Source organism: Streptomyces sp. IBSBF 3136, from assembly GCF_036815105.1.
In the GTDB taxonomy this organism is placed as follows: Bacteria; Actinomycetota; Actinomycetes; order Streptomycetales; family Streptomycetaceae; genus Streptomyces.
Window position 1 is genome coordinate 1 of the sequence record NZ_JAJSZC010000045.1, and the last position, 41,453, is coordinate 41,453.

The following is a 41,453-nucleotide window of genomic DNA, read 5'->3' on the forward strand; positions in this document are numbered from 1 at the left end:
GGGGGCCCCGGCGGGGGCGGCCCCCCCGGGGGAGGCGCCCCGGGGGGGCGGCGGGGCCGGCCCGCGGCGAGAAGCCACGCTTTCCAGAGAGGGCCGAACCATGCCCGGCGAACATCAAATCGTGGAGTCCGCCGAGATTTCCGAGAATGTGGTCTCCGAGATCATTTCCCGTACGTTCCGATCCATTCCGCGCAGTGACCAGAGGCGTTGGGGCGAACTTTATGTGAGAGGTCTGCTCTCGGTTCCCGGCAGGAAGACGATGCGGGCGATCGCCGACGGAGCGGGCGGCGGGGTGGAGCAGAGCCTCTACCAGTTCATCACCAAGTCGCCGTGGGCCGCCGAGCCGGTGCGCCGCGAGCTCGCGGACCTGCTGCTGCGGCTCGAACCGCGCGCCTGGGTGGTCCACCCGCTGGTCATCTCCAAGGTGGGTCAGCACTCGGTGGGCGTGGAGCGGCGGTGGGTGTCGAGTTACGGACGGGTCGTCAACTGCCAGCAGGCCGTCGGCGTGTGGCTGGCCGGGGACCGGGCGTCCTGCCCCGTCGACTGGCGCCTGGCGCTGCCCGAGAGCTGGGCGGGCGAGGCGTCGCTGCGGCGCCGCGCCTGCATCCCGGAGGACATCGGCTCCTGCCCGCCCGAGCAGTGCGCGGTGCAGTCCGTCTCCGCGATGGCCGGCGACTGGGGACTGCCGCACCGGCCGGTGGTGATGGACCTGCGCGAGAACGACGCGTACGCCATCTGCGCGGTCCTGCTGGAACGCCGTATGCCCTTCGTCGTCCGGATCGACCCGGCGGCCCGCGGCCTGGCCATGCGGCCGGTGCGCCCCTCGGTGCGCCCGGGCGGGCCCGAGCAGCTGTCCGAGGACACGGGCGCGCCCTGCCCGCCCGGCTCCCCGCTCGCCCTGGTGCCCGAGCTGAGCCGGCAGTGCCTGCCGGTGGAGTGGTACGACCACGAGGCGGACGCCCTGCGGGCGACCTCGGTGGGCGCCGCCCGGGTGCTGCTGCGCCGGACGGGCCCCGACGCCCCCCGGCCGCTCCCCGCCGACCAGCAGGAACTCATCCTGGTCGGCGCCTGGCGGGACCCGGGCCGGCGCACCCCGAGCGCGTACTGGCTGTCGAACCTGCCCCAGTCGCAGCTCGGCACCGTCTACCGCACCGCCATGCTCGCCCGCCGCGTCACCCGCGACCTGGCCGAGGTCGGCGAGGGGCTCGGCATCAGGGACTTCGAGGGCCGGTCCTTCCGGGGCTGGCACCACCACATGACGATGGTCTCGCTGGCCCACGCGGCCACCGTGCTGTCCGCGGCACAGCGCCCCGGGACCTGGCCGCCGGCGGTGCGGATGCCCGCGCCCCGCGAGCGGATGGGGGTGCGTGCCGCGTGACGACTCTCGTCGACACGGAACTGGAGCGGGTGCGCACGGCACTCGACGGACTGCTCGCGTCCTGGCTGCCCGGCCGGCGCTGGTACGCCGGCAAGGACACCGGGACGCCCGAGGTCACCACCCGGCTCCTGGAGCGGGTGCTGCCGGGCGACCCGGCGCTCCTGGTCGCGGTCTTCGACGCCGGAGCGGACGGCCCCTACCAGGCGCTGCTGGGTCTGCGCCGGGGACCGGCCCCCGTGCCGCCGGACGCGGTGGCCGGGCGGCTGACCGCACCCGGCGGCCCGGCCCTCACCCTGTACGAGGCCACCGAGGACCCGGAGCTGATGACGCGGCTGCTGGAGTGCTTCGGCGCCGGCCCACGTGGCCCGGTGCGCTTCGAGCGGCTGCCCGGCAGCGAACTGCCCCTCGGTGTACCCGGGGTGGCGAGCACGGCGGAGCAGTCCAACACCTCGGTGGCCTTCGCGGACCGGGCGATGTTCAAGGTGCTGCGCCGCCCGGTGCCCGGCACCAGCCCGGAACTGGAGCTGCTCGGCGCGCTGCAGCGGGCCGGGGACGTGCCGAGCGCCGCGCCGCTGGCCCATGTGCGCACCACGGACGAGTCCTCGGTGGGCGCCCTGACGCTCGGCATCCTCCAGGAGTTCGTGCGCTCGCGCGGCGACGGCTGGGCCGCCGCCACCGACCGGGCCCGCGCCTGCCTGGCGGGTGAGGACGGCGCCGGGACACCGGCCGGGGCCGGCGCCTTCGCCGAGGAGTCGTACGGACTCGGCCTGGCGACCGCCCGGGTGCACACCGCGCTGGCCGAGCAGCTCGGCAGCCGTCCGCTGACCGGGCCGGAGAGCGAGGCCCTGCTCGACCTGCTGGGCGAGCGGCTGGCCGACGGGCTGCGGGCGGTGCCCCGGCTGGCGCCGTACGCGGACGGGCTGTGGGACCTGCACGAGGAGCTGCGCCGCGGCGTGCTCGGCGGCCGCCCGCCGCTCGTCCAGCGGGTCCACGGCGATCTGCACCTGGGGCAGGTGCTGCGCGCCGGACAGGGCTGGGTGCTCATCGACTTCGAGGGCGAGCCCGGGCACTCGCCCGAGGAGCGGCGTCGGCCGCAGCCCGCCCTGCGCGACGTGGCGGCGATGCTGCGCTCCTTCGACTACGCGGCCCACCACGCGCTGGCCGAGGCGCTGGGCCGGCCGCCGGGCGAGGCGGCCGCCGCCGACCCGCGGGCGGCCCGCCGGGCCACCGCCTGGGCGGTGCACAACCGGCAGGCGTACTGCGCCGGTTACGCGGCGGGCGGTGGCCAGGACCCGCGCCGCGATCCGGTGCTGGTGCGCGCCTTCGAGGCGGACAAGGCCGTGTACGAGGCGGTGTACGAGGCCCACAACCGGCCCGCCTGGCTGCCGATCCCGCTCGCCGCCGTCCGCCGCCTCGTCGAGGAATTCCGGCACGAGAATTGAAAGTTCAGGAAGTCCGCGAACGCTTTTTGTGCGCGCGGTACGGACCCGCTGAAGATATGACACGTTCGCGGAATGTCAGGAACGGGAGATTCGATGGTTCATCAGTCCCGGACGAATTCAGAATCATAATGCGAAGGGTGTGACCATGTCCGACACCGTCAACTTCACGTTCTCCGACACCATCGCGGGCCGGGTGGCCGGATTCGACCGCGAGGCGCGCGTCTTCACCCTCGTCACCGCCGACGGCCGCCCCTTCGAGGTCTCGCTGGACGGCGGGCCCGGCGCGGAGCTGCTGCACAACCTCGGGGAGCCCTACCAGGACGCCTCCGGGCACATCGACGAGCTGCTGGAGGAGGGCCGGTACGTCCTCGCGTACGGCATCTTCTACCCCATGGCGGACGGGCTGCGGTTCGAGGCCAAGCGGCTGGTCTTCACGGGGCGGCAGACGGACGACCACCGGTTCGAGGAGGCCGGCTGGTGGATCCGGCAGATCCGGGAGATCGCCGCCTTCTACCGCAAGGCCCAGTTCGGCGACGGGCCGGTGGACTTCACGCGCTACCGCACCGAGATCCGGCTCAGCGGCGACAAGACCGCGAGCCACGTCCAGGAGACGGACACCATCTCCCGGCTGGTCTACGGCATGGCCTCCGCGTTCCTGCTCACCGGTGACGACGAGTACCTGGAGGTCGCCGAGCGGGGCACCGAGTACCTGCGCGAGCACATGCGGTTCGTGGACGCCGACGAGAACGTCGTGTACTGGTACCACGGCCTCAAGGTGGACGGGGACGTCGAGACCAAGCTGTTCACCTCGGAGTTCTCCGACGACTACGACGCGCTGCCCGCCTACGAGCAGATCTACGCGCTGGCCGGCCCGGTCCAGACCTACCGGATCACCGGCGACCCGCGCATCAAGGCCGACGCGGACGCCACCATCCGCCTCTTCGACCGGTTCTACCTCGACCCGGAGCACGGCGGGTACTTCTCGCACATCGACCCGATCCTGCTCAGCCCGGAGCACGAGTCGCTCGGCCCCAACCGGGCCCGCAAGAACTGGAACTCCGTCGGCGACCACGCCCCGGCCTACCTGATCAACCTGTACCTGGCCACCGGCGAGAAGACGTACGCCGACATGCTGGAGTACACCTTCGACACCATCGTCAGGCGGTTCCCGGACCCGGAGCACAGCCCCTTCGTGCAGGAACGGTTCCACAAGGACTGGTCGCACGACACCACACACGGCTGGCAGCAGAACCGGGCCGTCGTCGGCCACAACCTCAAGATCGCCTGGAACCTGCTGCGGATGCACTCGCTGCGCCCCAAGGACGGCTACCTGGAGCTGGCCACCTCGCTCGGCGAGACCATGCCCGAGTGGGGCGCGGACCGGCAGCGCGGCGGCTGGTACGACGTGGTGGAACGGACCCGGGTGGCGGGCGAGGACCGGCACCGGTTCACCTGGCACGACCGCAAGGCGTGGTGGCAGCAGGAGCAGGCGATCCTCGCCTACCTCATCCTGCACGGCACGACCGGCCGGGCCGACTTCCAGGGCGAGGCCCGGGACGCGCAGGCCTTCTACAACGCCTTCTTCCTCGACCACGACGAGGGCGCCGTCTACTTCAACGTGCTGGCGAACGGGCTGCCGTACCTCCTCGGGGTCGAGCGGCTCAAGGGCAGCCACTCGATGTCGATGTACCACTCGGCCGAGCTGTGCTACCTCGCCGCCGTCTACAACAACCTGCTGCTGGGGGGCAGCGCCATGGACTTCTGGTTCAAGCCGGACCCCGCGCTGATCGAGGGCCGGGTGCTGCGGGTGGCCCCCGACCTGCTGCCGCGCGGCTCCGTGCGCATCGAGTCGGTGGAGATCGACGGCGAGCCGCACGGCGCGTTCGACGCCGAGGCTTTGCTCGTCCAGCTGCCCGAGACGTCGGGGCGGGTCAAGGTGAAGGTGCGACTGGCCCCCGTGGCCCGGACGGAGGTGGCGGGATGACCGTCAAGCTCAGCTCCCGCAGTGAGGGCGACACCGCGGTCGTCGTCCTCGAAGGAGAGATCAACTCGACCACGTCCGGCGGGCTCCAGGCCCAGCTGCTGCCGTTCGTCGGACAGGGCAGCCGGCTGGTCATCGACCTCAGCGGGGTCAGCTACGTCTCCAGCGCGGGCCTGCGCACCCTGCTGATCGTGCACCGCAGGGCCCAGCAGCTGGAGACCGGGGTGACCCTGGTCGGCCTGTCGGAGGAGGTCCGGTTCGTGATGTCCGCCACCGGGTTCCTGGACTTCTTCCGGATCGAGGAAGACCTGGACGCCGCACGGGAACGCACGGGCCGATGACCACCCCGGAGGTACGCGAGCGCGTCGACGCGTTCCCCACCCGCCGGATCGGCGGCTACCGGGTCAGGGCCGGCCGGCCCTTCCCGTACGGCGCCCATCCGGTGCCGGGCGGGATCAACTTCTCCGTCTACTCCGACCGGGCCACCGCGATGCGGCTGGTGCTCTTCGAGCGGGGCGCCCGGCGCCCCACGGCCGAACTGGAGTTCCCGCCGGAGTTCCGCACCGGCAGCGTGTACGCGATGACGGTCTTCGGCCTCGACCCGGAGAACCTGGAGTACGGCTTCCGCGCCGACGGCCCCTTCGACCCGGAGGCCGGCGACCGGTTCGACGCCGGCAAGGTGCTCAGCGACCCCTACGCCCGGCTGGTCTCCGGCCGGGACGTGTGGGGGCGGGAGCCGGACTGGGACGACGTCTACCCCTACCGGGCCAAGGTGCTCGACGAGGACTTCGACTGGGGCGACGACACCCCGCTCGGCATCCCCACCGAGGACCTGGTCGTCTACGAGACCCACCTGCGCGGCTTCACCCGCCACCCGTCGTCCCGGGTGAGCGCACCGGGCACCTACGCGGGCCTGCGGGAGAAGATCCCCTACCTGCGGGACCTCGGCGTCAACTGCGTCGAGCTGCTGCCGGTCTTCGAGTTCGACGAGCTGGACAACCCGCGCACCGACCCGGCGACCGGCGGGCGCCTGCACAACTACTGGGGCTACAACACCGTCTCGTTCTTCGCGCCCAAGGCCGGGTACGCGGCCACCGGCCGGTTCGGGATGCAGGCCGACGAGTTCAAGACCCTCGTCCGGGAGCTGCACCGGGCCGGCATCGAGGTCGTCCTCGACGTGGTCTTCAACCACACCGCCGAGGGCAACGAGCACGGCCCGACCATCTCGTTCCGCGGCCTGGACAACGCCACGTACTACATGCTCACGCCGCGCGGCGAGTACTACAACTTCAGCGGCACCGGCAACACCGTCAACTGCAACCACCCCGTGGTCCGCGACTTCGTGCTGTCCTGCCTGCGCTACTGGGTGGCCGAGTACCACATCGACGGCTTCCGGTTCGATCTCGCCGCCATCCTCGACCGGGCCCCCGACGGCACCCCGCTGCCCAACCCGCCGCTGCTGGAACAGCTGGCCCACGACCCTATCCTGCGCCACACCAAGCTGATCGCCGAGGCGTGGGACGCGGCCGGCCTCTACCAGGTCGGCGCGTTCCCCAACTACGGCCGCTGGTCGGAGTGGAACGGCAAGTACCGCGACACCGTGCGCCGCTTCGTCAAGGGCGAGCCCGGCCTGGTCGGCGAGCTGGCCACCCGTATGGCCGGCTCCCCCGACCTGTACCGCGACCGCACCGCCTCGGCCTCGGTCAACTTCGTCACCGCGCACGACGGGTTCACCCTGAACGACCTGGTGACGTACAACGGCAAGCACAACGAGGCCAACGGCGAGGACAACCGCGACGGGGCCGACGACAACCACAGCTGGAACTGCGGCGAGGAGGGGCCCAGCGCCTCGGCGCGCGTCCGCGACCTCCGGACGCGCCAGATGAAGAACATGCTGGGCGTCCTGCTCACCAGCCAGGGCGTCCCGATGATCCTGGCCGGCGACGAGGTCGGGCGCACCCAGCTCGGCAACAACAACGGCTACTGCCAGGACAACGAGCTGTCCTGGTTCGACTGGGGGCTCGTCGAGGCCAACGCCGAGCTGCTGAGGTTCACCCGCTCCCTGATCGCCTTCCGGCACGCCCATCCCGTCCTGCGCACCGCCGACCACCCGGTCGGCTCGGACCGGGTCGGCAGCGGCTACCCCGACATCAGCTGGCACGGCGTACGGGCCTGGCACCCGGACTGGTCCGCGCACAGCAGGGTGCTCGGCCTGATGCGCTGCGGCCGGCACGCCAAGGGCGGAACCGTCGCCGACGACCACGTCTACATCGCCGTCAACGCGCACTGGGAAGCGCACGACCTGGAGCTGCCCGGCCTGCCCGAGGGGCAGGCCTGGCACCTGTTCGCCGACACCGGACTGGCCGCACCGTACGGGCTCGCCCCGGTGGGCGGCGAGAGCGAGCTGCACCACCCGGGCCGCTACCACCTGGGTCCGCACGCCCTGGTGATCCTCGTCGGCAGGGACCGCCGCACCGGCTGACCGCCGTACCGGGCCTCGACACGAGGCATCACCGCCTCACCCAAGGAGAGTTGTTCATGTCGTTCGACGGAATCCTCAACGTCACCGGGGGCCTCGCGACCATCGAGGTCAAGGGCGAACTCGACGCGTCCACCGCGCCCCGCTTCCACGACCTGGTCGACCAGGCGGCCGAGGAGGGCGCGGTGCGGCTGGAGATAGACGCCCGCCACCTCGACTACCTGTCCAGCGCCGGCCTGCGCTCGCTGGTCTTCGCCCGCCAGAAGATGGGCGACGAGGTGCGCATCGCCGTGATCGGCGCCACGGAGCCGGTGAGCCGCACCATCCGGCTGGCGGGCTTCGACCACAGCATCGAGCTGATCGACGCCTGAGAGGGGCGGGAGATGGCGATCGACTCAGGGGCCGCGTCGGCCAAACACACCGCCGGGCAGGAGTGGTGCGAGGCGCACTGCGCCGCCGTGCCGCTCGTCGACCGGGCCGCGCCGGGGCTGCGGATCCCGGCCGACCTGGAGTCCCTGGACCTGGTCGCCGGGTTCGTCCTCGAGCTCGGGCGGTCGGGCCGGCTGAGCGGCAGCGAGACCTACCGGCTGCGGCTGGCGGCCGACGAGCTGGCCACCAACATCGTCATGCACGGCTACCGCGGAGCGCCCGGCGCCATCTGCGTGGACGGCGGCTTCACCGCGGACCGGGTGTGGGTGCGCTTCGCCGACGACGCCCCGCCCTTCGACCCGCGCGGTGGCATGAAGGCGCCCGACCTGGAGGTGCCGCTGGCCCGGCGGGCCGTCGGCGGCCTCGGGGTCTTCCTGGCCCTGACGGCCGTGGACCGCTTCGACTACGAGCTGGTGGCGGGGCGCAACGTCAGCACGCTGACGATCCGCCGCGGCCACCACGGATAGATGAGACGAGATGTCACAGACGAAGGTGCTGCTGCTCGACGAACACCGGCGCGCCCCGGCCGAGTTGCTGGCCACGCTCGAGGCGCTGCGGTTCACGGTCCGCCGCCGCACCCCGGGCGAGGCCCTGGCGCAGGCGCCCGGCGGGCTGGGGGAGACCGACGTGCTGCTCGTCTCCGCCCGGCTCGCGCCGGCCACCGTGAAGGCCGTCGTACGGCGGCTCGACGACGAGGGGCGGCAGCCGACCGTCGTGGCGTTCGCGGACCACGACCTGCACCTGCTGGGCGGTCACGTCCAGGCGGGCTTCGACTATCTCGTGCCCCCCTTCCACCACGAACTGGTCCGCGCCCGGCTGCGCAACTGCCATGAGCGGGCCGAGTTCACCCGCACCCTGGAGGACGTCACCGCCCACGCCGAACTGCTCAGCTACGAACGGGAGCTGGAGATCGGCCGGGAGATACAGCTCGGCTTCCTGCCGGACACGCTGCCCAACCCCGACGACTGGGAGATCGACGTCCGCTTCCGGCCGGCCCGCACCGTGGCCGGGGACTTCTACGACGTCTTCGAACTGGTCAACCGGCGCCGGCTGGCCCTGGTCGTGGCCGACGTCTGCGACAAGGGGGTGGGCGCTGCCCTGTTCATGGCGCTGATCCGCAGTCTGCTGCGGCACACCGCCGAGCAGAGCGGCCTGCAGAACCTGATCGCCGCCGACGTGCTGAACGAGTCCACCGTCTGGGAGGAGCAGACCCGCGCCATCCCCGTCGTGGGGGCCACCCCGCTGCTGAACGCGGTGGCGGGCACCAACAACTACCTGACCCGCAACCACATCAGGCAGGGCTACTTCGCCACCCTCTTCTTCGGCGTCCTCGACCCGCTCACCGGCAACCTCGTCTACATCAACGGCGGCCACAACCCGCCCGTGCTGGTCAGCGCCGACGGTTCCGAACCGGTGCTGCTGGAGCCCACGGGACCGGCGGTCGGCGTCATCCCCGACGTCACCTTCTCGCTCGGCTACGCGCAGATCAGCCCCGGCGACACCCTCTTCATCTACACCGACGGGGTGACCGAGGCGCGCTCCGGGACGGGACGGTTCTTCGGGAACGACCTGATGATCGAACAGCTGGCCGAGGCGGCGGTGCGCGGCGAGGAGCTCCTCGACCACATGGACGGTGTGCTGGGCGAGTTCGTCGGCCCGGCCGAACAGTCGGACGACATCACCATGATGGCCGTGCACCGGCGCAAGTCCTGACCGAACCCCGGGTGGAGACCATGTCGCAGATCATCACCGTGCACTCGTACCGGGGCGGTACGGGCAAGTCCAGCACGGCCGCCAACCTGGCGGTGCTCCTGGCCTCCTCCGGGCGCAGGGTCGCACTGGTGGACACCGACATCCAGACCCCCGCCCTCGACATCCTGTTCGGGGACGCGCTCGGCACGGTCCGGCACTCGCTCAGCGACTACCTGATCGGGCGCTGCGAGATCGAGGACGCCGCGTACGCCGCGGAGGCGGACGCCGGGCACGACGGCTTCTTCGTGGTGCCGGCCCGCAGCCGGGCGGCCGGCATCAACGAGATCATGGGCCGCGGCTACGACGTCGGGCTGCTGCGGGAGGGCTTCGACCGGCTGATCGACTCCCTCGCGCTCGACGTGCTGCTCCTCGACACCCACGCCGGCTTCAACAACGAGACGGTGACCTCGATGGCCAGCTCGGACGCCCTGGTGGTGGTCACCCGGGCGGACCGGCTGGACATGGCGGGGGCCGCCGAGACGATGTCGCTCGCCGAACGCCTCGGCTGCGGGCGGCTGAGCGTGGCGGTGAACCTGGTGCCGGCCGGGACGGAACCGGAGCCGCTGCGCGCCAAGGTGGAGAACGCCTTCGGCACCCCGATCACCGTGGCACTGCCCTACGCCCCCGAGATGGCCTCGCTGGCCGGGGAACGGCTGTTCAGCACGGCCTATCCGCACCACCCGCTGGTGGCGGGCTACCGCCGCATCATCGCCGACGTGAGCAACGGGACCACGGCGCTGCGCCGGCCGGCGCCGCATCCCCCTTCCCTGTCCTGACCCCGGTCCGCACCGGAACCGGGCCCACCACCGTACTTCGGTGCCAGGAGGCATGAGCATGCAAGGCAAGCCCGACGTCCGTCGGCCGGCCCCCACGGTCGGCCGGATACCCGTGCGGGACGTCCGCCCCCAGGTGGACGCGGGTCGCCGACCCGCCCGCGCCGTGCCGGGCGAGCTGTTCGAGGTGTCCGCCACGGTCTTCAGGGAGGGACACGACGCGGTCGCCGCGAACGTCGTCCTGACCGACCCGGACGGCGTGCCGGGACCCTGGACGCCCATGCGCCTGGTCGCGCCGGGCACCGACCGCTACGCCGCCCAGGTCGCGGCCGACCGGGAGGGCGAGTGGACGTACCGGGTGGAGGCCTGGACCGATCCGGTGGCCACCTGGCGGCACACCGCGCGGATCAAGGTCCCGGCCCGGATCGACGTGGAGCTGGTGCTGGCGGAGGGCGCGCTGCTGTTCGAGCGGGCGCTGCACAAGCTGCCGGCCGACGGCCCGCAGCGGGACCGGGAGGTGCTCGCGGCGGCCCGGGACCGGCTCCTGGACGGCACGCTCGCCCCCGACGACCGGCTCGCCGCCGCGCTCGGTGCCGAGGCGACCGGCGTCCTCACCGCGCGGCCGCTGCGCGAGCTGGTCACCTCCTCCGGCGAGCTGCCGCTGCGCGTCGACCGCGAGCGGGCGCTGTTCGGGTCCTGGTACGAGTTCTTCCCGCGCTCCGAGGGCGCCGTGCCCGCCGCGGTGAACGCCGAGGGCGTGCTGGAGCCGCCGCGCTCGGGAACCCTGCGGACCGCGGCGGAGCGGCTGGAGGCGGTCGCCGCGATGGGCTTCGACGTGGTGTACCTGCCGCCCGTCCACCCGATCGGCACCACCCACCGCAAGGGCCGCGGCAACACCCTGGCCGCGGGCCCGCACGACCCGGGATCGCCCTGGGCGATCGGCTCCCCGGCCGGCGGCCACGACGCGGTCCACCCGGACCTCGGCACGCTCGACGACTTCGACCACTTCGTCGCCCGGGCCGGCGAGCTCGGCCTGGAGGTGGCGCTCGACTTCGCCCTGCAGTGTTCGCCGGACCACCCCTGGGTCACCGAGCACCCGGAGTGGTTCCGGCACCGGATCGACGGGTCGATCGCCTACGCCGAGAACCCGCCGAAGAAGTACCAGGACATCTACCCCCTGGACTTCGACAACGAGCCGGAGGGGCTGTACGCCGAGTGCCTGCGTCTGCTGCGGCACTGGATGGCGCACGGGGTGCGCATCTTCCGGGTGGACAACCCGCACACCAAGCCCGTCTGGTTCTGGGAACGGCTCATCGAGGAGGTGCACGCCACCGACCCGGACGTGCTCTTCCTCGCCGAGGCGTTCACCCGGCCCGCGATGATGCACAGCCTGGCCCGGATCGGCTTCCACCAGTCGTACACGTACTTCACCTGGCGCAACTCCAAGGAGGAGGTGGAGTCCTACCTGGCCGAACTGGCCGGTCTCGGCGGCGAGGAGAGCGCGGCCTACCTGCGGCCCAACCTCTTCGTGAACACCCCGGACATCCTCAACGCCTTCCTCCAGTACGGCGGCCGCGCGGCCTTCGCCGTCCGGGCCGTGCTCGCCGCTACGGCGGCCCCCGCCTGGGGCGTGTACGCGGGCTACGAGCTGTACGAGAACGTGCCCGCCGGACCCGGCAGCGAGGAGTACCTCGACTCGGAGAAGTACCAGTACCGGCCCAGGGACTGGAAGGCGGCCGACGCCTCGGGCGACACCCTCGCCCCGCTGCTCACCACGCTCAACGGGCTGCGCCGGGACCACCCCGCCCTGCGCCGGCTGCGCAACCTGCGCTTCCACCGGGCGGACAACGACGCGGTGGTCTGCTTCTCCAAACGGGCCGGGGACGACTGGGTCCTCGTGGTGCTCAACCTCGATCCGCACAGTGTGCGGGAGGCGACCGTCCACCTCGACCTGCCGGCCCTCGGCCTGGACCGCGCCGACACCTTCGACGCGCACGACGCGCTGTCCGGCGAGACGTACCGCTGGGGCCGCGAGAACTACGTACGTCTCGACCCGCGGCACCAGGTCGCCCACATCATCACGGACAGGACGCGCCTCTCGTGAACCCGCCGGTTTCCCCCCACCTCCTCCGGACGGCCCCCGCACGGCTGCCGGCCACCGACCTCAGGCGTCTGGCCTCCGGCGAGACCAGCGATCCCCACGCGCTGCTCGGCCCGCACCCAGGACCCGACGGCGTGACCCTGCGCGTCCTCAAACCCCTCGCCGAGGCGGTGTGGGCCGTCGGCCCGGCCGGGGAGGTGCTCGCCGAGCTGCGGCACGAAGGCGGCGGCGTCTTCACCGGGACACTGCCCGGACCCGGCGACCCCGCCGGCGACCCCGAGTACCGGCTGCGGGTGCGCTACGCCGACTGCGTGTGCGAGACGGACGACCCGTACCGCTTCCCGCCCGTGCCCGGCGAGCTGGACCTGTACCTGATCGCGGAGGGCCGGCACGAGCGGCTGTGGACCGTGCTCGGCGCACGGGTGCTGGAGCACCGGTCGGTGACCGGCACCGCGTTCGCGGTCTGGGCGCCGAACGCCCGCGCCGTACGGGTCGTCGGGGACTTCAACCACTGGGCCGGCGTGGGCCACCCCATGCGCTCGCTGGGCGCCTCGGGCGTGTGGGAGCTGTTCGTGCCGGGCGTCGGCGACGGCTGCCGGTACAAGTTCGAGATCCTCGGCCCCGACGGCACCTGGCGGCAGAAGGCCGACCCGCTGGCCCGCTCGGCCGAGGCGGCGCCAGGCACCGCCTCCGTCGTCTTCACCGCGGGCCACCGGTGGACCGACGGCGAGTGGATGGCCGCCCGCGGCCGCAGGCCCGCCGAGCGGGCGCCGATGAGCGTGTACGAACTGCACCTCGGCTCCTGGCGGCCCGGCCGCACCTACCGCGAGCTGGCCACCGAACTGCCCGGCTACGTCAAGGCGCTGGGCTTCACCCACGTGGAGTTCCTGCCGGTCGCCGAGCACCCGTTCCGCGGCTCGTGGGGATACCAGGTCACCTCGTACTACGCGCCGATGGCCGCGCCGGGCACCCCCGACGACTTCCGGTACCTGGTGGACGCCCTGCACCGGGCCGGCATCGGCGTCATCCTCGACTGGGTGCCGGCGCACTTCCCCAAGGACGACTGGGCGCTGGCCCGGTTCGACGGCACCGCGCTGTACGAGCACCCCGACCCGCGCCGCGGCGAGCACCCCGACTGGGGCACCCTCGTCTTCGACTACGGCCGCGAGCAGGTCCGCAACTTCCTGGTCGCCAACGCCCTGTACTGGTGCGCCGAGTTCCATGTGGACGGCCTGCGGGTGGACGCCGTCGCCTCGATGCTCTACCTCGACTACTCCCGCCCCGAGGGCGGCTGGCTGCCCAACGCCTACGGCGGCCGGGAGCACCTGGAGGCGGTGGAGTTCCTCCAGGAGATGAACGCCGCCGTCTACCGCAGCAACCCCGGCGTGGTCACCATCGCCGAGGAGTCCACGGCCTGGGACGGCGTGACCCGGCGCACCGACCACGGCGGGCTCGGCTTCGGCTTCAAGTGGAACATGGGCTGGATGCACGACTCCCTGGACTACATGGGCCGGGACCCGGTGCACCGCCGGTACCACCACCACGCGCTGACCTTCCCCCTGGTGTACGCCTACACCGAGAACCACCTGCTGCCGGTCAGCCACGACGAGGTGGTGCACGGCAAGGGCTCGCTGCTCGGCAGGATGCCGGGCGACCCCTGGCGCAGGTTCGCCGGCGTGCGGTCCTACCTCGCCCTGATGTGGGGCTTCCCGGGCAAGCAACTGCTTTTCATGGGCCAGGAGTTCGCTCAGGAAAGCGAGTGGTCGCACGACACGGGGACCGACTGGGCCGCGCTCGGGCACGCCCCGCACACCGGGGTGCGCGACCTGGTGCGCGACCTCAACGCGCACTACCTGGAGCTGCCCGCCCTGTGGAGCCTGGACGCCGACCCCGAGGGCTTTCGCTGGCTGGACGCGGACGCGGCCGAGGACAACGTGTACTCCTTCGTCCGCTACGACACCGACGGCTCGCCCCTGGTGTGTGTGCACCACTTCCAGCCGGGCGTGCGCCACGGCTACCGCATCGGCCTGCCCGGCGGTGGTGAGTGGACCGAGATCCTCAACACCGACGCGGACCGCTACGGCGGCTCCGGCGTGGTCAACTCCGGGCCGCTCACCGCCCGCCCGGAGCCGTGGCAGGGCCAGCGGTGGAGCACCGAGGTCACCCTGCCGCCGCTCGGCGTCATCTGGCTGCGTCCGCGGCGCGTCGCCGCGGCCGGCGAACCGTACGGAGAGGGGACACCCGCATGAGCGAGTACCTGTGGGACGAGTACCGGCGCATCCTCGGCGGGGCACGCACGATCGCCGTGGTCGGCGCCTCGGCGGAGCCGGGCAAGTCCGCGCACGAGATCCCGGCCTACCTGCTGCGCAAGGGCTTCAACGTCATCCCGGTCAACCCCCACCACCGCCAGGTGCTGGGCCGGCCGGCCTTCGCCTCGCTGCTCGACATCGGCGAACCGGTCGACGTCGTGGACGTCTTCCGGCCGGCGCCGAAGACGCCGGCCGTGGCCCGGCAGGCCCTTCGGATCGGGGCGCGGGCGCTGTGGCTCCAGCTCGGCATCGTCTCCGACGAGGCACGCGACATCGCCGAAGCGGGCGGGCTGCGGGTGGTCATGAACCGCTGCCTCGGAGCGGTCCACGCGGAGCTGGAGCCGGCCGGGGAGCTGACCCGTCCGACCTGAGGAAAGGGACGCACACATGGGGATCGTCGACACCGTCGTCGTGGGGGGCGGCCCGGCCGGGCTGTCCGCGGCGCTCTACCTGGCCCGCTACAACCGCGAGGTCCTGGTCTTCGACACCGGGCACGGACGCTCGACCCACCACCAGACCAACCACAACTACCTCGGCTTCCCGGACGGTGTCCCCACCGTCGACCTGCGCAAGCTCGGCCGGGAGCAGCTCGCCCGCTACCCCCACGCCCGGGTCCTGCACCATCTGATCACCGAGGCCGGGGGCGACGCCGGGCAGGGCTTCACGGTCCGTTCCCAGGGCCGCTCCTGGCGGGCTCGGTCGCTGGTGCTCGCCACCGGCGTCCTCGACCACTTCCCGCACTTCCAGGGCTGGGAGCCGTACGTCGGCCGGTCGATGTTCTGGTGCATCGCGTGCGACGGGTACGAGAACCGGGGGCGCAGCATCCTGGTCGTCGGCCACACCGACGCGGCCGCGGGTGAGGCCATGCAGCTGCACAGCCTCACCGACCGGGTGCGGCTGCTGACCAACAGCGCGAGCGACGAGATCAGCCCGAAGTTCCGGCGCCGGCTGGCGGGCGCCGGGATCCCCGTGGTGCACGACCGGATCGCGGAGGCGGAGGGCGCGGACGGGATGCTGTCGGCGGTGGTGACCCGGCAGGGCCGCCGGCTGGAGCTCGACGCGCTCTTCTCCATCCAGGGCGCCACCCCCGAGACCGCGCTCGCCCGGCAGCTGGGTGTCCGGCTCGCCCCCACCGGATACGTGGCGGTGGACTCCGAGCAGCGGACCAGCGTGCCGGGCGTCTACGCGGCCGGCGACCTCACCGCGCTGCACTCCCATCAGGTGACGGCGGCCGTCCACGAGGGGGCGCAGGCGGCGTCGGCCGCCAACTACTTCCTGCATCCGCCGGAGCTGAAGGCGGACTGAGACCGCGCGCGGGTCAGCGGCGGTCGCCCTGGATCAGGGCGGCCGCCGCGGCGAGGCGGGACAGGTCGTCGGCGGTCAGCGTGAGGTCCGCGGCGGCCGTGTTCTGTTCCAGGTAGCTGATCCGCTTGGTGCCCGGGATGGGCACGATGTCGTCGCCCTGCGCGTGCACCCAGGCCAGCGCGATCTGCCCGGGCAGCACCTCGTGGGCGGCGGCGATCTCCCGGATGACGTCCACGACCCGCTGGTTGGCGTCCAGGTTGTCCTGGGAGAACCGCGGCAGGTTGCGGCGCATGTCGTTCGCCGCCATGGTGTCCCGGCTGGTGACCGCGCCGGTCAGGAAGCCCCGGCCGAGCGGGGAGAACGGGACCACGCCGATGCCCAGCCGGCGGGCGGCGGGCAGCACCTGCGCCTCCAGTTCGCGGCTCCACAGCGAGTACTCGCTCTGCACGGCGGTGACCGGGTGCACGGCGTGGGCGCGCTCCAGCTCCTCGGCGGACACCTCGGAGACGCCGATGTAGCGGACCTTGCCCGCCTTCACCAGCTCGGCGAAGGCGCCGATGGAGTCCTCGACGGGCGTCTTCGGGTCGATCCGGTGCAGGTAGTACAGGTCGATGTGGTCCACGCCGAGGCGCTTCAGCGAGTCGTCGCAGCACTGCCGGACGTACTCCGGGTCGGCACGCAGCTCCATGCCGGCGCCGGGCCGCACGTCGACGATGCCGCACTTGGTGGCGAGGGTGACCTCGTCCCGGCGCTCCCTGAGGGCGTAGCCGACCAGCTTCTCGTTGGCGCCGACGCCGTACAGGCCGGTCGCGCCGTACACGTTCGCCGTGTCGATCAGGGTCACGCCCAGATCGAGGGCCCGGTGGATGGTCCTGATCGACTCCTCGTCGTTGCCGACCCCGTACGACTGGCTCATGCCCATGCAGCCGAGCCCCTGTGCGGAGACCCGCAGACCCTGGCTGCCCAGAGCGACCTGACGCATCAGTGTTTCCCTTCGTGGTGGTGGAACCAGTGGCTGAGCCGGCGGCCCACCGCGTGGCCGCCCGTCAGCAGGTAGAAGGCGTGGGCGAGCCCGGTGCGGCGGCCGTGCCGCACCCACAGGAAGTGGTGGTGGGGCCGGCTGTCGTGCGGGTTCGGGAGCAGGAAGACCAGCAGGAACGACACCAGCGTAAGTGCCGCCATGATGAACAGGGCGTATTGATAGGCGACTTGGTAACGGCTTGACGCTGCGGTCGAACCGGGGTGGGCGCCGAGGACGGAGAAGACCGTACCGATTCCGGCCACCCCCAGCGCCTGGCCGATCTGGAACGCGGTGGTGAGCGCGCCCGAGGCCGAACCCTTGTCGGTGGGCCGGATGCCGGTCAGGACGATCCCGATCAGCGGGGACATCGTCAGGCCCTGGGCGGTGCCGACCAGCAGCAGCGGCAGCGCCAGCTCGGCGGCCGACAGCCCGGACCCGGCCGTGTGCACGGTGGCCCAAGCGGCGGCCAGGCCGCCGAGCAGCAGCACGTGTCCGAGGACCAGCACGGTCCGGCCGAGCCGCGGGACGAGCCGGGGCACCACCAACGACGAGGCGAAGAACGCGACGCCGACGGGGGCGAAGGCGAGCCCCGCCTGCAGCGGGTTGAGGCCGAGGCCGACCTGGAAGGTCAGCGAGGTGTAGACGGCCAGGCCGACGATGGTGATGAAGTACAGGACGCCGATCGCGATGCCCACGCCGAACGCCCGCTGCCCGAACAGGGACGGGCGCAGCAGCGGGGTGCGGCCGGTGCGGTCCAGGTGCTGTTCGTGGCGGACGAAGACGGTGAAGGCGGGGACGGCGGCGGCGAACATCGCCCAGCTCCACCAGGCCCAGCCCGTTCCCGGGCCGATCAGCAGCGGCAGGACGAGGAGCAGCAGCGCGCCGCCGAGCAGGCCGGTGCCGGCCAGGTCCAGGTGCGGCCGCCCGGCCGGCCGGTCCCGGGCCATCACCCGGCGGCCGGTGAGCAGCGCGGCGGTGCCGAGCGGTACCAGCACCAGGAAGGCCGGGCGCCAGGCGAGGCCCGCCAGGTTCAGCTGGATCAGCGCGCCGCCGACCAGCTGGCCGACGACGATGGCGACCCCGATGGTGGCGCCGAACAGCCCGAGGGCGAAGTTGCGCTCGGCGCCCTCGAAGGTGTCCTGGATGATCGACAGGATCTGCGGGTAGATCAGCGCGGCGCCGAAGCCCTGCACCAGGCGGGCGCCGATGAGGACGGCCGCGTTCGGGGCGAGGCCGCTGAGCAGCACGGCGGCGGTGAACAGGACGAGGCCGCCGAGCAGGACCCGGCGGCGGCCCAGCACGTCGCCGAGCCGGCCGCCGGTGATCAGGAAGACGGCGTACACCAGCCCGTAGCCGGCCACCACGAACTGCACGGCGCCGAAGCCGACGTGCAGGGTCTGCTGCAGCGAGGGCATGGCGAGGTTCGCGATGGAGACCCCGCCGACGACCAGGAACGTACAGGTCAGCCCCACGGCCAGGACGAACCAGCGGGCGCGGCCCACCGGTGCGTCGGCGAGCGGCGAATACGGCTCGGGTGTCCCGACCGCCGCTCCGGTGACCGGTGCCGTCATGAGTCCGCCAGGGCCGCGACCGTCGCCAGCGCGGTGTCCGTGGCGGACGCCGGGTTCTGGCCGGTGACCAGGCGGCCGTCGCGCACCGCGTGGGCGGTGAACTCGGCGGCCGCCTCGTGCTTGCCGCCCAGTTCCTCCAGGGCGGTCTGCAGCGCGAACGGGACGACGCCGGTGAGGCCGACCGCGGCCTCCTCGGCGTTGCTGAAGGCGGTCAGCCGCCTGCCCTCCACCAGTGGGCGGCCGTCGGAGAGCCGCACCCCGACCAGGGCCGCCGGGCCGTGGCAGAGCGCGGCCACCACACCGCCCGCCTCGTAGACGTCGCGGGCGAGCGCGGACAGCGCCGGATGACCGGGGAAGTCCCACATGGTGCCGTGGCCGCCGGCGAAGAAGACCGCGTCGTAGCCGGCCGGGTCCACGTCCTCGGGGCGGAGCGTGTCGGCGAGCTTCGCGCTCATCCCGGGGTCGTCGAGGAACGCCTTCTGGACCGGATCGGCCAGGTCGGTCCCGGAGGCCGGCGGGCGGCCGCCGCGGACGGAGGCGAGGTCGACCCGGTAGCCGGCCTCGGTGAACACCCGCCAGGGGTGGGCGACCTCGGGCATGTAGTAGCCGGTGCTGCGGCCCGTGTCGCCCAGCTCGGCATGGCTGGTGACGACGATCAGGACCGTCTGGGTGCGGGACATGCGCTGACTCCTGCCGGGGCTTCAGGCCTGGGGGGCGGCGAGGTTGCGGAACCGGGGGCCGTAGAACACCGGCTGGTCGAGGTCGGTGTACTGGTGCAGGAAGCCGAACTCGGCCGGATACAGGCGGGGCAGGTCGTCGATGAGCGCCGGCGGGATCCGGCGCTGCATGAAGGTGAAGGAGGAGAAGACCCGCAGCTTCATCATGTTGTGCACGGCCTCGCCGAAGGTCGGCCACTGCGTGTCGGGATCGCCGTTCCACATCGCGTCGAGGTGGGCCATCATGTCGGTGTAGTCCTGGTCGAAGACCAGCAGCGACTCCCTGATCTCCGTGCCGTCCGGGTCCTCGGCCAGCAGCTTCTCGTAGCCGTCGGACGGGACGGCGAGCGTGTTGACCACCTCGGGCCAGCCGATCCTCGCGCCCTGGAAGTGCACGGCCTCGGTCTCCGGGGTCAGCGGGACGGCCGGCTCCGGCTCGCGGTAGGCGCGGCCGTACCAGAGCTCCGCGAACTTCCCGTAGTGGGACTCCTCGTTCTGGAACGCGGCGCCGGCCCGGATCGTCCCGCTGGTCGCGCCCTCGCCCTGCTCCAGGATCTCGGCGATGCCCTCCAGGAGCTGGTCCACCGGGTCGACGCCCGGCGTCGGCACGATGGTCTTGAAGCCGATGTTGTCGCCGACCTGGTTCGCGACCCCGCCGCCCTGGACCGCGGCACGCAGCTCGGCGGCGTTGGCGACGATCGCGTCCTTGATCTCGGAGTAGAGCTTGCCGATGGTCGGGAAGTCCTCGTGGCCGTACTCCTCGGGCAGCAGGAAGAGCGGGGACTCCAGGCGCATGAAGTTGCGCAGCTGCGCCTTGGAGAGCTTGGCGAGCCCGATGTGCAGGTCCGGCTCCACCCCGCCGGGCAGGCCGTGCGAGGGGAACCCCGGGTCCAGGTCCTTGATCCTGGGCCGGCCGCCGATCGCGGCGAGCATGTTGGCGGCGATGGACATGTGCACCATCTCCTCCATCAGCACGCTGCGGATGGCGTTGTAGCTGGTGAAGTTCTGCACCTGGAGCGAGAGCATCGCGGAGGTGTAGACGGGGAGCGTGGAGTGCTCCAGCTCGATCGCCGTCTGGAGGGCGGAACGGATCCAGGCGACGTTGCGCCGGACCGGGGCCTTGACGGTCGCGTCCTGGGCGGTGGTCATGGCTCGCTTCCTTTCAACGTGTGGGTGGGGCGGGGGTGGGCGTGACCCGTGGGTGCCGCCCGGTCGTTCAGGCGTCCCGGGTGGCCCTCGCCCGGCCGAGCAGGGCCACCAGGAGCAGCGAGCCGAGGCCGAGGACGACGACGCCGAGGCCGATCCGGTGCATCGAGCCCAGCGTCCCGAGCACGGCGACGCCGAGCGCCGAGCCGGCCTGGCGGGAGGCGTTCAGCGCGCCCTGGGCGGTGGCGGCGAAGCGCTGCGGCGCGGCCGTCGCCATGTCGGCGGTCGAGGCGGGGATCGCCGTGGTGGCGCACAGCGCGAGGGCCAGCTGGGCCGCGACGAGCAGCGCGAGGGGGGTCTCGGTCCCGGAGAACGACAGGATCGTGCCGGACAGGGCGCCGGCGGCGAGGCCGAAGAGGATGAGCGGCCGGGTGCCGATCTTCGCGACCAGGCGTCCGGTGAAGAACGGCAGCACCGCGAGCGGCAGCGTCATCGGCAGGAACGCGAGCCCGGTCCGCAGCGCCGTCATGTGCCGGTCCTCGACCATCCACTGGGTCATCGCGAACAGCAGCCCGTAGAAGGCGAAGGAGGCGGCGGAGCCGGCCACCAGGTCGGCCCGCACCCGGCCCAGTGAGAGCAGGGCCGGGGGCAGCGCCGGTTCCTCGGCGCGCCGTTCCACGACGGCGAGCAGGGCGAAGGCCAGCACCGCGAGCACGATGGCGGTCACCGGCACGGGGTGGGCCCAGCCGTCGGTGCCGCCGTCGACGAGACCGAAGGTCAGGGCGCCCAGGCCGACGATGGACAGCAGCAGGCCCGGGTAGTCGATCGGCCGGTGGGTGCTGGGCCGGTCGGCCGACAGCTTCCGCGCCAGCACCATGGTGACCAGCGCGATCGGCGGGTTGACCAGGAAGACCAGCTGCCAGCCGCCGAGGGCGACCAGGGCACCGCCGAGCACGGGTCCGGAGACCAGGCCGAGCGCGCTGATCGCCGCCCAGGCGCCGACGGCGCGGGAGCGTTTGGCGGGGTCCGGGTACAACCCGGCGAGCAGCGCGAGCGAGGCGGGCACCAGGCCCGCGGCCGCGACGCCGAGCAGGGCCCGCCCGGCGATCAGCATCCCGGCGGAGTTCGCCGCCGCGCACAGCGCCGAGACGACACCGAACGAGATCAGGGCCGTCCGGTAGATCCGGCGCGGCCCCCAGCGGTCCGCGATGGAACCGGCGGCCAGCATCAGGCCCGCGAACACCACGGTGTAGGCGTCCACCGTCCAGGGCAGCGCGCTCGCCGAGGCGTGCAGGTCGTCCCGGAGGTCCGGCACCGCCACGTTCAGGATGGAGGCGTCGAGCAGGACCAGGAAGTTGCCCACCACGATGCCGGCGAAACGCCCCGACGTCCGGGCGCTCCGCCGTGCCTCCCGGGGCTCGCCGGACGTCCGAGTCAGCAGCTCAGAGCTCTCAGATGTCATGGCGTCAGGCTGGCCGGTGCCCGTGCGGGCGGCCAGGAACCCGGATCGACTTCGTGAACTCGGCCTGATGCGCCGGGGCGCGCGGCCCCGCCGGCCGCCCCCCTCCGCCGGACGGGCGGGCGCGGGCGGGCGCGCGGACCACCGCGGCCGCGCGCGCCGGAAGGAAAGCAAGTTCAGGAAGTGTCCGCGAGTTCGCGGGGAATTACCTGCCGGCCGGCCCCGGACGGGAGGTCAGGAAGTATCCGCCGAAGGCTCTGACGATATTCCGGGCCGCGCTAGCTTCGCCACCAGAGACCGGTAATTCCGTGCTGGGTCCGAGTGTGGGGCGAATGCCGGACCGGTATTCCGGAGTCGAGCGGAGAAGGAATCCATGACTGAGATCAAGAGCATCGCGGTGCTCGCCTACGACCGATGCAGCGAGTCGGACACGATCATTCCCTGGGAGATCCTGATCGGCGTCGCGGTCTACCTGAAGGAGACGACCGGCGAGGACATCGAGGTCAAGCTGGTGGCCCTGGAGGAGGGCCCGGTCACCATGCAGATGGGCGCCCGGGTCGAGCCGCACGCGGTGCTGCGCGACGACGACCTCTACGACGTGCTGTACGTCCCCGGCGGCCGCGGCTCCGGTGTCGCCACCAAGAACGAGCGGATCCTCGACACGATCCGGCACCACCACGTCAACGGGAAGTTCATCGGCGCCAACTGCGTCGGCGTCGGCATCCTGCAGCGCGCCGGCATCCTCGGCAAGACCCCGGTGACCTGCAGCCCGCCCATCTCCCGGCGGCTCAAGGAGGAGGGCGCCAACGTCGTGGAGCCGCGCCGTATGTGGCTCGGCGCGCCCGAGGACCGCATCTGGACCACCGCCGGTGCCGCCTCGATCAACGCCGGCACGCTCGCGATGGTCGCCCACCTGTTCGGCGAGGAGGTCGGCAAGGAGATGTCGATGTGGTTCGACACCCGTGCCGCCGAGGGGTACGGGCTGTTCGGCCCGGTGGGCACCGAGTTGTTCAACTACCCCGAGGCCGAGGCCAAGATCCAGGACGAGACGGCGGACATCCTGCTGCCGCCGCTGCACTGACCCCCCGGCCGGCCGAGCAGACTGGAGGACCAGTGATCACGTGCACCACCGTCCTGGACGTCGCCGAGGGCAGTGAAGAGCCCTTCGAGAAGGTGCTGAAGCTGCTGGTGAAGCAGGTCAGGGAGAACGAGCCCGGCACCCCGGTGTTCGAGTTCGTGCGCCACCGGACCGAGCCCCGCCGGTACCTGGTCGTCGAGCAGTACGTGGACGACGAGGCGCTCGCCGAGCACAGCGCCAAGAAATACCTGCAGGAAATCGTCCCGGAGATGCTGACGTACCTCGCGCAGCCGCCGCAGCTCGACGCGTACGTCCCGGTCGACCGGTGAACGGGGAATTCAGGGAGCGGACATGAGCGAGCAGCCGTATTTCCACATCGGGGTGGTCGTCCCCGATCTGGAGAACGCGATCGAATACTACTCGCGGACGCACGGGCTCGAATTCACCAAGCCCGCGCACGTCACGAATCCGAGGCTCGAGGACCCGCACCCGCACGAACAGGTCGTGCACGTCGCCTTCTCGAAACAGGGCCCGCCGTACTACGAGCTGATCGAGTCCGACGGCGACGAGGGCATCTTCTCGGCCGCCAACGAGGGCCAGATCCTCTACCTGGGGCTGTGGGAGCCGGACATGGAGGGCCGTCTGAGGGCGCTGGCGGCCGAGGGGATCGGCGTCGCGGCGGCGTCCCGGAGCGCGGAGGGCGCCACCCCGGGATGGATCATCACCGAGCCCGACGCCCTGGGGGTCCGGTACGAGTACGTCGAACTCGCGGAGAAGCAGGCCATCGAGACCTGGATCGAGACCGATGAGTTCCCGGGTCTGTGACCCCGGTCCCCGGTAGCGGTTCGGAGAGGAAGAACCCATGAAGTATGACCACATAGTCGTCGGCGCGGGCTCCTCGGGTGCCGTGCTCGCGAGCCGGCTCACCGAGAACGCCGACGTCCGTGTCCTGCTGCTGGAGGCCGGACCCGACTGGGCGGACGTCTCCCGGATCCCCGGCGACATCACGAACGCGCGGACCGTGTCCGTGGAGGACCACGACTGGGGCTACTCGGCCGAGGCCGTCCCGGGCCGTTCGCTGACGTACGCCCGCGGCAAGGTGGCCGGCGGCTGCTCGGCCGTCAACGGCGCCATCGCGCTGCGCGGCATCCCGGCGGACTACGACGAGTGGGCCCAGCTGGGCAACGACTCGTGGTCGTGGGACGAACTCCTGCCGTACTTCCGCCGGATCGAGGACGACCAGGACTACGACGGCCCGTTCCACGGCCAGGGCGGCCCCACCCCGATCGTCCGGCACACCCGCGACCAGTTGGTGCCGTTCCAGGCGGCCTACCTGGAGGCCTGCATCGACCAGGGCTTCGGCTACGTCGCCGACCACAACGACCCGGAGTCCACCGGCGTCGGCATGATCCCCATGAACCGCCGCGGCGACCTGCGCGTGTCCACCGCGATCGCCTACCTCACCGAGGCCCGCAAGCGGCAGAACCTCACCATCCGCTCCGGCGCCACCGTGCACCGGGTGCTGTTCGAGGGCACCAGGGCGGTCGGCGTCGAGGTGGAGACCGGCGGCCGGCTGGAGAAGGTCTACGCCGACCACGTCAGCCTGTCCGCCGGCGCCCTCAACTCGCCCGCGATCCTCCTGCGATCGGGCGTCGGCCCGCAGGAGCGGCTGCGTGCCCTCGGCATCGACGTCGTCCTCGACCAGCCGAACGTCGGCGAGAACCTGATCGAGCACCAGCAGATCACGGTGGGTCTGCTGCCCAAGGAGGGCGTCACCGACCCGGACGACCCGGACGTGCAGGTCCTGGTGCGCTACACCAACCCGGGCTCGCAGAACTTCAACGACATGCAGATGTACTTCGTCAGCCGCTACGTCGAGGTCACCCACCGGCCGATCAGCGTGATGAGCGTGCTGCAGAAGCCGGAGTGCCGCGGCCGGGTCTCGCTCCGCAGCGCCGACCCCACGGTGCAGCCGGACATCTTCCTGAACTCCTACGGCACCGACGCCGACCGCGCCATCGCCCTCGACGGGGTCCGCCTCGCCTGGGACATCGCGAACTCCAAGCAGATCAGGGACCTCTCCAGCGGCCTGTCGGACAAGCTCACGCAGGCCCAGGTCGACGACGACGCCCGGCTGCTGCGCTACATCCGGGAGAACTCCGCCACCCTGTGGCACCCGGTCGGCACCACCAAGATGGGCCCGGCAAGCGACGCGACCGCGGTCGTCGACCAGCGGCTGCGGGTGCACGGCATCGAGAACCTGAGCGTCGTCGACGCCTCCGTGATGCCCACGCACGTCAGCGCCAACCCCAACCTGACCTGCTACGTCATCGGCGAGCGCGCCGCCGGGTGGTTCCTCGCGGACGCCTGAGCCCCGCCCCTGCCGGGTCCGGACCGCCTCCGCCGCGGACCGGGCCCGGTGCCCCTGAAGACCGAGGAGTTGACCCCATGGCCGAAGTTTCCGACGAGGGCTCCAAGCTCGTCCGGACGTACTACGAGCAGTTCCTGACCGCCCCGGGCGACCTGCGGATCGCGGACGAGATCCTCGCCCCCGACGTGGTGTTCGACAACCCGATCTCACCCGACGGCATCCACGGCCTGCCGGCGTACAAGGAGTTCGCGCTGCGCTGGTACGGCGGCTTCCCGGACCGCGTCTTCACCATCGAGGACCTGCTGGAGCAGGGGGACAAGGTCGCCGCGTCCTTCACCATCACCGGCACCCACCTCGGCGTGTTCATGGGCGCGGCCCCGACCGGCGAGGCGATCACGGTCCGCGGCGCGAACGTCTTCCGGATCGAGGACGGACGCATCAAGGAGGTCCACGCCTTCTTCGACCCGCGCCAGCTGCTCGGTCCGCTCGGCCTGGGGGCGTGAGCCGGTGCCCGCGCCGAAGGGCCGTGTCGCGGTCCTGATCGAGGAGCACTTCGACCCCTCCGAGTTCCGCGACTTCAACGCCTTCTTCCCCGAGCGGGGGTACGCCGTCGACTACGTCTCCCACCTGTGGGGGCAGCCCTCGCTGACGTTCGGCAGCAACCCCGACGACGGGTACGTCGAGGAGCACGTCACCGTCACCCTGGAAGTGGCCGGGCTCGACCCGGCCGACTACGCGGGCGTGGTCCTGATCGGCGCCTACGCCATGGACCGGCTGCGCTACCAGGTCGAGGTGCCGGGCCCGGGCAGCCGCAACAAGGCGCCCGCCGTGGAGTTCCTGCGCGCCGCGATGGCCGTGCCCGGCCTGAAGGTCGGCACCATCTGCCACTCGCTGTGGCTGCTGTGCGCCGACCGCGCCCTGCTGGCCGGCCGCAGGGTGACCTGCGCCCACAACATCGTCTGCGACGTGGAGAACGCCGGCGCCGAGATCGTCTACGCGGACGGCGGCACCGCCGACCTGGTGATCGACGGTGACCTGATCACGGCCAAGCACCCGCAGGTGACCCGGGAGTTCATGACCGCCTTCGTCCGCGAGATCGAAGCGGCCGGCTGAACCCCGGGCACCGCCCCACACCTACGTACGGAGAAGTCATGCCAGAGCAGCAGCAGATCCGCGCCGCCGTCGAAGGGTACGCGGAGAGTTTCGCCAAGCGGGACCGGGAGCGGTTCGCCGCCCTGCTCGCCGCGGACGTGGTGCAGTACGAGCCGGTCGGCGCGCCCGCGAACCGCGGCCGGGCCGCGGTGACCGGCTTCTTCGACGGCGTCTTCGAGGTGATCGACCGTGTGGAGTTCCGGGTCACCGACATGGTGATCTGCGGTGACGAGGCCGCGTTCACCTTCCACATCACCGCCCACACGAAGGACGGCGGCACCGTCGAGGACCGCGGCATCGACACCTTCCGGGTCGGCGACGACGGCCTGATCACCGAGATCAAGGGCTACCACGACGACGCCCACACCCAGGTCGCCGGGGGCTGACCGGGATGCGGGGGGTGGTGGGCGCGCCCGAGGCGGGCGGGGCGCGCGGCACGTACACCGGCAAGGTGCGCCTGCACCGGGGACGGGTGCGGCTCAGGGTCCCCGAAGAGGGCCACCACCGGGCCGCCTCGCCGCTGGAGCTCTTCTTCGACCTGGTCTTCGTGGTCGCCGTCGCGGAGCTGACCGAGGTCCTGCTGCACGCCCCGACCTGGGCCGGCGTGCTGCGGTTCGGCGCGCTGTTCGTGCCGATCTGGTGGGCCTGGGTCGGCTACTCCTTCTACGCCGACCGCTTCGACAACGACGACCGGATCTACCGGCTCATCATGATCATCGCGATGATGGCGGTGCTCTCGGTGTCGGTCGCCGTGCCCCAGGCGTTCCGCGGCACCCCCGGGGCGAAGCGGTTCGCCCTCGGCTACTTCGTCGTCCGCCTGATCCTGCTCGGCCTCTATTTGCGGGCCCACTACCACGTGCCCCGGGCCCGCACCCTGACCCGGCGCTTCCTCCAGGGCTACGGGCTGGGCGCGGCGGTCTGGGGCGTCTCGGCGCTGCTGCCCGCGCCGTACTGCTACGCGCTGTGGGGTGCGGGCCTGCTGGCCGAGCTGCTGACCCCGATCCTGTCCGCGTCGGCGGTGGCCCGGGTGCCGTTCAACGCCTCGCACATCCCCGAGCGGTTCGGCCTGTTCACCATCATCGTGCTGGGGGAGGTCGTCGCCCTCAACGCGACCGGCATCGCGGCCAGCCGGCTGCGGGCCGAGACGCTGGCCGTGGTGGCCGGCTCCTTCCTGATCGCCGCCTGCCAGTGGTGGCTGGTCTTCGACCACGTCGACGCCTCACCGCTGCGCAAGTGGCGGCTGACCGGCCAGGCGTACGTCTACGGCCACGTCTTCGTGCACGGCGGCATCACGGTCACCGGGGTCGGCGGGCTGCTCGCCGCCCAGGCGGCCAACGGCCGCGCCCACGCGGCCCTGGACGGCGGTCCGGTGCTGTGCTTCGGCATGGCCGTGTTCCTGCTCGGCGTCGGCGGCATCCACCTGCTCAACGTGGGCCGGCGCGGCGACCTGCGCGCCTGGTCCCGCCTGGGCCTCGCCGCGGTGTTCGCCCTCTTCGGCCTGGCCGGCGACGGCCTGCCCACGCTTCTGCTGGAAGCGGTCCTGGTGGCCGGCCTGTCCTGCCAGATCCTCATCGAGACCCGCGCCCCCGCCGTACCCCACAATCTGCACGACCCCTGACCCCAGGACACCGATCGCCCGAGGGCGGCCCCCGCCGAGGACGGGGGCCGCCCTCACGCGTGCGAAGGCTCGCCGCCCACCCCCTCCCGGCGTGTGCCGCCGCCCGCGCCGGGACGTCAGCGGGGTTCGCCCGGGCGGGTGCGTGGCGTCACGCGAGCACCTCGCGGTAGACGTCCAGCACGCGTTCGGCCGCCGCGCGCCAGGAGAAGCGGTCCCGGGCCCGGGCCCGTCCCGCCTCGCCCATGGCCCGAGCCCGCTCCGGCTCGGCGAGCAGCAGGTTCACCGCGGCCGCGAAGTCGGCGGCGAAGCGCTCGGGGTCCAGCGGGGTGCCCGTGCCGTCCTGTTCCTGCTCGACGGGCACCAACAACCCGGTCACGCGATCGTCCACCACCTCGGGGATGCCGCCGGTGGCGGTGGCCACCACGGCCGTGCCGCACGCCATCGCCTCCAGGTTGACGATGCCCATCGGCTCGTACAGCGAGGGGCACACGAACACGTCCGCGTGCGTGAGCAGTTGGCGCAAGGACACCGGGTCCAGCATGCCGTCGATCCGCACGACGCCGCTCCTGACCCGGCGCAGCTCCTCGACCAGCGCGGCCGTCTCCGCCGCGATCTCGGGGGTGTCCGGCTGCCCGCAGCACAGCGCCAGCTGCGCCGCCGGGTCCATGGCGAAGGCGGCGCGCAGCAGGTGGGGCAGTCCCTTCTGCCGGGTCACCCGGCCCACGAAGAGCACCAGCGGCCGGTCCGGGTCGATGCCGTGGCGTTCCAGCGCGGCCGTGCCCGGGTCCGGCCGGTGCGCGTCGGTGTCGATGCCGTTGTGCACCACGTGCACCCGCTCGGGATCGACCTCCGGGTACACGCGCAGCACGTCCTCGCGCATCCCGTGCGACACGGCGATCACCGCGTCCGCCGAGGTGACGGCGGTCCGTTCGACCAGCGAGGACAGCCGGTAGCCGCCGCCGAGCTGCTCCGCCTTCCAGGGCCGCAGCGGTTCGAGGCTGTGCGTGGTCACCACGTGCGGGATGCCGTACAGCGTCCGGGCGAGCTGCCCCGCGGAGTTCGCGTACCAGGTGTGGCTGTGCACCAGGTCGGCCCCCGCGCAGCCGGCGCCCATCTCGACGTTCGTGGCGAGGGTGCGCAGCACGGGGTTCGCGCCGTCCGCCAGGTGCGGTTCCCGGTACGCGGCCACGCCCGGCTCCGGGCGCGGCTCGCCGAAGCAGCGCACCCTGAGGTCCACCAGGGTGCGCAGTTGCCGGGCCAGTTCCGTGACGTGCACGCCCGCGCCCCCGTAGACGTCGGGCGGGAATTCCTTGGTGAGCAGATCCACGCGTGTGTTCATCCGTACTTCCTGACGTCGGCGGCCGTGAGCGGCGGTTTCCGTGCGTGCGCGGACCCGCGCCGGACGGGGCGCGGGCGTGGGTGGGGCTCGGGGAGCGGCGCGTCCGCGCCCGGGATGACCTGGGAGTCCGCGGCCCCGCGACGACGGGGCGGGACAGCCGGGGCCGCGGACCCCGCATCCACGCTAGGCCGATGACGGTGTGTCGCATGTCACCGCCCGTGGCAGGGAATTGCTGGGGGCATGACAGAAGACGCGGCAGTGCGCAGTGCAGCGGAAGGGCCGTCCGACGAGGAACGGCTGGCGCAGCTCGGTTACACGCAGGTCCTCGCCCGCCGGATGTCGGCGTTCTCGAACTACGCCGTCTCCTTCACCATCATCTCGGTGCTGTCCGGCTGCCTCACCCTCTACCTCTTCGGCATGATCACCGGCGGCCCCGCCGTGATCACCTGGGGCTGGGTCGCGGTCGGCCTGATGACCCTGTTCGTGGGGCTGTCCATGGCCGAGATCTGTTCGGCCTACCCGACCTCGGCGGGCCTGTACTTCTGGGCCCACCGCCTGGCGCCCCCGCGTTCGGCGGCGGCGTGGGCGTGGTTCACGGGCTGGTTCAACGTGCTGGGCCAGGTGGCGGTGACGGCGGGCATCGACTTCGGCGCCGCGTCCTTCCTCGGCGCCTACCTGAACCTCCAGTTCGGCTTCGGGGTGACCCCCGGCCGCACGGTCCTGCTCTTCGCCGGCATCCTCCTGCTCCACGGCCTGCTGAACACCTTCGGCGTCCGGATCGTCGCCTTTCTGAACGGCGTGAGCGTGTGGTGGCACGTCCTGGGCGTCGCGGTGATCGTCGGTGCGCTGGCCCTCGTCCCGGACCACCACCGCTCGGCGTCCTTCGTGTTCACGAAGTTCGTCAACGAGACGGGCTGGGGCAGCGGCTTCTACGTGGTCCTGCTCGGTCTCCTCATGGCCCAGTACACGTTCACCGGCTACGACGCCTCGGCGCACATGACGGAGGAGACCCACGACGCCTCCACCGCGGGCCCGAAGGGCATCGTCCGCTCCATCTGGACCTCCTGGATCGCGGGCTTCGTCCTGCTGCTGGGCTTCACCTTCGCCATCCAGTCGTACGACAAGGAGCTGGCCTCCCCGACCGGCGCGCCGCCCGCGCAGATCCTCCTGGACGCGCTGGGCGCGACGACGGGCAAGCTGCTGCTGCTGGTGGTGATCGGCGCCCAGCTGTTCTGCGGCATGGCCTCGGTCACGGCCAACAGCCGCATGATCTACGCCTTCTCCCGCGACGGCGCGCTGCCCTTCTCGCACGTCTGGCACACGGTCAGCCCGCGCACCCGCACCCCCGTGGCGGCGGTCTGGCTGGCCGCGCTCGGCGCCCTGGCCCTGGGCCTGCCCTACCTCATCAACTCGACGGCCTACGCGGCGGTGACGTCGATCGCTGTGATCGGCCTGTACATCGCCTACGTCGTCCCGACCTTCCTGCGCGTCCGCAGGGGGGCGGACTTCGAGCGCGGTCCGTGGCACCTGGGCCGCTGGTCGGTCCCGATCGGCATCGTGTCGGTCACCTGGGTCGTGCTGATCACCGTGCTGTTCATGCTGCCCCAGGTCTCCCCGGTCACCTGGAAGACGTTCAACTACGCCCCGGTCGCCGTCCTGGTCGTCCTCGGGTTCGCCGCGACCTGGTGGCTGGCCTCCGCCCGCCACTGGTTCCTGAGGCCCGCGCACGTCCCCGGACCCACCCCCGAGCCGGTCGAGAAGTAGCCCTTCCCGCACCCGACGCGGCCGGGTCACCGATACCCGATCGGAGACACGGCCTCGTCCGGCTATGCTCGGACAGGCAACATCGCCTGGGCCCTTAGCTCAATTGGCAGAGCAGTGGACTTTTAATCCATTGGTTGTGGGTTCGAGTCCCACAGGGCCTACGGGTGGTAGTCGGGGGATATGCCCTCTGACCTGCTACGCAGCGCTCGGGTCGGCTTCGGTCGGCTCGGGCGCTGTTGCGTTTCCGGGGTCGTGCGTGAGCGATACGTCGAGCGTGTGTGTCTCGGACCCGCGGAACGTGCTTGGGACCGGCCCGCGTGGTTACCCCGTAGGTATGGGGCCAGGCAGGGTGCCTCACGGGTGGGCCGTCTGCCGCGGAGGTCTCCAGGGACCGGTTCGGCAGACGGTGTGCTCGGCCAGTGGGACGCAGCCCGGGCCGCCCCGGTGGACGGCGCGGAGCCGGGCCGGCGGCCTGCCGCCGCGATCACGGCAACTGCGCGACGGTCGCCGGTCGTTGCGCCGTCCTGCCCCGAGGCGAGGTGATGGTCGTGCAGCGGCTGGACATCCATCGGCGTGACCGGGGGGAGCGGGCCCTCGTCACGCTCGCCGGCGCGATCGGCCCGGCCGCGGCCCCCCTGCTGCGGGCCGCGCTGGAGCAGTGCCTGCGCGACGGCGTGACCGCCATCGACGTCGACCTCACCACCGTCGGCTCCTGTGACTCCACGGGCCTGGACGTGTTCCTGACGGCGTCGCAGCGCGCGGACCGGGTGCACGTCCCCTTGCGACTGCACCATCCGTGCCCGCAGATCACCCGGCTCCTCACCGGCACCGGTTCCACCCCCCTGCTCGGTGACGAGCCGAGTGCGTCTTCGCCGGTCGCCGAGCGGGAGCGGGGCGGCGACCGCGCCGGCCTGCCGGTCGTCAAAAGCGGGATACGGCTGCGCCGTCTGACCCGCTGGCAGGTGGAAGGGATGCGCGAGGACATCGCCGACCTGGCCGCGGAGCCCGCCGCATCCCCGCGCGAGCCTGCGGATCGAGGGCGGAGCGCCTTCCTGGGCCGGCTCGCCGTCAGTGCCCGGCGGCCCGGCTTCGCGCTGCTGGTGGCCGAGACGACGGTGCTGGTGGGGTGCGTCTTCGGCTTCCCCGTCGACCCCGGTGCCCGGCCCGAGCGAGGGCTGCGGGAGAGCGTCCAACGGCTCACCGGCTGTGGCCGGTTCCTGCTCCTCAGCCAGGTCGCGGCGCCTCACCACCCCCAGCACCGCGACATCGGCCGCCGTCTGCAGCAGCGTCTGCTGGCCGACCGGCACGCGCCCCTCGCAGTCGTCCTGCTCCGTGCGGGGGACCAGGTCGGGCAGGCCGCCTTCGAGTCCTGGGGCTGGCGCAACTGCGGGGAGATGGTGGGGTTGCCCGGTCACGGCGCGCCCTGCCTGCTGGTGCTGTTCCGGGAGAGCGGGCCGGTGCCCGCGCCTCGGGTCGCCCGGCTCGGCCGGGCGTAACCTGGGGGGTACCGAGAGCATTCCGGGTGCACGCTCCGGGCGGCGCCCTTCCCGGCGAGTGACGACCGAGGGCGGCGCTCCGCTGCCCGGGACGGGATGGCGGGATCACGATGGACTCCCTCACACCGCCCGCCGGAGATCCACCCCCGGGCGACGGGCACACGTACACGATGCCGCTGTCGCGGTTGACCCTCACGGCGGAGGCGAGCCACGGTCCACTGGACGGAGCGTGGTGGCCGCGTTGTGACGCCCTGGCCCTGGAGCTGCCCGCGCTCGTGGGCTCGCTGGACCCCGGCCGCGGTACGGTCACCCGCGTCACGGTGGGCGCCGCGGCCTGGTCCGACGCCCCGGCGACGGTGTCGGCGCCCGACCACGAGATCGACGTCGTCCTGAGCGACGACGCCGACGAGGCGCATGCCATCGCCCTGGACTGCGGCACCGTCGGACGCTGGACACTGCTCGTCGTCCCGCCCGAGGAGCCGGCCGGAACAGCCGGTCGGCTGATGTCCGCCGCGGCCGATCCCCGCAACACGCTGTCGGCTGATCGCGTCCTCGCCCGGATCGAGGGCGGTGCCGGCCGGGAGAGCGCCGGGCAGCGGAACGGCTGAGGATCGAGCCATGCATCAGCAGTTTCCGTCGCCGGCCACCTCCGCCGCCCGGGGGCCGGGGGATCCGTCGGGTGAGCGGACGACCGCCGAGCCGCGCACGGACCCCTCCGAGAGCTTCGGGGAAGCGCTGCTGGGGGCGATTCTCGACCGCGCGCACGAGCTTCCGCCCCACCTGATCGGCCCGCTGGTCGCCGATGTGATGGGACGGCTGGGCGGCCGCCGCCCGCAGATCCTGCTGCAGGACTACGGCCAGCTGCTGCTCGCGCCCCTGCCCGGCGAGGGACTCATGGGCGGGGACCCGCTGATGATCGACGACTCCGCCGCGGGTCGTTGCTTCCTCGACGCGCTGCCCGTCGAGCTGCCCGAGGACGACGGCGTACGGCTGCACCTGCCGCTGCTGGACGGTGGCGACCAGGTGGGCGTGCTGGCCGTGACGCTGGACCGGCTCGACGACGACGGGCGCCGCATGCTGCGTCGGCTCTCCGCTCTGGTGGCCGACCTGCTGGTGACCAAGCACGGATATTCCGACCTGTTCTTCCGTACCCGCCGCCGTGCACCGATGAGCGTGGCCGCCGAGATCCAGTGGTCCCTGCTGCCGCCCCTGGCCATGATCATGCCGCGCGTCGCCCTGGCCGGGGTCCTGGAGCCCGCGTACGACGTGGCGGGGGACAGCTTCGACTACGCGCTCAACGGCGACGTCCTCCACCTGGCCATGATCGACGCGATGGGACACGGCCTCGACGCGGCCACCATGGCCACCGTGGCCATCGGCGCCTACCGCCACGCCCGCCGCCTCGGGACCGGCCTGACCGAGATCTACGCCATCATGGACGAGGCCGTGGCGAGACAGTTCGGCACCGAACACTTCGTCACCGCGCAGATGATGCGGCTGGACACGCTGACGGGCCACCTCCAGTGGGTCAACGCCGGGCACCCCGCGCCGATCCTCGTCCGCGACCACCGGGTCCTGGGCCGGCTGGTCGCGCCGACGACGCTGCCGGTGGGCCTGGGCGGTGCGGAGCCGGAGATCAATGCCCTGGGGCTGGAGCCGGGGGACCGCGTCCTGTGCTTCACCGACGGGCTGATCGAGGAGCACGCGGCGGGCGGGGAGCAGTTCGGGGAGGAGCGGCTGATCGACTGGGTGAACGGCCTGGAGAGGGCCGGCCGCGGGGTCCGGGCGGTGGCGCGCGCCCTGTCGCACACACTCATGCGGGCGCGGGGCGGCCGGACCACGGACGACGCCTCACTGCTCCTGGTGGAGTGGCGCGGCTGACCGCACCGCCGGCTCCAAGGCCACCGGCGGGGTTCGAGTCCCTCGTCCGGGTCCCGCGGGGACCTTCTTCGTGTCCGGGGCCGCCCTGCGGCGGATCAGCCGGCGCCGAGCCCGGTCAACTCCGCGAGCGGCAGCGTGTGCTGGGTCTGGAGGACCTTCGCCCGCAGGTAGCGGACGTTGTGGGCGGTGGTGAACACGCCCGTGGGGACGCGGTCGCGGACGGCGACCCCCAGGGCGCGGAGCTGCCCCGCCTTGTCGGGGTTGTTGGAGAGCAGGTCGAGCTCTCCGACGCCGAGCGCGCGCAGCATCTGCGCGGCGGCCGTGTAGTCGCGGCCGTCCTCCGGCAGGCCGAGCGCGGCGTTCGCCTCGTAGGTGTCCAGGCCCTGGTCCTGGAGGGCGTAGGCGTCGAGCTTGTTGTACAGGCCGATGCCGCGCCCCTCCTGGCGCAGGTACAGCAACACGCCCCCGCGCTCGGCGATCCGCTCGACCGCCTCGCGCAGCTGCGGGCCGCAGTCGCAGCGGGCCGAGCCGAAGACGTCTCCGGTCAGGCACTCGGAGTGCAGCCGCACCAGGGGGACCGGGCCGGGCTCGCCGAGGACGACGGCGATGTGCTCCCGGCCGTCGGTCAGCCCGTGGAAGGTGACGAGTTCGGCGTCGACGGAGTACCCGTCGGCGAAGTGCAGCGGTACCCGGACGCGGGCGCGCGGCGTTGCGGCGGGTGTGTCGGGCATGCGGGGCCTCCGGGTTCCGTTCCCATGCTGCCGAGTTCTGCTTCAGATTTGAAGCAGAAGGCAGGTGAGGGACCCTACCCCATGCTTAAAAGTTAAAGCAACGCCTTTGCGGCGCCGCCCGGCCGCTACGAGGACGGGCCGGGCGGCCCCTCGGGCGGCCCGGCGCACGGCGACGAGCGCCGCCGCCAGGGCACGTCCTCGGGAGGTGCCCCCGCCTCCTCCCCCTCCAGGGTCCGGGCGATCCCCGAGCAGATCTCCTCCAACTGCCCCACCTGCTCGGGCGTGAGCCGGTCGAAGAGGGTCGTGCGGACCGTGTCGACGTGCCCGGGTGCCGTACGCTCCAGCACGGCCGTCCCCGCGTCGGTCAGCACCGCGATGCTGCTGCGCCGGTCCCGGGGGCAGTCCTCCCGCCGCACGAGACCGTCCCGCTCCAGCCTGGTCACCGCGTACGTCAGCCTGCTGCGGGTGATCTTCAGCGTCTCGGCGAGGTCGGTCATGCGCAGGCGCCGCTCGGGCGCCTCGGAGAGATTGGCCAGCACGGAGTAGAACAGGTGCGGCATGCCGGCCTCCTGCTGGAGGTGCCGGTCGATCGCGTCCTCCAGCAACCTGGAGGCGGCGATGTACGCGCGCCAGGCGCGCTGCTCCTCGGGAGTGAGCCAGCGGGTCGTCATGCCACCAGTGTAAGTTTGTTTCAAACTTGAACCAAGATCCCGTGTGGGTCTTCGCGAGGGAGCGCGCCGATGCCGTACCCGTACGTCCTGCTGTCCGCCGCCGTCTCCCTCGACGGCTACCTGGACGACACCGGCCCCGACCGGCTCCTGCTGTCCGGCCCGGCCGACTTCGACCGGGTCGACGAGGTGCGCGCCTCCGTCGACGCCATCCTGATCGGCGCCGGCACCATCCGCGCCGACAACCCGCGCCTGCTGGTGAACTCGCCCGGGCGGCGCGCGGCCCGCGAGGCCGACGGAAAGCCCGCGTACCCCCTCAAGGTCACCGTCACCTCCGCCGGGGACCTCGACCCGGACGCGCACTTCTGGCACACCGGCGGCGAGAAGCTCGTGTACACCACGGACCACGGAGCCGACCGGGCCTCGCGCGCCCTCGGCCGGACCGCCGACGTGGTCTCCCTCGGCCCCGCCCTCGACTGGCGCGCCCTGCTGGAGCACCTGCACGACGTGCGCGGCGTCCGGCGGCTCATGGTCGAGGGCGGCGGAACCGTCCACACCCAGCTCCTCCAGCAGGGCCTCGCCGACGAGCTCCAGCTCGTCCTCGCCCCCCTGTTCGTGGGCGACCCGGCCGCCCCGCGGCTGTTCGGCCCGGGGGTGTACCAGGGCGGCCGGCTCCGCCTCACCGAGACCCGCCGGATCGAGGACGTCGTCCTCATGCACTACGAGCCCACCGCACCCGGCACCGGCCCGGTGCCCACCGCCGCCGACCACCGCTGGCTGCGCACCGCCTGTGAGCTGGCCGCCGACTGCCCGCCCTCGCGCACGGCCTTCAGCGTCGGCGCGGTGGTCGTCGCCGCCGACGGCACGGAACTGGCGCGCGGCCACTCGCGGGAGGGCGGCGACCCCGTGGCGCACGCCGAGGAGGCGGCCCTCGCCAAGATCGACCCCGCCGACCCGCGCCTCGCCGGCGCCACCGTCTACAGCAGCCTGGAGCCCTGCTCCCACCGCGCCTCCCGCCCCGCCCCCTGCGCCGAGCTCATCCTGCGAGCGGGCGTCCGCCGGGTGGTCACGGCCTGGCGGGAGCCGGACACGTTCGTGACGGCGGCCGACGGCGCCGGAGTCCTGACCGGGGCGGGCGTGGACGTCGTGGAGCTGCCGGAGCACGAGGGCCGCGCCAAGGCGCCGAACGCCCATCTGCTGCCCTGATCGGCACCCCTCCGGCAACCCGTGTGCTCGGCACCCCGCGGATGGCGTACACTGGAGTCACAACGACGCGGGGTGGAGCAGCTCGGTAGCTCGCTGGGCTCATAACCCAGAGGTCGCAGGTTCAAATCCTGTCCCCGCTACTGAAGGCCGAAGGCCGGAATCCAGAAATGGATTCCGGCCTTCGGTGCGTTCACGGCGCACGGAAAGGCGAAAGGGGGGCTCGCGCCCCCCTCGGGATGCCGGCGGACCGCCGGCGAGTCTCAGTACCGGTGCCCGGTCAGGCGCCCGCGCAGGACGGGCACAGCCCGCGGTAGGTCACCTCGACGTCCGACACCGTGAAGCCGAAGCGCTCCGTGTCGGGGAGGTCGGCGAGCGGGTTGCCTTCCGGGTGCACGTCGCGGATCGCGCCGCACCCGGCGCAGACCAGGTGGTGGTGCGGCCGGTGCGCGTTCGGGTCGTACCGCTTGGCGCGCTTGTCGGTGCTGACCTCGAGCACCTCACCGAGGGTGACCAGCTCGCCCAGCGTGTTGTAGACGGTCGCCCGGGAGATCTCCGGCAGCTTCGCGACGGCACGGGCGTGCACCTCGTCGGCCGTCAGATGGACGTGCTCGCCGTCGAGAACCTCGGCCACCACGCGCCGCTGTGCGGTCATCCGCCATCCGCGTCCGCGCAGCCGTTCCAGAAGGTCACTCATGCTCACAGCGTAACAGCATGAAGACCAGAATCCGAATAGGTGTGACTTTGGAACACTGTTTAACTTGGACTGAGTCCAATGTAGGATCAAGCCTGGTTTTGAATGACGTACAGGACAGGGTCGGCGGGACACGCCGGCGAGGACGCAGGAGGCGCACGTGACGCAGGGACCCCTCACCACGGAGGCCGGAGCCCCGGTGGCGGACAACCAGAACAGCGAGACCGCGGGGGTCGGCGGCCCGGTGCTCGTGCAGGACCAGCTGCTCCTGGAGAAGCTGGCCCACTTCAACCGTGAGCGCATCCCGGAGCGGGTGGTGCACGCGCGCGGGGCCGGGGCCTACGGCACCTTCACGGTGACCGCCGACGTCACCCCGTACACGCGCGCCGCCTTCCTCTCCGAGGTCGGCAAGGAGACCGAGGTCTTCCTGCGCTTCTCGACGGTGGCCGGCAACCTGGGCGCGGCGGACGCGGTCCGTGACCCGCGCGGCTTCTCGCTGAAGTTCTACACCGAGGAGGGCAACTACGACCTGGTCGGCAACAACACCCCGGTGTTCTTCATCCGCGACGCGATCAAGTTCCCGGACTTCATCCACACCCAGAAGCGGGACCCGTACACCGGCTCCACGGAGGCCGACAACGTGTGGGACTTCTGGTCGCTGTCGCCGGAGTCGACCCACCAGGTGACCTGGCTGTTCGGCGACCGGGGCATCCCGGCGTCGTACCGGCACATGGACGGCTTCGGCTCGCACACCTTCCAGTGGAACAACGCGGCGGGCGAGGCCTTCTGGGTCAAGTACCACTTCAAGACCGACCAGGGGATCAGGAACCTCACCGCCGAGGAGGCGGACCTCCTCGCGGGCAAGGACCCCGACTCCCACCAGCGCGACCTGCGCGAGGCGATCGAGCGCGGCGAGTTCCCGAGCTGGACCGTGGGCGTGCAGATCATGCCGGCGGCGGACGCGGCGACGTACCGCTTCAATCCGTTCGACCTGACCAAGGTGTGGCCGCACGCGGACTACCCGGTCGTCGAGATCGGCAGGCTGGAGCTGAACCGCAACCCCCGCAACATCTTCGCCGAGGTCGAGCAGTCGATCTTCAGCCCCGCGCACTTCGTGCCCGGCATCGGGCCCTCGCCCGACAAGATGCTCCAGGGCCGCCTCTTCGCCTACGGCGACGCCCACCGCTACCGCGTCGGCATCAACGCCGACCACCTGCCGGTGAACCGCCCGCACGCCACGGAGGCGCGCACCAACTCCCGTGACGGCCTCCTCTACGACGGCCGGCACGGCGGCGCGAAGAACTACGAGCCGAACAGCTTCGGCGGCCCCGCCCAGACGGACCGCGCGCTGTGGCAGCCCACGGCCGTCACCGGTGCCACGGGCAACCACCCGACCCCGGCGCACGCCGAGGACGACGACTTCGTGCAGGCGGGCGACCTCTACCGCCTGATGCGCGAGGACGAGAAGGAGCGGCTGGTCGCCAACCTGGCGGGCGCCATCGCGGAGGTGAGCCGCGACGACATCGCCGAGCGCGCGATCGGCAACTTCGGCCGGGCCGACGCCGACTTCGGCAAGCGTCTCGAGGCGGCCGTGCGCGAGCGGCGCGGCTGAGGCGGTGCCGTCGGGACGGGCCGGACCCGCGCGGGGTCCGGCCCGCCCCGTGTGCGCGTCCGTGGGCTCAAAGGGCGGCCGCCGGCTCTCGGTCCGGGACCCAGCAGCGGATGATGTCGCGGACCGAGACGATGCCCGCCACCTCGCCGCGGTCGAGCACGACCAGGTGCCGGAAGCCGCCGTGGGTCATGGCGCGGGCCGCCTCCTCCAGCGTCCAGGTCGGGGCGGCGAAGACGACGTCGGTGGTGGTGTGGGCGTGCGTGCGTTCCGTGTCCGGATTCTGGCCGAGGCCCACGGAGTTGAGGACGTCGCGTTCGGTGAGGATGCCGACGCCTCCGGCGTCGGGGTCCAGGACCACGGCGGCGCCGACGCGACGTGCGGACATCAGGGCGGCTGCCTGACGGAGTGAGTGGGCGGGGCCGACGGTGAGGATCACCGTGCTCATGGCGTCACGGACGAGCATGGAAAGGGCCACCTCCTAAGGAATCCCCGGGAAAGTTCAGGGATTCACAAGTTCACAAGTGGGGGTGGCTTCAGAGTGACAGGTAAAGGACGGGTCAACAAGGGGGCGCGCGTGGTCTGTTGAGGGCGTGCGTGGGTTTCTCCTGGGGCTGGGGAGCGCCGGTTACCCAGGAGTTGCATCACACTTTTGGCCCACTAGAGTGGAAATGTTCCCGATGAGCGTATTTGGGGAGAGCTCATGCAGCGAAGGACTGTCAGGAGGGCTGCGGCCCTCAGCTCCGCTCTGGTGGCGACCGGTGTCGCCCTCATGCCGTTGAGCGCTCAGTCGGCGTTCGCGTCCACTCCCGCAACCCACGTGAGCGCGGCGGCGGTTGCGCCGACGCAGAACCACTTCCGGGAGGGGTTCCGGCAGGGGTTCCGCGACGGCTTCTCCGACGCGCGTTCCGACTGCGACCGTGACGGCTACGGATCCAACTACTCGAGCGGCCATGACTCTCCATGGGCGCGCGGTTACGTCCAGGGCTACAACCAGGGCTACAGCTCGGCGTACCACCGGTACTGCCACTGAGGCCGGCCCGGACCCGCGGCCGAGGCCGCGTCAAGACGGCCTGCGCGCACCGTCAGTGACGCTGGGCGAGATACCCCAGCATCTCGTCGTGCAGCAGGCCGTTGGACGCGGCCGCGTTGCCGCTGTGGGGGCCCGGACGGCCGTCCAGGCCGGTGAAGGTGCCGCCCGCCTCGGTGACGACGATCGCGTTGGCGGCCATGTCCCACAGTGACAGCTCTGGTTCGGCACAGAAGTCCACCGAGCCCTCGGCGACCATCATGTACGGCCAGAAGTCGCCGTACGCGCGCGTGCGCCACACCTCGCGGGTGAGGTCGAGGAAGCCGTCGAGGCGGCCCTGCTCCTCCCAGCCGGAGAGCGAGGAGTACGCGAAGGAGGCGTCCGACAGCTTGCTCACGCGGGAGACGTGGATGCGGCTCGCCGAGGTCAGGCTGCGGCCGCTGTACGCGCCGTGACCCTTGGCGGCCCACCAGCGCCGGCCCAGGGCGGGCGCCGACACCAGGCCGACGACGGGCTGGTAGCCGCCCTCGCCCGCCTCCATCAGGGAGATGAGGGTCGCCCACACCGGCACACCGCGCACGTAGTTCTTGGTGCCGTCGATCGGGTCGACCACCCAGCGGCGGGGGCCGGTGCCCTCGATGCCGTACTCCTCGCCGAGCACCGCGTCCCGGGGGCGGGCGCGCTGGAGCTGGCCGCGGATGAGTTCCTCCGCCGCCTTGTCCGCCTCGCTCACCGGCGTCATGTCCGGCTTCGTCTCCACCTTCAGGTCGAGGGCCTTGAAACGGGCCATGGTGGCGGCGTCGGCGGCATCCGCGAGGACGTGGGCGAGGCGAAGGTCGTCAAGGTAGTCCTGCATGTGACGAACGGTATCCGTCAGGACGACGACGGGGCCACAGGGGGCCCGCCCGCCCGGGACACCGGCCGGGCGGACGGCCCTGCGCAGCGTGGGTGGGGGCG

The 41,453-nt window shown here is 72.2% G+C and carries 39 protein-coding genes and 2 tRNA genes; 30 read left to right on the forward strand and 11 right to left on the reverse strand.

The genetic code is table 11. From position 1 onward, the window contains the following. Positions 1–100: 100 nt before the first annotated feature. The 13 genes from V7E45_RS12540 (at position 101) to V7E45_RS12600 (ending at position 15,949) form a co-directional block, all read left to right on the forward strand. A complete protein-coding gene (locus tag V7E45_RS12540; protein ID WP_333774196.1) occupies positions 101–1,378 on the forward strand; it encodes an IS701 family transposase in 1,278 nt (425 codons plus the stop codon). Continuing rightward, positions 1,375–2,820 (forward strand): maltokinase N-terminal cap-like domain-containing protein, encoded by a 1,446-nt coding sequence (locus V7E45_RS12545; protein ID WP_333774197.1) that lies wholly within the window; start codon positions 1,375–1,377, stop codon positions 2,818–2,820. The genes V7E45_RS12540 and V7E45_RS12545 overlap by 4 nt, the downstream gene beginning before the upstream one ends. Positions 2,821–2,965: 145 nt before the next feature. After that, complete coding sequence (locus V7E45_RS12550) at positions 2,966–4,804, forward strand: AGE family epimerase/isomerase (protein WP_333774198.1); 1,839 nt, start codon at positions 2,966–2,968, stop codon at positions 4,802–4,804. After that, positions 4,801–5,142, forward strand: a complete 342-nt coding sequence (locus V7E45_RS12555) for an STAS domain-containing protein (RefSeq protein ID WP_317444222.1) — start codon at positions 4,801–4,803, stop codon at positions 5,140–5,142. Before V7E45_RS12550 ends, V7E45_RS12555 begins: the two co-directional genes overlap by 4 nt. Continuing rightward, on the forward strand, positions 5,139–7,283 hold the full coding sequence (gene glgX, locus V7E45_RS12560) for a glycogen debranching protein GlgX (protein WP_333774199.1): 2,145 nt from the start codon (positions 5,139–5,141) through the stop codon (positions 7,281–7,283). Before V7E45_RS12555 ends, glgX begins: the two co-directional genes overlap by 4 nt. 56 nt (positions 7,284–7,339) lie before the next feature. Then, positions 7,340–7,651: an STAS domain-containing protein gene (locus tag V7E45_RS12565; RefSeq protein WP_333774200.1), complete on the forward strand. Its 312-nt coding sequence runs from the start codon at positions 7,340–7,342 to the stop codon at positions 7,649–7,651. 12 nt (positions 7,652–7,663) lie between these two features. Beyond that, entirely contained in the window at positions 7,664–8,176 is a 513-nt protein-coding gene (locus V7E45_RS12570; RefSeq protein WP_333774201.1) for an ATP-binding protein, read from the forward strand. 10 nt (positions 8,177–8,186) lie between these two features. After that, positions 8,187–9,422, forward strand: a complete 1,236-nt coding sequence (locus V7E45_RS12575) for a PP2C family protein-serine/threonine phosphatase (RefSeq protein WP_333774202.1) — start codon at positions 8,187–8,189, stop codon at positions 9,420–9,422. A gap of 20 nt (positions 9,423–9,442) precedes the next feature. Further along, positions 9,443–10,237 (forward strand): MinD/ParA family ATP-binding protein, encoded by a 795-nt coding sequence (locus V7E45_RS12580; protein ID WP_333774203.1) that lies wholly within the window; start codon positions 9,443–9,445, stop codon positions 10,235–10,237. Between the two features lie 52 nt (positions 10,238–10,289). After that, positions 10,290–12,338 carry an alpha-1,4-glucan--maltose-1-phosphate maltosyltransferase gene (locus V7E45_RS12585; protein WP_333774204.1) on the forward strand — a complete coding sequence of 683 codons (2,049 nt, stop codon included), beginning with the start codon at positions 10,290–10,292 and terminating at the stop codon, positions 12,336–12,338. After that, on the forward strand, positions 12,335–14,584 hold the full coding sequence (gene glgB / locus V7E45_RS12590; protein WP_333774205.1) for a 1,4-alpha-glucan branching protein GlgB: 2,250 nt from the start codon (positions 12,335–12,337) through the stop codon (positions 14,582–14,584). The genes V7E45_RS12585 and glgB overlap by 4 nt, the downstream gene beginning before the upstream one ends. Next, positions 14,581–15,015, forward strand: a complete 435-nt coding sequence (locus V7E45_RS12595; RefSeq protein WP_333774206.1) for a CoA-binding protein — start codon at positions 14,581–14,583, stop codon at positions 15,013–15,015. The genes glgB and V7E45_RS12595 overlap by 4 nt, the downstream gene beginning before the upstream one ends. A gap of 16 nt (positions 15,016–15,031) precedes the next feature. Continuing rightward, entirely contained in the window at positions 15,032–15,949 is a 918-nt protein-coding gene (locus V7E45_RS12600; protein WP_333774207.1) for an NAD(P)/FAD-dependent oxidoreductase, read from the forward strand. Between the two features lie 13 nt (positions 15,950–15,962). Here V7E45_RS12600 and V7E45_RS12605 read toward each other — a convergent pair whose 3' ends face one another. From V7E45_RS12605 to V7E45_RS12625, 5 genes are all read right to left on the reverse strand, one after another. Next, entirely contained in the window at positions 15,963–16,931 is a 969-nt protein-coding gene (locus V7E45_RS12605; RefSeq protein ID WP_333774208.1) for an aldo/keto reductase, read from the reverse strand. Continuing rightward, positions 16,931–18,541, reverse strand: coding sequence for an MFS transporter (locus tag V7E45_RS12610; RefSeq protein WP_333774209.1), 1,611 nt, complete (start codon positions 18,539–18,541; stop codon positions 16,931–16,933). The genes V7E45_RS12605 and V7E45_RS12610 overlap by 1 nt, the downstream gene beginning before the upstream one ends. After that, entirely contained in the window at positions 18,538–19,221 is a 684-nt protein-coding gene (locus V7E45_RS12615) for a type 1 glutamine amidotransferase domain-containing protein (protein WP_333774210.1), read from the reverse strand. Before V7E45_RS12615 ends, V7E45_RS12610 begins: the two co-directional genes overlap by 4 nt. Before the next feature lie 21 nt (positions 19,222–19,242). After that, the gene (locus V7E45_RS12620) at positions 19,243–20,406 is read right to left on the reverse strand and encodes a ferritin-like domain-containing protein (protein ID WP_333774211.1); all 1,164 of its coding nucleotides are present in this window, start codon (positions 20,404–20,406) and stop codon (positions 19,243–19,245) included. A 67-nt stretch (positions 20,407–20,473) separates the two neighbouring features. Continuing rightward, positions 20,474–21,865, reverse strand: coding sequence for an MFS transporter (locus V7E45_RS12625; protein WP_333774212.1), 1,392 nt, complete (start codon positions 21,863–21,865; stop codon positions 20,474–20,476). Between the two features lie 370 nt (positions 21,866–22,235). Between V7E45_RS12625 and V7E45_RS12630 the strand changes: the two genes are divergently transcribed. The 8 genes from V7E45_RS12630 (at position 22,236) to V7E45_RS12665 (ending at position 28,081) form a co-directional block, all read left to right on the forward strand. Further along, positions 22,236–22,943, forward strand: a complete 708-nt coding sequence (locus tag V7E45_RS12630) for a DJ-1/PfpI family protein (protein WP_317444207.1) — start codon at positions 22,236–22,238, stop codon at positions 22,941–22,943. Between the two features lie 32 nt (positions 22,944–22,975). Continuing rightward, positions 22,976–23,269, forward strand: a complete 294-nt coding sequence (locus tag V7E45_RS12635; RefSeq protein ID WP_333774213.1) for a putative quinol monooxygenase — start codon at positions 22,976–22,978, stop codon at positions 23,267–23,269. Positions 23,270–23,291: 22 nt separating this feature from the next. Next, complete coding sequence (locus tag V7E45_RS12640) at positions 23,292–23,765, forward strand: VOC family protein (protein ID WP_333774214.1); 474 nt, start codon at positions 23,292–23,294, stop codon at positions 23,763–23,765. Positions 23,766–23,802: 37 nt separating this feature from the next. Further along, positions 23,803–25,311: a GMC family oxidoreductase gene (locus V7E45_RS12645; RefSeq protein ID WP_333774215.1), complete on the forward strand. Its 1,509-nt coding sequence runs from the start codon at positions 23,803–23,805 to the stop codon at positions 25,309–25,311. 77 nt (positions 25,312–25,388) lie between these two features. After that, complete coding sequence (locus V7E45_RS12650) at positions 25,389–25,814, forward strand: ester cyclase (RefSeq protein ID WP_333774216.1); 426 nt, start codon at positions 25,389–25,391, stop codon at positions 25,812–25,814. Between the two features lie 4 nt (positions 25,815–25,818). Further along, positions 25,819–26,424: a DJ-1/PfpI family protein gene (locus V7E45_RS12655; RefSeq protein WP_333774217.1), complete on the forward strand. Its 606-nt coding sequence runs from the start codon at positions 25,819–25,821 to the stop codon at positions 26,422–26,424. 38 nt (positions 26,425–26,462) lie between these two features. Beyond that, the gene (locus V7E45_RS12660) at positions 26,463–26,849 is read left to right on the forward strand and encodes a nuclear transport factor 2 family protein (RefSeq protein ID WP_333774218.1); all 387 of its coding nucleotides are present in this window, start codon (positions 26,463–26,465) and stop codon (positions 26,847–26,849) included. Positions 26,850–26,854: 5 nt separating this feature from the next. After that, positions 26,855–28,081 carry a low temperature requirement protein A gene (locus V7E45_RS12665; RefSeq protein WP_333774219.1) on the forward strand — a complete coding sequence of 409 codons (1,227 nt, stop codon included), beginning with the start codon at positions 26,855–26,857 and terminating at the stop codon, positions 28,079–28,081. Between the two features lie 148 nt (positions 28,082–28,229). Here V7E45_RS12665 and glgA read toward each other — a convergent pair whose 3' ends face one another. After that, positions 28,230–29,420: a glycogen synthase gene (gene glgA / locus V7E45_RS12670; RefSeq protein ID WP_333774220.1), complete on the reverse strand. Its 1,191-nt coding sequence runs from the start codon at positions 29,418–29,420 to the stop codon at positions 28,230–28,232. Positions 29,421–29,660: 240 nt separating this feature from the next. Here glgA and V7E45_RS12675 point away from each other — a divergent pair, with 240 nt between their 5' ends. The 5 genes from V7E45_RS12675 (at position 29,661) to V7E45_RS12695 (ending at position 34,561) form a co-directional block, all read left to right on the forward strand. After that, the gene (locus V7E45_RS12675; RefSeq protein ID WP_333774221.1) at positions 29,661–31,184 is read left to right on the forward strand and encodes an amino acid permease; all 1,524 of its coding nucleotides are present in this window, start codon (positions 29,661–29,663) and stop codon (positions 31,182–31,184) included. An 88-nt stretch (positions 31,185–31,272) separates the two neighbouring features. Continuing rightward, positions 31,273–31,345 (forward strand) — tRNA-Lys (locus V7E45_RS12680). A 381-nt stretch (positions 31,346–31,726) separates the two neighbouring features. Beyond that, the gene (locus tag V7E45_RS12685) at positions 31,727–32,680 is read left to right on the forward strand and encodes an STAS domain-containing protein (protein ID WP_333774222.1); all 954 of its coding nucleotides are present in this window, start codon (positions 31,727–31,729) and stop codon (positions 32,678–32,680) included. A gap of 110 nt (positions 32,681–32,790) precedes the next feature. Then, the gene (locus V7E45_RS12690; protein WP_333774223.1) at positions 32,791–33,288 is read left to right on the forward strand and encodes a DUF5994 family protein; all 498 of its coding nucleotides are present in this window, start codon (positions 32,791–32,793) and stop codon (positions 33,286–33,288) included. Positions 33,289–33,298: 10 nt separating this feature from the next. Continuing rightward, positions 33,299–34,561: a PP2C family protein-serine/threonine phosphatase gene (locus tag V7E45_RS12695; protein WP_333774224.1), complete on the forward strand. Its 1,263-nt coding sequence runs from the start codon at positions 33,299–33,301 to the stop codon at positions 34,559–34,561. Positions 34,562–34,656: 95 nt separating this feature from the next. On the opposite strand, the gene V7E45_RS12700 is transcribed toward V7E45_RS12695, so the two are convergent. Then, on the reverse strand, positions 34,657–35,292 hold the full coding sequence (locus tag V7E45_RS12700; RefSeq protein ID WP_333774225.1) for a GTP cyclohydrolase II: 636 nt from the start codon (positions 35,290–35,292) through the stop codon (positions 34,657–34,659). Positions 35,293–35,417: 125 nt separating this feature from the next. Continuing rightward, on the reverse strand, positions 35,418–35,963 hold the full coding sequence (locus tag V7E45_RS12705; RefSeq protein ID WP_333774226.1) for a MarR family winged helix-turn-helix transcriptional regulator: 546 nt from the start codon (positions 35,961–35,963) through the stop codon (positions 35,418–35,420). 69 nt (positions 35,964–36,032) lie between these two features. Between V7E45_RS12705 and V7E45_RS12710 the strand changes: the two genes are divergently transcribed. Further along, positions 36,033–37,166: a dihydrofolate reductase family protein gene (locus V7E45_RS12710; protein WP_333774227.1), complete on the forward strand. Its 1,134-nt coding sequence runs from the start codon at positions 36,033–36,035 to the stop codon at positions 37,164–37,166. A 66-nt stretch (positions 37,167–37,232) separates the two neighbouring features. Then, positions 37,233–37,306: transfer RNA gene (locus V7E45_RS12715), tRNA-Met, on the forward strand. Between the two features lie 137 nt (positions 37,307–37,443). Here the strand turns inward: V7E45_RS12715 and V7E45_RS12720 are convergent. Beyond that, a complete protein-coding gene (locus tag V7E45_RS12720; protein WP_333774228.1) occupies positions 37,444–37,860 on the reverse strand; it encodes a Fur family transcriptional regulator in 417 nt (138 codons plus the stop codon). Between the two features lie 157 nt (positions 37,861–38,017). On the opposite strand from V7E45_RS12720, the gene V7E45_RS12725 reads away from it, so the two are divergent. Beyond that, positions 38,018–39,469, forward strand: coding sequence for a catalase (locus tag V7E45_RS12725; RefSeq protein WP_333774229.1), 1,452 nt, complete (start codon positions 38,018–38,020; stop codon positions 39,467–39,469). A gap of 67 nt (positions 39,470–39,536) precedes the next feature. On the opposite strand, the gene V7E45_RS12730 is transcribed toward V7E45_RS12725, so the two are convergent. Further along, a complete protein-coding gene (locus V7E45_RS12730; RefSeq protein ID WP_333774230.1) occupies positions 39,537–39,932 on the reverse strand; it encodes a CBS domain-containing protein in 396 nt (131 codons plus the stop codon). A 237-nt stretch (positions 39,933–40,169) separates the two neighbouring features. Here V7E45_RS12730 and V7E45_RS12735 point away from each other — a divergent pair, with 237 nt between their 5' ends. Next, positions 40,170–40,499 (forward strand): hypothetical protein, encoded by a 330-nt coding sequence (locus V7E45_RS12735; protein ID WP_333774231.1) that lies wholly within the window; start codon positions 40,170–40,172, stop codon positions 40,497–40,499. Between the two features lie 52 nt (positions 40,500–40,551). Here V7E45_RS12735 and hisN read toward each other — a convergent pair whose 3' ends face one another. Then, on the reverse strand, positions 40,552–41,352 hold the full coding sequence (gene hisN, locus V7E45_RS12740) for a histidinol-phosphatase (RefSeq protein WP_333774232.1): 801 nt from the start codon (positions 41,350–41,352) through the stop codon (positions 40,552–40,554). Positions 41,353–41,453 lie beyond the last annotated feature (101 nt).

Bases quoted from the DNA above. Each gene is read 5' to 3' on its own strand.
- V7E45_RS12540 (WP_333774196.1), top strand. From the start codon at position 101: ATGCCCGGCGAACATCAAATCGTGGAGTCCGCCGAGATTTCCGAGAAT.
- V7E45_RS12550 (WP_333774198.1), top strand. From the start codon at position 2,966: ATGTCCGACACCGTCAACTTCACGTTCTCCGACACCATCGCGGGCCGG.
- V7E45_RS12555 (WP_317444222.1), top strand. From the start codon at position 4,801: ATGACCGTCAAGCTCAGCTCCCGCAGTGAGGGCGACACCGCGGTCGTC.
- glgX (WP_333774199.1), top strand. From the start codon at position 5,139: ATGACCACCCCGGAGGTACGCGAGCGCGTCGACGCGTTCCCCACCCGC.
- V7E45_RS12565 (WP_333774200.1), top strand. From the start codon at position 7,340: ATGTCGTTCGACGGAATCCTCAACGTCACCGGGGGCCTCGCGACCATC.
- V7E45_RS12570 (WP_333774201.1), top strand. From the start codon at position 7,664: ATGGCGATCGACTCAGGGGCCGCGTCGGCCAAACACACCGCCGGGCAG.
- V7E45_RS12575 (WP_333774202.1), top strand. From the start codon at position 8,187: ATGTCACAGACGAAGGTGCTGCTGCTCGACGAACACCGGCGCGCCCCG.
- V7E45_RS12580 (WP_333774203.1), top strand. From the start codon at position 9,443: ATGTCGCAGATCATCACCGTGCACTCGTACCGGGGCGGTACGGGCAAG.
- V7E45_RS12585 (WP_333774204.1), top strand. From the start codon at position 10,290: ATGAGCATGCAAGGCAAGCCCGACGTCCGTCGGCCGGCCCCCACGGTC.
- V7E45_RS12595 (WP_333774206.1), top strand. From the start codon at position 14,581: ATGAGCGAGTACCTGTGGGACGAGTACCGGCGCATCCTCGGCGGGGCA.
- V7E45_RS12600 (WP_333774207.1), top strand. From the start codon at position 15,032: ATGGGGATCGTCGACACCGTCGTCGTGGGGGGCGGCCCGGCCGGGCTG.
- V7E45_RS12605 (WP_333774208.1), bottom strand. From the start codon at position 16,931: ATGCGTCAGGTCGCTCTGGGCAGCCAGGGTCTGCGGGTCTCCGCACAG.
- V7E45_RS12610 (WP_333774209.1), bottom strand. From the start codon at position 18,541: ATGACGGCACCGGTCACCGGAGCGGCGGTCGGGACACCCGAGCCGTAT.
- V7E45_RS12615 (WP_333774210.1), bottom strand. From the start codon at position 19,221: ATGTCCCGCACCCAGACGGTCCTGATCGTCGTCACCAGCCATGCCGAG.
- V7E45_RS12620 (WP_333774211.1), bottom strand. From the start codon at position 20,406: ATGACCACCGCCCAGGACGCGACCGTCAAGGCCCCGGTCCGGCGCAAC.
- V7E45_RS12625 (WP_333774212.1), bottom strand. From the start codon at position 21,865: ATGACATCTGAGAGCTCTGAGCTGCTGACTCGGACGTCCGGCGAGCCC.
- V7E45_RS12630 (WP_317444207.1), top strand. From the start codon at position 22,236: ATGACTGAGATCAAGAGCATCGCGGTGCTCGCCTACGACCGATGCAGC.
- V7E45_RS12640 (WP_333774214.1), top strand. From the start codon at position 23,292: ATGAGCGAGCAGCCGTATTTCCACATCGGGGTGGTCGTCCCCGATCTG.
- V7E45_RS12645 (WP_333774215.1), top strand. From the start codon at position 23,803: ATGAAGTATGACCACATAGTCGTCGGCGCGGGCTCCTCGGGTGCCGTG.
- V7E45_RS12650 (WP_333774216.1), top strand. From the start codon at position 25,389: ATGGCCGAAGTTTCCGACGAGGGCTCCAAGCTCGTCCGGACGTACTAC.
- V7E45_RS12660 (WP_333774218.1), top strand. From the start codon at position 26,463: ATGCCAGAGCAGCAGCAGATCCGCGCCGCCGTCGAAGGGTACGCGGAG.
- V7E45_RS12665 (WP_333774219.1), top strand. From the start codon at position 26,855: ATGCGGGGGGTGGTGGGCGCGCCCGAGGCGGGCGGGGCGCGCGGCACG.
- glgA (WP_333774220.1), bottom strand. From the start codon at position 29,420: ATGAACACACGCGTGGATCTGCTCACCAAGGAATTCCCGCCCGACGTC.
- V7E45_RS12675 (WP_333774221.1), top strand. From the start codon at position 29,661: ATGACAGAAGACGCGGCAGTGCGCAGTGCAGCGGAAGGGCCGTCCGAC.
- V7E45_RS12685 (WP_333774222.1), top strand. From the start codon at position 31,727: ATGGTCGTGCAGCGGCTGGACATCCATCGGCGTGACCGGGGGGAGCGG.
- V7E45_RS12690 (WP_333774223.1), top strand. From the start codon at position 32,791: ATGGACTCCCTCACACCGCCCGCCGGAGATCCACCCCCGGGCGACGGG.
- V7E45_RS12695 (WP_333774224.1), top strand. From the start codon at position 33,299: ATGCATCAGCAGTTTCCGTCGCCGGCCACCTCCGCCGCCCGGGGGCCG.
- V7E45_RS12700 (WP_333774225.1), bottom strand. From the start codon at position 35,292: ATGCCCGACACACCCGCCGCAACGCCGCGCGCCCGCGTCCGGGTACCG.
- V7E45_RS12705 (WP_333774226.1), bottom strand. From the start codon at position 35,963: ATGACGACCCGCTGGCTCACTCCCGAGGAGCAGCGCGCCTGGCGCGCG.
- V7E45_RS12710 (WP_333774227.1), top strand. From the start codon at position 36,033: ATGCCGTACCCGTACGTCCTGCTGTCCGCCGCCGTCTCCCTCGACGGC.
- V7E45_RS12720 (WP_333774228.1), bottom strand. From the start codon at position 37,860: ATGAGTGACCTTCTGGAACGGCTGCGCGGACGCGGATGGCGGATGACC.
- V7E45_RS12730 (WP_333774230.1), bottom strand. From the start codon at position 39,932: ATGCTCGTCCGTGACGCCATGAGCACGGTGATCCTCACCGTCGGCCCC.
- V7E45_RS12735 (WP_333774231.1), top strand. From the start codon at position 40,170: ATGCAGCGAAGGACTGTCAGGAGGGCTGCGGCCCTCAGCTCCGCTCTG.
- hisN (WP_333774232.1), bottom strand. From the start codon at position 41,352: ATGCAGGACTACCTTGACGACCTTCGCCTCGCCCACGTCCTCGCGGAT.